The organism is Bacillus sp. N447-1 (assembly GCF_022701035.1).
GTDB classification, from domain to species: Bacteria; Bacillota; Bacilli; order Bacillales; family Bacillaceae_G; genus Bacillus_A; species Bacillus_A cereus.
The window spans coordinates 3,453,167-3,510,837 of the sequence record NZ_CP065509.1; the positions used below are offsets into that span (position 1 = coordinate 3,453,167).

The following is a 57,671-nucleotide window of genomic DNA, read 5'->3' on the forward strand; positions in this document are numbered from 1 at the left end:
ATTAAAGAACCTTCTTTACATCAAATCTTTGTTGAAAAGGCGGGTGCATAAGTAATGAGGAATTTCTGGATTGTTTTAGGGCAAACGTATTGGGATCGTGTGAGGACGAAAATATTTATTGGGATGACATTGTTATTAATAGGGGGAGGGATATTCTTATTCTCCTTTCCAACTTTAGTACAAAAGTTTTCTGGAGAGAAAGAAAAAGCAAAAGTTGTATTTATTTCCGAAGCACCTAATGTTACTTTGGATCAATCTAATCTTAGTAAAGCTCTTCCAGAATGGGATTGGTATTTAGGTGATAAAACAAAATTAAATCAATATAAGCAAGATTTGTTAGATAAGAAAGTCGAAGCGCTCTTTATATTAAAAGAGGGTGCGGGTGCTGAACCAGTATTAGATTACTTTATGAAGGTGGATAATCCTAAGTTGATTCAAAGTGCGCAGGTATTTGTACAAAATCAGTATTTTCAAAGTGCGGTAGTTAAACAACAGTTATCAGAAGAGGCTGTGAAATCACTGACGATGAACGTGCAAGCGAAAAAGCAAAACTTAAATAACGAAGAAACAAGCTCATTCTTACTGGTGTATTTATTAGTGGCGATTATGTACTTAGCAATTACTTCGTATGGAAATGCGATTGCTACAGCGGTAGCGTCAGAGAAGGCGTCGCGTGTTATGGAAGTGATGGTAACGAAGGTGTCGCCTGTTCACATGGTCTTTGGGAAGATATTAGGAGTCGGTCTTGCTAGTTTGACACAGTTATTTATTTTCTTCCTTAGTATGGCGCTATATATTAAATCTGGAATTTTTAAGGTATCGGATTCGTTTTTTGGAGTGAATATTGATGTAAATATGATTACAGGTGAGCATGCTGCATATTTCTTGTTATATTTTGTTCTCGGTTACTTCGTTTATGCGGCACTTTTCGCAGTGTTTGGTTCTATGGTAAGCAGGCCAGAAGAATTATCCGGAACAACGATGCCGATTACTCTTATATTGATGGGAAGCTTAGTGGTGGAGTTATTAGTAGTACTTGATAACCCTGAAGGGCTAGTATCAAGGGTGACATCATATGTTCCGTTTACAGCCCCAATTAGTATGGTAGTTAGGATTATTAATGGATCCGTTGGGAGTTTAGAAATTATTACATCTATGGTTGTATTACTGGCTAGCATTAGCTTAATTGCTATGTTTGCAGCGAAGGTCTATCCGAAAGGTGTATTAAGAAGTGGTAAGAGCCTTAAATTCATTCAATTGTTAAAAAATAATTAATTGCAGGGGGGAATAAATTATGGGATTTTTTTCGAAAAGAAAACAAAAAATGATGGATAGTAATAACGAGAGAAGCGTGAAAAAAATAGTTGAGTTGTCTGTGGAAGAGATGAGAGGAATTCAAGGAGCGTCTAGTGAATCGAACGATTATCTCTATGATTCCTATGTAATTAGGAATCAAAGTTCCTTAGCTTTAAATAAGAGGTTTCTTTCTTAATTAAGTATCGTAAAAGAGTAGTTAGGCATAGTGAAGTGTCACTATACCTAAACTGCTCTTTTTATTTTGGAATTGAACAGAGATAAATTTAATGTTGTTATATATAAAATTAAGGGTTACTATTAGTATGTGGTAACAAATAATTGAGTTTATTATTTTCTTTCAATATTATTCAAATTTAGGTTGTAAGTTGTAAATCTCATTAATACATATAAATTAATAATATTTTGGAATGGGTGTCTGCGTGAGGATTCTCCTTTTACCAAACTTATTGTACAATAGAAACAAGGGGGAGATTAGTTTGAAGGCAAGTCTTTTACAAGAACAAAGCTTACGTTTGGCAATGACACAAGAGTTAAGGCAAGCGATTACAATGCTCCAGTATAATGTACAAGAATTATCGGAGTTTTTGTATGAGCAATCGTTAGAGAATCCCCTTATTGAGTTAGGTGGTTTTGAGAGGGAGAAGAAAAAGAGCTCTAACAACAGTAAAAGTACCAGCAAACAAGTCGAGAATCAGATGGAGATCTACAGTGTGGATTCTACAACGATTCAGCAACATTTATTAAATCAAATACAGTATTATAAAATAGATGAAGAAGAGCGAAAAGTAGCTTCTTTCATTATTATGAACATGGATGGAAATGGATATTTACAAGAAACGAATGAAGAGTTAGCAGAGCTCCTTTCTGCGCCCATTCATGTAGTCGACCGCTCTGTAGAGCTTGTCCAATCACTGGAACCAGCAGGGGTAGGGGCGCGTAATATTCAGGAATGTTTAACTTTGCAATTGAAGCGCTTACAAAGACGTAATGGATTAGCAGAAGAGGTTGTAGAAGATCATTTCGCTTATTTCGTGAAGAAAGATTGGCGAAAGCTCGTTCAAGTGTTGAAGTGTAGTAATGAGGAATTGCAGAGTGCGGTAAATTGTATAACTTCATTACAACCAAAACCTGGTCTTGCGTTTTCTTCAGATAAACCACTTTACATTGTACCTGATATGGCGGTGAAAAAAGATGGCGATCGCCTCATTTTACAAATGAATGAGAGAAATATGCCGAGAATTGAAATTCACTCTGAATATAGTGCGCTTCTTAATAATAGTGAAAGTGAAGTAGCATCTTACGTATCAGAAAAGTATCAGCATGTGCAGTGGATTATGCGTAGTTTGAAGCAGAGAAAACAGACATTGCTGCAAGTAATGACTATTATTATGGAAAAACAACGTGATTTCTTCTGGAAAGGTCCAGAGTATTTAAGACCTCTCGCTTTAAAAGAGGTAGCGGAAGAGTTAAGTGTGCATGAATCGACAATTAGTCGTGCGACGCGAAATAAATATGTGCAAACACCACACGGTTTATTTGAGATGAAATCGTTCTTTAGCAATGCCGTTTCGACGACTGAAGATGAAGCAGTTTCTACAAAACGTGTAAAACAATTTATTCAAACGCTAATTGGGGCAGAGGATAAGAAAAAGCCACTTTCAGATCAAAAGATTTCAAAATTATTAGAAGAAGAGCATGAAATTGTTATTTCTCGAAGAACAGTGGCGAAGTATAGAGAACAAATGCATATCCCAGCTTCGTCATTACGAAAAACGATCGGATAGGTGAAGAAGATGAAAGTTGTACTGTATACTAAAAAAGATTGTGGCCTTTGCGTGAAGGCGAAACAAGTTTTACAGGAAGTACAATGTGAATATTCTTTTCAAATCGAGGAAATAGATATATATGAAGATAATGACCTTTTAGAAAAATATCACTTAATGATTCCGGTTGTAGAAATGGACGGAAAACAAGTAGAATATGGTAACATTCACAAAGGTGTCATAATAAACTATATAAAGAATGCAGTTAAGAGTTGAATAAGTTTCTATCTCCTGTTACAATAATACACGTAGCAGGGATTATTTTTTTAACCTATGTGGGACACAAAATGTCACTACGGGACGTAAAGTGACCACGAAGGAAAAATGAACCGATGTAGTGAGGAGAAAAGATATGCGCTCATGGATTCAGAACACAAAAAAATTATTACCTGATCTGCTACCTGTTATGCAAACGAGAATGCAAATTCTTCAATACATTAGGCTCATGCAGCCGATTGGAAGAAGAAACTTATCAGCAAGTCTCGGTATGACAGAACGAGTATTGCGAAGTGAAGTTCAAGTTTTGAAAGAACAAAACTTAGTTCACGTCGCTTCTTCTGGAATGACTTTGACAGAAGAAGGAACAGCTTTAGTTCTTGCTTTGGAAGACTTTATGAAAGAAATTTCCGGGTTAAAGGTTTTAGAAAAGCAACTTAAGGAAACATTAGACTTGGATGAAGTTTTCGTTGTCCCTGGTGATAGTGATGAATCACCTTGGGTCAAACTGGAGATGGGCCGTGCTTGTGTGACTTGTATAAAAGACCGTCTGACAGCGAATAATATCGTTGCTGTGGCTGGAGGAACTACGCTAGCTGCTGCTGCGGACATGATGCAACTTGATTGCAAAGATTTACATATGCTATTTGTCCCAGCACGTGGTGGAATTGGAGAAGGCGTCGAATTAGAAGCCAATACCATTTGTGCCAAGATGGCGCAAAATACGATGAGTAATTATCGCTTATTGTATGTTCCAGACCATGTTAGTAGCGAAGCATATGCGTCTATTGTGACAGAGCCTTCCGTGAAAGAAGTTCTTGAGTTGATTCGATCTTCCAATATCGTCATTCATGGAATAGGTGATGCGTTAACAATGGCACGTCGCAGAAGTACTTCAGAAGCAGATTGGTTAAAGATTCAGGCAAGCGAAGCAGTTGGCGAAGCTTTCGGTTACTACTTTAATGAAGAAGGAAATGTTGTTCATAAAGTAAGAACAGTTGGTATGCAACTAGAGGATTTACAAAATGTATCTCACGTTGTTGCAGTCGCTGGAGGTTCTTCAAAGGCAAAAGCAATACAGGCTGTAATTAAACAAGGGCACACTTCAATTCTAATTACAGATGAAGGTGCAGCAAAACAGTTAACAAAGGGTTTTACCCTTTAATATAATCCCCCAAGGAGGAAATTCAAATGACTAAAATTGGTATTAATGGATTTGGACGTATCGGACGTAACGTATTCCGCGCAGCTCTTAACAACTCTGAGGTAGAAGTAGTAGCAATCAACGACTTAACAGATGCTAAAACATTAGCTCACCTTTTAAAATATGACACAGTTCACGGAACTTTAAATGCAGAAGTATCTGCTAACGAAAACAGCATCGTTGTTAACGGTAAAGAAATTAAAGTTATCGCTGAGCGTGACCCAGCTCAATTACCATGGAGCGACTACGGAGTAGAAGTAGTAGTAGAATCTACTGGCCGTTTCACTAAAAAATCAGACGCTGAGAAACACTTAGGTGGATCAGTTAAGAAAGTTATCATCTCAGCTCCAGCTTCTGACGAAGATATCACTGTAGTTATGGGTGTTAACCACGAACAATACGATGCAGCTAACCACAACGTAGTATCTAACGCTTCTTGTACTACAAACTGTCTAGCTCCATTCGCTAAAGTATTAAACGAAAAATTCGGCGTAAAACGCGGAATGATGACAACAATTCACTCTTACACTAACGACCAACAAATCTTAGACTTACCACACAAAGATTTACGTCGTGCTCGTGCAGCAGCTGAAAACATGATCCCAACATCTACTGGTGCAGCTAAAGCTGTAGCATTAGTATTACCAGAACTTAAAGGTAAATTAAACGGTGGCGCTGTACGTGTTCCAACTGCTAACGTTTCTCTAGTTGACCTAGTTGTTGAACTTGACAAAGAAGTAACAGTTGAAGAAGTAAATGCAGCATTCAAAGCAGCAGCTGAAGGCGAATTAAAAGGTATCCTTGGATACAGCGAAGAGCCATTAGTATCTATCGACTATAACGGATGTACAGCTTCTTCTACAATCGATGCATTATCTACAATGGTAATGGAAGGTAACATGGTTAAAGTACTTTCTTGGTACGATAACGAAACTGGTTACTCTAACCGCGTAGTAGACCTAGCAGCTTACATGACTTCAAAAGGTCTTTAATTCTTAATTATATAAGTTATCAATGACAAAACGAGGGAGAGGGTTTGTTCCCTCTCTCTCTTCTTTCGTTTTAAAAGCAAATGTGTTAAGCTTTTGAGTGGGTTTTGTCAATCCTAACTAGTAGTCGGAGGGAAATCCAATGAACAAAAAATCAATTCGTGACGTAGATTTAAAAGGTAAGCGTGTATTTTGCCGCGTTGATTTCAACGTACCTATGAAAGAAGGCAAAATTACAGATGAAACTCGTATCCGTGCAGCTCTTCCTACAATTCAATATTTAGTAGAGCAAGGTGCGAAAGTTATTTTAGCAAGTCACTTAGGCCGTCCAAAAGGTCAAGTAGTAGAAGAAATGCGTTTAACTCCAGTAGCAGCACGTTTAGGTGAGCTTCTTGGTAAAGACGTTAAAAAAGCGGACGAAGCATTCGGACCAGTTGCACAAGAAATGGTTGCAGCAATGAACGAAGGCGACGTATTAGTTCTTGAAAACGTACGTTTCTATGCGGGCGAAGAAAAGAACGATGCAGAACTTGCGAAAGAATTTGCAGCACTTGCTGACATCTTCGTAAACGATGCATTCGGTGCAGCTCACCGTGCTCACGCTTCTACAGCAGGTATCGCAGACTACCTACCAGCAGTATCTGGTCTATTAATGGAAAAAGAGTTAGATGTACTTGGTAAAGCACTTTCTAACCCAGAACGTCCATTTACAGCTATTATCGGTGGTGCGAAAGTAAAAGATAAAATCGGTGTAATTCGTCATCTATTAGACAAAGTAGATAACTTAATCATCGGTGGTGGACTTGCTTACACATTCGTTAAAGCTTTAGGTCATGAAATTGGTCTATCTCTATGTGAAGACGACAAGATCGAACTAGCTAAAGAATTTATGCAACTTGCAAAAGAAAAAGGCGTAAACTTCTACATGCCAGTTGATGTTGTAATCACTGAGGAATTCTCTGAAACTGCAACAACTAAAATCGTTGGTATCGACTCTATCCCTTCTAACTGGGAAGGCGTGGACATCGGTCCTAAAACACGTGAAATTTATGCAGATGTAATTAAAAATTCTAAGCTTGTTGTATGGAATGGACCAATGGGTGTATTCGAAATGACTCCATTCGCAGAAGGTACAAAAGCAGTAGGACAAGCATTAGCAGATGCAGAAGATACATACTCTGTTATCGGCGGTGGTGACTCTGCAGCAGCTGTTGAAAAATTCGGTATGGCTGATAAAATGAGCCACATTTCTACTGGCGGCGGTGCGTCATTAGAATTCATGGAAGGTAAAGAGCTTCCAGGTGTAGTTTGTCTTAACGACAAATAAGTAGCAGCCAAAGAAAAAGGACGGTGCAAAGCATGCGTAAACCAATTATCGCAGGTAACTGGAAAATGAATAAAACTCTATCAGAAGCAGTTAGTTTCGTAGAGGAAGTTAAAGGTCAAATCCCAGCAGCTTCAGCTGTTGATGCAGTAGTTTGCTCTCCAGCTCTATTCTTAGAGCGCCTTGTAGCAGCAACTGAAGGAACTGACTTACAAGTAGGTGCACAAAACATGCACTTCGAAAAAAATGGTGCATTCACTGGCGAAATTAGCCCAGTAGCACTTAGCGACTTAAAAGTTGGCTATGTAGTACTTGGCCACTCTGAGCGTCGTGAAATGTTTGCTGAAACAGATGAGTCAGTAAACAAAAAGACTATCGCAGCATTTGAACATGGTTTAACACCAATCGTATGTTGTGGTGAGACTTTAGAAGAGCGCGAAAGCGGAAAAACATTTGATCTAGTAGCAGGTCAAGTGACAAAAGCACTTGCAGGTTTAACAGAAGAGCAAGTTAAAGCAACTGTTATCGCTTATGAGCCAATCTGGGCTATCGGTACAGGTAAATCTTCTTCTTCTGCAGATGCAAACGAAGTATGTGCGCACATCCGTAAAGTTGTTGCAGAAGCTGTTTCTCCAGAAGCTGCAGAAGCTGTTCGTATCCAATACGGCGGTAGCGTAAAACCAGAAAACATTAAAGAGTATATGGCACAATCTGACATCGACGGCGCTTTAGTTGGCGGTGCTAGCTTAGAGCCAGCTTCGTTCTTAGGTCTTCTGGGGGCGGTAAAATGAGAAAGCCAACAGCTTTAATCATTCTTGACGGTTTCGGACTTCGTGAAGAAACTTACGGGAATGCTGTAGCACAAGCTAAGAAACCTAATTTTGATGGTTACTGGAATAAATTCCCTCACACAACGCTTACAGCTTGTGGCGAGGCAGTAGGTCTTCCAGAAGGTCAAATGGGTAACTCTGAGGTTGGTCACTTAAATATCGGTGCTGGCCGCATTGTATATCAAAGCTTAACACGCGTTAACGTTGCAATTCGTGAAGGTGAGTTCGATAAGAACGAAACGTTCCAAAGTGCAATTAAAAGCGTAAAAGAAAAAGGTACTGCACTTCATTTATTCGGTTTACTTTCTGACGGTGGTGTGCACAGTCACATGAATCACATGTTTGCTCTTCTTCGCTTAGCAGCTAAAGAAGGCGTTGAGAAAGTATACATTCATGCATTCTTAGATGGCCGCGATGTTGGACCAAAAACAGCACAAAGCTATATCGATGCAACAAATGAAGTAATTAAAGAAACAGGAGTAGGACAATTCGCGACTATCTCTGGTCGTTATTACTCCATGGACCGTGACAAGCGTTGGGATCGCGTAGAAAAATGTTACCGTGCTATGGTAAATGGTGAAGGCCCTACTTATAAATCAGCAGAAGAGTGTGTAGAAGACTCTTATGCGAACGGTATCTATGATGAATTCGTATTGCCGTCTGTAATTGTTAACGAAGATAACACGCCAGTTGCAACAATCAATGATGATGATGCAGTTATCTTCTATAACTTCCGTCCAGACCGTGCAATTCAAATTGCTCGTGTATTTACAAACGAAGACTTCCGTGAGTTCGATCGTGGTGAAAAAGTACCTCACATTCCAGAATTCGTATGTATGACACACTTTAGTGAAACTGTAGATGGTTACGTGGCATTCAAGCCAATGAACCTTGATAACACTTTAGGTGAAGTTGTTGCGCAAGCGGGATTAAAGCAACTTCGCATCGCGGAAACTGAAAAGTATCCGCACGTTACATTCTTCTTTAGCGGTGGTCGTGAGGCTGAATTCCCAGGAGAAGAGCGTATCTTAATTAACTCACCAAAGGTTGCAACGTATGACTTGAAACCTGAAATGAGCATTTACGAAGTAACGGACGCTTTAGTAAATGAAATCGAAAATGATAAACATGATGTTATCATTCTTAACTTTGCGAACTGTGATATGGTTGGCCATTCTGGGATGATGGAACCAACAATTAAAGCAGTAGAAGCAACTGACGAATGTTTAGGAAAAGTTGTAGAAGCGATTCTTGCAAAAGATGGTGTAGCACTTATTACTGCTGACCATGGTAATGCGGATGAAGAATTAACTTCTGAAGGAGAGCCAATGACAGCTCATACAACTAACCCGGTTCCTTTCATTGTTACTAAGAACGACGTAGAATTACGTGAAGATGGTATCTTAGGTGATATCGCTCCAACAATGCTTACACTTTTAAATGTGGAACAACCGAAAGAAATGACAGGTAAAACAATTATTAAATAATTTGCTTATATAAAAAGGAGAGAATTTATTATGCCAACAATTATTGATGTTTATGCTCGCGAAGTCCTTGACTCTCGTGGTAACCCAACTGTAGAAGTAGAAGTTTATACAGAAAGCGGCGCTTTCGGACGCGCTATCGTACCAAGTGGTGCATCTACTGGTGAACACGAAGCAGTAGAATTACGTGACGGTGACAAATCTCGTTACCTTGGTAAAGGTGTTATTAACGCAGTAAACAACGTTAACGAAATTATCGCTCCAGAAATCGAAGGTTTCGATGTAACTGACCAAGCTGGTATCGACCGTGCTATGATCGAATTAGATGGCACTCCAAACAAAGGTAAACTAGGCGCTAACGCTATCCTTGGTGTATCTATGGCAGTAGCTCACGCAGCAGCTGACTTCGTAGGTCTTCCATTATACCGTTACCTTGGTGGATTCAATGCAAAACAATTACCAACTCCAATGATGAACATCATCAACGGTGGTTCTCACGCTGATAACAACGTTGACTTCCAAGAGTTCATGATCTTACCAGTTGGTGCTCCAACATTCAAAGAATCAATCCGTATGGGTGCTGAAGTATTCCATGCACTTAAAGCTGTATTACATGACAAAGGTCTTAACACTGCAGTAGGTGACGAAGGTGGATTCGCTCCAAACCTTGGTTCTAACCGTGAAGCTCTAGAAGTAATCATCGAAGCTATCGAAAAAGCTGGTTACAAAGCTGGCGAGAACGTATTCTTAGGAATGGACGTTGCTTCTTCTGAGTTCTACAACAAAGAAACTGGTAAATATGACCTTGCAGGCGAAGGCCGTACTGGCTTAACTTCTGCAGAAATGGTTGATTTCTATGAAGAGCTTTGCAAAGACTTCCCAATCATCTCTATCGAAGATGGTTTAGACGAAAACGACTGGGATGGTCACAAATTATTAACTGAGCGTATCGGTGATAAAGTACAATTAGTTGGTGACGATTTATTCGTAACTAACACTCAAAAACTTGCTGAAGGTATCGAAAAAGGTATCTCTAACTCAATCTTAATTAAAGTTAACCAAATCGGTACTTTAACTGAGACTTTCGAAGCTATCGAAATGGCTAAACGTGCTGGTTACACAGCAGTTGTATCTCACCGTTCTGGTGAAACTGAAGATGCTACAATCGCTGACATCGCAGTTGCAACTAACGCTGGCCAAATCAAAACTGGTTCTATGAGCCGTACTGACCGTATTGCTAAGTACAACCAATTATTACGCATCGAAGACGAGCTAGGCGAAGTAGCTGTTTACGATGGTATCAAATCTTTCTATAACATCAAACGATAATTGTAGAAAATAAACGACAGACCGTGAGAAATCACGGTCTGTTTTTTTATGCTAAAATTGTTCACCCGTCATAAGTGACATGAAATGTTTGAAGAAGCGGTTATAATCAAAATCAATTGCTATTTGATGACTCGGCCAATCAATAAATGGTTTAGATTCTCCTAAAGAGCGAAATTCTCCAATGCTTGCCCCCTGTGCATAAGATTCTGTCATGACAACGATAGGTGATTTGTGATAGGTAAACATAGAGTTATCAAGTAAAGCGAGTATTGGTATTGTGTCATGGAAGGGGCTCCCCTTTAAATGTGGTAGGGTGTCTTTATAATATCCGTAGTAATAATGATCAAATAACGGTTTGACAAGTGGAGCTTTTCCTTTTGCCTCAATGTATTCTGCCATTTCTGGTGTAATGATGGAGTATTGAGTGACGTTTAATGGGTATATGTACATGTTAGCTGTGGATTGAAGGACTATATTAGCGGCAGTAGGATCGCCATAAAAGTTTGCTTCGGAAATAGGGGTAACATTACCAGGATGTAAAAAGGCACCGCCCATTACGTAGTAAGATTTAATTTGTTTCATCAACTGTTTGCACATGATAAACAAAATTGCTAGGGAGGTAAGTCTTCCTAAACTCACAATAATTAATTCATCCTTATACTGTTCAATAAGAGGAATAACTTCAAAAAAATTCTCCATTTCTCCGTTAGTCACATTCACCTTTGGAATAATTGGACCGAGCCCCTGTTTTCCATGTACATCCGTAAAAAACGCAGGTGGGGCACCAGTAAGGGGACGTTCTGAACCACCGAATATCTTGATATTTCTATTCTTTGTTTCGTTATTAAAAAAATGAGCATTTTCTACGGCCATTTTTTTTGGAACATTGCCGTAATCAGCAACGATACCGACGATTTCTATTTCATCGATAAAGAATGCTAAGAGGAGAGCCATCGTATCATCAATCCCAGGATCACAAAAAATGAGAACTTTTTTGGGCATATGTTCACCACCTATCTTGTTTATCCCGTACAAACCAGCTTGGTGAGGGCTAATAATCAATAAGGATGAGGGGAATCTCATTGATTAAAGTTTCACTTTATATATATGTAAGTTTAAGAATAAAAAGATTATTTTATTGAAATAATAGTCTTTTAAATTCAGAAAATAAAAACTTTTTATATTAGGTCAAGGTTTTTGACGTAATTTTCGTTTAGAAATGCAGTCGTATCAAGGTTGTAAGCGTATAACATAGGCTGTTTTTGCTGTCAAGTTGATAAATTGCAGCTTTTTACAATTTATACTATGATAAAGATATTAACAGAAGATCGTATAAACATGAGGGATGATGAACATGAAATTTACAAAGATTCTTGTCCAAATTGCTGCTCTTTACGTGTTTTATATGGTTGGAACTTGGGTGCAAGAAATGTTAAATATTCCGATTCCAGGAAGTTTGATTGGAATGTTCCTCTTACTTGTTTTACTTAGCCTAAAAGTTCTTCCAGTGAAATGGTTCGATTTAGGAGCAGAAACACTCGTTGCTATTATGCCGTTTTTATTAATTCCGCCAACGCTTGGCCTAATGAATTACGGTGCTTTTTTTATGAGTAAAGGAATTTCTCTTTTCATTACAGTTGTAGCGAGTACATTTTTAATTATTATTGTCGCAGGACATACAGGACAATATCTTGCGAATAGGAAGGAAAGAGAGTCGCGATGAGCCAAATATTAATCGGAGTCGGTTGGGTTCTTTTTACGGTGCTATTATATCAATTATCTAAAAAAATCTATAAATTATTTCCAACACCATTCACCATTCCAATGCTTGTAGCAACTGGATTAATGGCTTTCCTATTTATCGTGCTTGATATACCATATCAACATTATATGGAAAGTGGTGGTGGCTGGATTGCAAAGCTACTTGGACCCGGTGTTGTAGCATTTGCAATTCCTCTTTATAAACAACGTCATGTTCTGCAAAAATATGTTGTACCGATTGCTGGTGGCGTATTGGTAGGTACAACAGTTGCAATCGCTAGTGATTTTGCGATTGCTTCACTTATGGGAACGGATAAAAGCTTAATCTTATCGTCTTTACCAAAATCGGTGACAATGCCAGTTGCGATGAGTGTTTCAGAGCAAGTCGGTGGTGTACCTTCCTTAACAGCAGCTTTCGTTGTTATTGCAGGTATTACTGGAACGATTACAGGACCCCTTTTATTAAAATGGAGTCGTGTTACAAACTCAGTTGGTAAAGGTATCGGATTTGGATGTGCTTCTCATATTATGGGTGTTATGAGAGCGATGAAAAATAACGAACATGAAGGTGTTATTGGATCGGTAACAATGACATTAACAGCAATTTTGACATGTTTACTTGGACCGTTATTTGCGATGATGTTTATGTAATAGAAGAAAAGCGAGAGCGCCTCTATAGCTCTCGCTTTTCTATAGAATTTATGCTACAGTTACAATAACTGAATCTTTGTAGGAGGTACGCCAAGTGCATACGTTATTATCAGTTTTACTTATTATTGTATCGATTTTAATGATTGTTATGGTACTTATGCAGTCTAGTAATAGCTCAGGCCTTTCAGGTGCAATTTCAGGCGGTGCAGAGCAATTATTTGGTAAGCAAAAAGCACGTGGGATTGAAGCGGTATTAAACCGCATTACAATTGTTTTAGCTGTATTGTTCTTCGCATTAACAATTGGTGTTACGTACTTGAACTTATAGAATTGAAAGAAGAAGCGTTAGTAAAATGTACTAATGGTTCTTCTTTTTTTGTTTTGCCATTTGAAAGATGTTTCTAATTAGATTATAGAAATATAAATATGGTACACTAAGATATAGAAAGAATACGACTAGATTACAGAAGAGAAAGAGGAGAAGTACATGATGAAATTAGCATCTCCGAAACCATTTACATTTGAGGGTGGAGACCGCGCTGTTTTATTACTACATGGATTCACAGGGAACTCAGCTGATGTACGTATGTTAGGGCGTTTCTTAGAAAAGAAAGGCTACACTTGTCATGCGCCAATTTATAAAGGGCACGGTGTACCACCAGAAGAGCTTGTTCATACAGGTCCTACAGATTGGTGGCAAGATGTAACGGAGGCATATCAGTTTTTAAAAGATAAAGGTTTTGAGAAAATTGCTGTTGTTGGATTGTCACTTGGCGGCGTATTTTCTTTAAAATTGGGTTATACAGTACCGGTTTTAGGTGTAGTACCAATGTGTGCACCTATGTATATTAAGAGCGAAGAAACGATGTACCAAGGTATATTGGCATATGCCCGCGAATATAAAAAACGTGAGCAAAAATCACCAGAACAAATTGAACAAGAAATGTTGGAATTCCAAAAGACACCGATGAATACATTAAAAGCATTACAACAATTAATTGCTGACGTACGTAACAATGTGGATATGATTTATGCGCCAACATTTGTTGTACAAGCACGTCATGACGAAATGATTAATACAGATAGTGCTAACATTATTTATAACGGTGTAGAATCTACGTTAAAAGACATTAAATGGTACGAAGACTCTACGCATGTCATTACACTTGATAAACAACGTGAAGAGCTACATGAGGATGTATATAACTTCTTGGAGCAACTAGATTGGTAAGATCTAGTTGCCTCTTTTTTTCATAAGGAATTTTTTGTGAAAACTGTAAAAATCATAAGGGGAGTATTGAAGTTTCACTTTATACATCCCCTATCTTTCGGATACACTAAATAATATAAGGTTTTAAAGGAGGTATTTTTGCTTGGAAGAAATCATACAAGAACATATTGATAAGTTGTTATTATTTATGAGAGAAGAAGCGTATAAACCGCTAACGATACAAGAGTTAGAAGAGGCATTTGGGATTGAAGGTTCTGAGGGCTTTAAAGATTTCGTAAAGGCACTTGTAACGATGGAAGAGAAGGGACTTGTTATTCGTACTCGTAGCAACCGTTACGGTCTTCCTGAAAAGATGAATTTAATACGCGGTAAGTTAATTGGACATGCACGTGGTTTTGCATTCGTTGTACCAGATGAGAAGAAAACGGGAGACGATGACCTTTTCATACCGCCTACAGAATTAAACGGTGCGCTTCATGGCGATACAGTATTAGCACGCCTTAGTTCCCAATCGAGTGGTTCGCGTCAAGAAGGTTCAATTGTACGCATTTTAGAACGCGGAACGAAAGAGTTAGTTGGTACATATACAGAATCGAAAAACTTTGGGTTCGTTATACCTGACAATAAGCGCTGGACAAGTGACATTTTCGTATTGAAAAGTGCATCTATGGGCGCTGTAGAAGGTCATAAAGTAGTTGTGAAAATTACGAGCTATCCAGAGAATCGTTTAAGTGCAGAAGGTGAAGTTATTCAAATTCTAGGTCATAAAAATGATCCAGGAGTAGATATTTTATCTGTCATTCATAAACATCACTTGCCTTTAGCGTTCCCTGAAGAAGTGATGGAACATGCAAACAGTGTACCAGAAACGATTTCAGAAGAAGATTTAAAAGATCGCCGTGATCTACGTGACCAAATGATCGTAACGATTGACGGTGCAGACGCAAAAGATTTAGATGATGCTGTTACAGTAACGAAGCTTGAGAACGGTAACTACAAGCTAGGCGTTCACATTGCGGATGTAAGTCATTACGTTCAAGAAGGTTCTCCGATTGATGTAGAAGCAGCGGAAAGAGCGACGAGTGTGTATCTTGTTGACCGTGTAATTCCGATGATTCCACACCGTCTATCTAACGGTATTTGTTCATTAAATCCGAAAGTAGACCGTCTGACATTATCTTGTGAAATGGAAATCAACAACTTAGGTGATGTTGTTAAACACGAGATTTTCCAAAGTGTGATTAAAACAACAGAGCGTATGACTTATGCTGACGTAAGAAGCATTTTAGAAGATGAGGACGAAGAGTTAATTAAGCGTTATGAGCCGCTCGTACCGATGTTTAAAGAGATGGGTCAATTGGCACAAATTTTACGTGAAAAACGTATGCGCCGTGGTGCAATTGACTTTGACTTTAAAGAAGCGAAAGTATTAGTGGATGAAGAAGGAAAACCGACAGACGTTGTCATGCGCGATCGTTCTGTATCAGAGAAGTTAATTGAAGAATTTATGCTTGTTGCGAATGAAACAGTAGCAGAGCACTTCCACTGGATGAACGTACCATTCATGTACCGTGTCCATGAAGATCCGAAAGAAGATAAGCTTGAGCGTTTCTTCGAGTTTGTAACGAACTTCGGATATGCAGTAAAAGGACGTGCGAATGAAGTGCATCCTCGCGCGCTACAACAAATTCTTGAAATGGTTCAAGGACAGCCAGAAGAAGTAGTTATTTCAACAGTTATGCTTCGTTCTATGAAGCAAGCTCGTTACGATGCGGATAGTTTAGGACATTTCGGTTTATCAACTGAGTTCTACACACACTTCACATCACCAATTCGTCGTTACCCAGATACAATCGTTCATAGATTAATTCGTGAATACATTATTAACGGTAAAGTCGACAACGAAACGCAAGCAAAATGGCGTGAAAAATTACCTGAGATTGCAGAGCATTCTTCTAATATGGAACGTCGTGCTGTTGAAGCAGAGCGTGAAACAGATGAGATGAAAAAAGCAGAGTATATGGTTGATAAGATCGGTGAAGAGTATGACGGTATGATTAGCTCTGTAACAAACTTCGGTTTATTCGTAGAGCTTCCAAATACAATTGAAGGTCTTGTACACGTTAGTTATTTAACGGATGATTACTACCGTTATGACGAGCAACATTTCGCTATGATCGGAGAACGTACAGGAAACGTATTCCGCATCGGTGACGAAATTACAATTCGCGTTATTAACGTAAACAAAGACGAGCGTGCAATCGACTTTGAAATCGTTGGCATGAAAGGCACACCTCGCCGTAAGTTTAAAGATCGTCCAGTCGTTATCGATCAGCCAAGAACAGGCAGAAAGAAACGCGGTGGACGTAGCGAGCGCAGTAATGAGCGCGGCGGTGAACGTGGCACAGGTAGAAAATTTGACCGTGGTGGTAAAGGAAAAGGAAGAGGATCTGCATCTGCATCCGCTTCTGCTAGCCAGCCGGGAAAAAAAGATGGTAACGGTAAGAAGAAAAAAGCATTCTTCGAAAACGTACCAGGATTCAAGAAGAAAAAGAAAAAGCGTAAGTAAGAAAAGAGTGGCTTCGCTTTGATGAAAAGCGGGGCCGTTTTCTTTTTTCTTCGTGGCTTGAGAGCGAGCCACTTTCGCTTTTTGATGGAATCTAGCTACAGTGGCTAGAATCTGTTGGCCATTTCACTCCCTCGGACGAAGCAAAAAGCGCTTCTCTGTCGGGAGTTCCAATGTCCAAAGATTCTGAGCGAGCCACTTTCGCTTTTTATTAACATTTGTTACAATAGTAAAAATAGAGGAGGGACGTTATATGCCAAAGGGTACAGGTAAGGTTATTGCACAGAATAAAAAAGCATTTCATGATTATTTCATCGAAGAAACATACGAAGCAGGGCTTGTCCTTCAAGGAACGGAAATTAAGTCGATTCGCGCTGGACGCGTAAACTTGAAAGATGCGTTTGCACGTGTACATAATGGTGAAGTATGGGTTCATAATATGCACATTAATACGTACGAACAAGGGAATCGTTTCAACCATGATCCACTTCGTACGAGAAAATTACTTCTGCATAAAAAAGAAATTGATAAACTAGCGGGCGCTGCGAAAGAAACAGGTTACGCATTAGTTCCACTTAGAATTTATTTGAAAAATGGATTTGCAAAGATGGCACTTGGTTTAGCAAAAGGTAAGAAGCAATACGATAAACGTCACGATTTAAAAGAGAAAGAAGCTAAACGTGAAATTGCACGCGCGTTCCGTGATCGCCAAAAGATGTAATACAGATATTTACATTTGTAAAATGGAGCGCGTATGTTATAATAAATTATGTAAGGTTGTTGCACATTGAAAAACAGCTCTTAGTAGCTATCACGATATTTTCTTCGTATGCTCCATTTTTATCATGGGGACGTTACGGATTCGACAGGGATAGTTCGAGCTTAGGTTGCGAGTCGAGGGGATCGGCCTCGTTAAAACGTCAAAGCCTATAATTGGCAAACAAAACAATCTTTCTTTAGCTGCTTAATTGCACTAAAGGTTCCTCCCTCCATCGTCCATGTGGTAGGGTAAGGGACTCAAACTAAGTGGACTACGCCGGAGTTCGCCGTCTGAGGACAAAGGAAGAGAACAACCAGACTAGCAACTTGGAAGCCTGTCGATAGGCCGAAGAGTTCGCGAAATGCTAATATATCGACTACACTCGTAGAAGCTTAAGTGCCGATATTTTTGGACGTGGGTTCGACTCCCACCGTCTCCACCAATACATATTTGGTGGTTTTTTTATTTTGTATGATATGAACCATAACTTTGCCAGGTTGGCAAGGTTATGGTTCTTTTTGTTTGTGGTTTTATAGAATGCTGAAGTTGATGGGACGATATCCCTGAAATAGAAAATGAAGAAATGGTTATTGACGATAAGCAGGTAGATAATATAGCTGCTAGTAAACGCCCAATTGTTGAGTTTTTATTATTTTTTCACTTTATTCGAATCTTCATATGTTTTGTGTTTTTATCCATACCTATTGTAAGATTATATAGAGTTCTCCTAATAAACTGTTTTAATGGATTATTTAGGGGTTTTAAATTTATAAATCTTAAATTATTTTTTCGGGATAATTTTTTTATCTAAATAATTTATATTGAAGTAGAGGTGAACCATCGGTGAAGCAGGTGTTGGTGATTAAAAATGAACGGTCTTCAGCAAAGAAAATCGTAAACGGTTTAACGCAAGAAGGTTACTTCATTTTAAAACTTCACAATGAAAACGAAGGTTTAAATATAATATATGAACAAGATTGGGATATTATCATATTGGATTGGGATTCATTAAGTATATCTGGACCAGAAATTTGTAGACAAATACGACTTGTTAAAACGACACCGATTATTATTGTGACCGACAATATTTCTAGTAAGGATTGCGTAGCAGGGTTACAAGCAGGAGCAGATGATTATATAAGAAAACCATTTGCGAAAGAAGAATTAGTAGCAAGGGTTCAAGCGATTTTAAGGAGAAGTGATTGTAACCAGCAAAAGGAGATAAACTTTTTTCAGTTTAAAGATCTCTTTGTTGATGCATCTAGCAATATTGTGAAAAAAGGTGGCAAAAACCTCTCGCTTACTAAGCGGGAGTACGATTTACTTGTATTTTTAATCAAGAATAAAAACACAATATTGAGCCGTGAAATGCTTTTGAATCAAGTATGGGGATATAATATAGTAGTAAATCCAAATGTAGTAGACTTATATATTGGGTATGTAAGAAAAAAGTTAAAGTGCGAGAAGAAAGAGAGATATATTCAAACGATACACGGCAGAGGCTATTCAATGATTGAATGATAAAATAAGGTAATAGAAAAAGAGTAAAACTATTTCATTCAGTTTTACTCGTTTTTTTGTTAAATGTGATAATCAAATAGTTTCTGAGAAATATTAATAGATGAAAACTGTAAAAAGAATATTTCTATCAGGCAATGGATTATGAAAACATTAGCTATTAATGAGCATCTTTTAGGTAGTGTGGAGGGGACGAGTTGAGACCAGATCTACTGAAAGTTTCTACTCGAAAAAAATCGACACGCTCTGAAGAATAAAGGTTAATCAACACGCCCGACTTCACATATTACTTTCTATGCCTGATTTTATGAATTCACACCATTCACAAGATTTTCACAGAATTAATGACTATACTAATTAACAGGATGTTCAAATGAAAATGATTATCAATAGCGATTCAATTGAATAAAAGTTACCTTCTAATTCAATCTATGGATGTCATCATTTTCGAAATAAATCACACTATAAGGAGTATACATATGAAAAAATCTATGCTTTTAAAATTAGTGAGTATTCTAGCAGTTTTCACTTTAATGTTAGTAGCTTGCTCAGATTCAAGTAAAGAAACTTCGAAGGCTAATAATAAAGATAATGGTAGTGATAAGCCAAAAACGGTTGAAATCACTGATGCTCATGGAACTGTTAAAGTCCCTGTAAACCCAAAGAATGTAGTTGCTTTGGATAACAGAACGTTTGAAACTTTATCTGATTGGGGAATTAAATTAGCGGCTGCTCCAAAGGATATCATGCCTGCTGATTCAGCATATAAAAAGGATGAAAAAGTTCAAAATATTGGGAATCACCGTGAACCAAATCTAGAAATTATTGCAGCGGCAAATCCTGAACTTGTAATTGTTGGTCAAAGATTTGCTGACCATTACGAAGAAATCAAAAAATTAGTACCAAATGCAGCAGTTATTGATCTTAATTTTGATGTTTCTGAGAAAGCTACTAAGCCTGGCGAAAACTTAGTAAAAGGACTTAAAGATTCTACAGTTACTTTAGGAAAAATCTTTAATAAAGATAAAGAAGCTAAACAATTAGTAGCTGATTTTGATAAATCTATTGAAAAAGCAAAATCTGCTTATAACGGAAAAGATAAAGTTATGAGTGTTATCGTTACTGGTGGTAATATTGGTTTTGCTGCGCCACATTCTGGTCGTGTTTGGGGACCAATGTATGAAATTTTCGGTTGGACTCCAGCGTTAGAAGTTTCAAATTCTACTGCAGGTCATAAAGGTGATGACGTTTCTGTTGAAGCTATTGCACAAACAAATCCTGATTGGATTTTCGTATTAGATCGTGATGCTGCAACATCTGATGCAGCTAAGTCAACACCTGCTAAGGATGTTATTTCTAAATCACCTGCTCTTCAAAACACAACTGCTGTTTCTAAAAAACAAGTTATTTATGCACCAGAAGATACTTACACGAATGAATCAATTCAAACTTATATAGAGTTATTTGGAAATATGGCAAAAACTTTAGCTAAGTAGTGTAAAGGGGTACGAAACAGTGTCAAAAAATATGATTTCTAGGGTTGAGAATATTTCTCAACCCCAGTTTTATAATCAAAATAAAATATGGACAAAACCTTTTATAATAGCAGTTATAGTTGTTATAATTTTAGGGATTATATCACTGTTTACTGGAGTTTATGATATACGTGGACAAGAGGACGGGACAGAGATGTTTTTCATAACTCGTGTTCCGAGAACAGCTGCATTAATGCTTACTGGAGCTGCGATGGCGATGGCAGGGCTCGTCATGCAACTCATTACACAGAATCGCTTTGTTGAACCTACTACAACGGGGACTATTGAATGGTCAGGCTTAGGCCTGCTTTTTGTGTATTTATTATTTCCTGCCCCGACTTTAGTTCAAAGAATGACTGGTGCAATCATTTTTTCTTTTATAGGAACTATGATTTTCTTTCTATTTTTAAGAAGAGTTAAGCTTCGTTCGTCTTTAATTGTTCCGATTATTGGATTGATGCTTGGAGCAGTAATTTCTGCAGTGTCTACTTTTTTAGGACTCCTTTTTCAAAAGACGCAAAGTATTGAAACTTGGTTTGTAGGTTCATTTGCTAACATTCAGGTGGGAAGATATGAATATTTATGGCTGATTGTTATCATTACTTTTCTTATTTTTATGTATGCTAATAGATTGACTTTAGCTGGACTAGGAGAAGATGTCGCAACAAGTCTTGGAGTTAATTACAATAGAATTGTTCTTTTTGGGACTGCTCTTATCTCTGTTGCAGTTGGAATTGTTGCAGCTGTTATTGGACACTTACCTTTCTTAGGATTAATTGTGCCAAATATCGTTTCAATGTTTAGAGGTGATGATCTTAGGAGTAATTTACCTTGGGTTTGTGTGATCGGAATGGGATCAATAACTGCCTGTGACATCATTTCTCGAACAATTATACAGCCTTTTGAATTACCTGTTTCTTTAATACTTGCAACAGTGGGAGCAGTCGTGTTTATTACTATTTTATTGAGACAAAGAAAACCAAGGAGGCTACGATGATCACATTAGAATATAGAAAAAAAGAAAATGTCGAAATCGATTCTAGCCTTCATAATGAAAGTAGATCAGCTAGTGCTTTTCGGTCTAAGAAGGAAGCAAGACGTTATTGGATTTTACTGATAACATTGATTGCTTTAGGTCTTCTTTCTTCATATGGCCTTTTAGTTTATAACAATCCAGTTCCGATAGATTCACCTTCTTTTATCCCAGTTGTTAAGAGAAGGATAGTAGCTATTGTTGCAATGATTATTGCTGCGGTTTGCCATAGCTTGTCGACAGTTGCCTTCCAATCTATTACGAATAATAAAATTATTACTCCATCGCTTTTAGGTTTCGAATCACTTTATTCAGCAATTCAAACGAGTACAGTATTCTTCTTTGGTGCTAGTGCGTTAATAAATTTTAATGGAATTGGATCATTTTTATTCCAAGTTGTTGTTATGGTCTTCATGAGTTTGATACTTTATGGATGGTTACTTTCCGGTAAATACGGGAATTTACAACTTATGCTTTTAGTTGGAATTATTATTGGTACCGGGCTAAATTCTGTGTCAACTTTCATGAGAAAACTACTTGCGCCTTCAGAATTTGATATTTTACAAGCAAGACTATTTGGTTCTGTTAATCATGCAGATCCTGCATATTTTCCTATTGTAATTCCTATGATCATAATTGTAGCGGTATTAATTTTTGCTCATTCTAAGAATTTGAATGTTTTATCACTAGGAAAAGATGTTGCTACTTCTTTTGGAGTTAAATACCAACCTAGTGTAATTTATACGCTTGTATTAGTAGCTATTTTAATGTCCATTTCAACAGCTCTAATTGGGCCACTTACTTTCTACGGCTTTTTAGTGGCAACTTTGAGTTATCAGGCAGCGTCAACTTATGATCATAGATATATTTTTCCGATGGCTTTTGCTATAGGATTTTTAATAATGACGAGCGCATACTTTTTAATGTATCATGTATTCCATGCTCAAGGTGTAGTTTCAGTTATTATTGAATTATTCGGTGGAATCATATTCTTAACTATAGTTTTAAGGAAGAGGGCTTTATGATAAAAATTGATAATGTTAAAAAGTTCTATACTGATAAGGTAAAAATAGGACCTTTGGATATTGAAATACCAAAAGCAGGCTTTACTTCTTTAATTGGACCAAATGGTGCTGGAAAGTCAACGACACTTTTGATGATTGGCAGACTTTTAGATATGGATGAAGGCCAAATTCAGGTAGCAAATATGGATGTTTCTGAATCCAAATCAAAAGACTTAGCAAAAGTTTTGACTATATTGCGACAAGAAAATCATTTTGTAACTAGGCTTACAGTTAGACAATTAGTTGGATTTGGGCGCTTTCCTTATTCAAAGGGAAGGTTGACTAAAGAAGATGAGGTTATCATTTCTAAATATATCGATTTCTTAGATTTAACTAGTTTAGAGAATAGATATTTAGATGAGCTTTCTGGTGGTCAAAGACAAAGGGCATATGTAGCGATGGTACTGTGCCAAGAGACGGAATATGTACTTTTGGACGAACCTTTGAACAACCTTGATGTTGCTCGTTCTGTTCAAATGATGGAGCATTTAAGACGTGCAGCTAATGAATTTGGAAGAACAATTTTGACGGTTATGCATGACATAAATTTTGCAGCTAAATACTCGGATAAAATTTGTGCTATGAAAGATGGACAAATTGCTGCTTTTGGAACAGTAGAAGAGGTTATGGACTCAACACTTTTGACAGATATTTTTGAAACAAAAATAGAAATTATTAATGGTCCTTATGGGCCAATAGCAGTTTATTAGTTATAAAATGTCTTGCGTAGATTATGCAAGACACTCTAGTTGAAGTTGCTGTCTGTATTTTATAGGCAGCAGCTTTTTTTATGTGATTACTCATAAAATGCAAAAGAATGCTTCACCTTTTCAAGTATGTACCAAGTGGAAAAAATATCTCTGTATAATTTTTCAAAAGAATTCAGCTTGTTTTTTTATATGTAATATTGCATATCAGAGTGTATTGATAAAAGTGTAAGGGGTCACTATAATGAGGGCATAAAGATAAATCATATTTTCGTAGCAATAAAAAGGAGGAAATAATATGGAAATCGCAATGGCAGTTTTAAAATTTGTAGGTGGCGTAATCCCGTTAATTCAAGAACTTTTAAAAGCATTTATGTAAATTTATTAGTTAGCAATCATTTATCAATCATTATCATATTTTACTAAAAAAAGAACGGGGTGATTTTTCTGAATATTAAGAAAAACACTAAAAGAAGAAAGTTCCTTGCATGTTTATTAGTTAGTCTATGCACTATTAATTATTCATCTATTTCCTTCGCAGAAACACAAGCAAGTAATGCAACTGATGTAACCAAAAATGCTAGTGGCATTGATACTGGTATAGCAAATCTTAAATATAATAATCAAGAGGTTTTAGCTGTAAATGGTGATAAAGTAGAGAGTTTTGTTCCGAAAGAAAGTATCAATTCAAATGGTAAATTTATAGTAGTAGAACGCGAAAAAAAATCACTTACAACGTCACCAGTCGATATTTCAATTATTGATTCTGTAGTGAATCGCACGTATCCAGGAGCTGTACAACTTGCAAATAAAGCTTTTGCAGACAATCAACCGAGTTTATTAGTGGCTAAGAGAAAGCCTTTGAATATTAGTATAGACTTACCGGGCATGAGAAAAGAAAATACAATCACTGTCCAAAATCCGACATATGGTAATGTAGCTGGAGCAGTAGACGATTTAGTATCTACTTGGAATGAAAAGTATTCTACAACACATACGTTACCTGCAAGAATGCAGTATACGGAATCCATGGTTTATAGTAAATCGCAAATCGCAAGCGCTCTTAATGTTAACGCTAAATATCTTGATAACAGTCTAAACATTGATTTTAATGCGGTTGCAAATGGAGAGAAAAAAGTGATGGTAGCGGCGTATAAACAAATATTTTATACGGTAAGTGCTGAACTACCTAACAATCCATCCGACCTTTTTGATAATAGCGTTACTTTTGATGAGTTAACTCGAAAAGGCGTAAGTAATTCGGCTCCACCTGTTATGGTTTCAAATGTAGCTTATGGTAGAACGATTTATGTAAAATTAGAAACAACATCTAAGAGCAAAGATGTACAAGCTGCTTTTAAAGCCTTACTTAAGGATAACAGTGTTGAAACAAGTGGACAGTATAAAGATATTTTTGAAGAAAGTACCTTTACTGCTGTAGTATTAGGCGGAGATGCGAAAGAGCATAACAAGGTTGTTACTAAAGATTTCAATGAAATCCGAAATATTATTAAAGATAATGCTGAATTAAGTCTTAAAAATCCAGCATACCCAATTTCATATACAAGTACTTTCTTAAAAGATAATGCAACCGCTGCTGTTCATAACAATACAGATTATATTGAGACGACAACTACAGAATATTCAAGTGCTAAAATGACACTTGATCATTACGGTGCTTACGTTGCTCAATTTGATGTATCTTGGGATGAATTCACATTTGACCAAAAGGGTAACGAAGTACTAACACATAAAACATGGGATGGTAGCGGAAAAGACAAAACGGCTCATTACTCTACAGTTATCCCTCTTCCACCGAACTCAAAAAATATAAAAATTGTAGCAAGAGAATGTACAGGTCTTGCATGGGAATGGTGGAGAACAATTATTAATGAACAAAACGTTCCATTAACAAATGAAATAAAAGTTTCAATTGGAGGAACAACATTATATCCAACAGCTAGTATTAGTCATTAAGTATAAAAAAAGCGCCCTATAAGTAGGGCGCTTTTTTACTTAGTCATAAATTTTATTCCTCTATTTGCCGGGCAGCCCGATTGATGAGGGCTGATTAATAATGTAATTCCTAATATAGTTAATCGGCGTTGATTTACTTCTTCACGTAAAATGGATTGAAATGAAATTCCTATTACTTGGACAAGTGTTGCTAAAAGTGTGGCAATTGGAGGAATAAAACTTTATGTTCCTTTGTTTTGGGCCAACTTAAGAAACTTTTGTAAAATGATAGGATTACAAAAATGTAATGTGGGTGTAAGGAAACTGGATTGTACCATCTTTATGGTTAAAGCATACTTAAGGTAAGGAAGATTTATATTTTAACGGGTATAAATCTTACAAGTAGAATAGAAAGGTTAGGTATTACCATATGAAATGGATCATGAGAATTTTTGTGTTATTAGCTATAGTAGGAGGTGCTTTCTACTATATGAAGTCAGGGAATGGATACTATTTGACTAAACAATATTATGTAAAAGTAACGACTGATTCTAAAGTAGAAAACGAAAAATTGAGTAATGGAGAAGTTCTTACGTATCATGTTTACGATGAGAAGGTGTACGATAAAAAAGGGGAAGAAAGAGAATTGAAAATTTCCTTGCAAAATGAATTGGAAAAAAATCAATATTATTTGATTGATTGGGAAGATCGCCGTGGGATTGTTTCTAAAATAGCTAAAGTGAATCAAGCAAAAATAGATAAAGGTATTTTAGATAAGTTGAACGCAAATTCATAATATTTCAGGATAAGTTAATCAAAAGCTGTGTTGGCGTAAGATTTATAAGAAAAAGGTATTGTAGCAAAAATAAAAGAGATTATTATAAAACAAAAAAGACCGAACCGTCTGGTTCTGTCTTTTTTTAGGAATGAAGAATGAATTTTACAAATGATGTGCACAAAGCTGGATTGCTACAATTGGGATGACATGTATGAATAGTGGACTGTAACACTTATGTAGATGGTTTGCAGAGATATAAAATCAATATAGAAGAGGAGTATTATTCTAGATGACTTATGTAACTACAATTTTATCAATAGCGGGTATCGTTATCATGTCTTTAGCGAGGATTAATTTTAAAATAAGGGCGTTTGCTAATAAACCAGCTTGGGGTGGCTTCACTCTTCCCTTAATTCTAATTGGATTTATTTTATTTTGTATCGGTATGTTTTTAGGTTTTGTAAATCATCAACTATAAGGTGGAAATATTGTGAAGACGAAAAGCTACATGTTTTTCGTCTTTTCGTTCTCTTGCTTAATAAGAAAGATCCTGCAACTCAGTACAGGATCTTTAATCAAACGTATTTAAAAACTAAATTGTGGCTTCATATCACCTTTATAAGGTTCATGTTCAACGAATATAGTTATATCCTTACCAGCTTGGTCTTTACCAGTTCTTTTATACGTAAATTTATTCTTATTTAGTTCAGTAAGTTCAAGAGCAGCACCGTATTTGTTATTTCCAATTGAAACATGGGCTCTTATTTTATTTTCGTGTACAACATCGAAGTAGCCATAATCACCGCGGCTTTGACCTGTTTCGCTATTGAAGAACTCATATTTATTAGACTTGTCATCGAATTTTGCTAGACTTATAAAATTCGAATTAAACTGTGTTACATCATTACCAGCTTCATCTACTACTTTTGTTCCGTGCCAAAGGGTACCGCCTAAAATTTTATCTCCATCAACGTTTTTAACAATATCTCCTGTAGTCGTGTTCAGCTGCTTGTCCGGATCAGTGAAAGAAAGTTCTTTTTCTTTATATGGGACATGTTCAACGAAAACTTCTACATCTTTACCGTTAGCGTCTTTACCCATTCGTTTATAAGTAAATACATTTTTATTTAGTTTTGTCATGTCAACGACAGCTTGATACTTCATTGATTCTGAAATTAATATTCTCTTCTTCCCATCATTTGTGACAAAGAAAGTGCCTTTATCGCCACGACTTGCACCTGTTTTAGCATCAAAAAATTCATATCTGCCTGACTTCGCATCATATTTTGCAAGACCAATGAAGTTTGCATTCTCTTTTGTTAAGTCATTCTTATCTTTGTCATACACTCGTGTACCTTGCCAATTTGTCTCGCTAAGAATATTAGCCATTTTTTGCCCTTTAGTTAATTTATTTTCCTTTTTTGTTTCTTTAGCAACTTGTTCTTGTTTTTGTTTCCCATGATTTTCTTCAGCTTTAGTACCAGCACACCCTGTTAATGCTAATGTGAATCCGAGCAGTACGGATGATAGTGCTTTTGCTTTTTTGTTCATGTTTTATCGTCTCCTTATTTTATGATTTCAAGTAGTACGGTTAGCGATTATAGTAGCAGTGCGTCATATATGAACTTAGTTGCTACGTTTCTTATGTTAATCCCCGACTATAAACTGCCTCTAAATAAAACATTAAAAAAAGATAAACTAATTCCTAAAAAATGTTCATATTTATAAAAAGGTCTTTTACATGGGGTGAATGTAAATTTCTCATTTTGAAAACGACGTAATTAAATGGGCGGATTCATATTATGCTTACAGTGCGATTTTAGATGTGATGCTATACTGTGTATAGGATTTTATGGGTGTATGTTGTGTCGGTTTTTGTCGGTAAGTCGATATTCTATGTCGAATCGTTGATATATTGAAAAAATCGTTGATATATTGTGAGTTATGATAGATATATTTGAAAAATCGTTGATATATTTTGAGGAGGGCTAAAAATGATTGTGAAAGAACGACAAATGCCGATGTATTTACGACAATTAGAAGCGTTATCTAGAAGATTACCTGCTCACCATCCGAAACGGGATATGGTTGCAGAAAGTTTAGCGAAGCATAAAGCGGGTTACAAAGGTGAACAAGCTATCAATTATCCATTAAGTTTTTTGCCAGAAGAAACATATAGTATTTTGCACGATATAAGGTTGTCTGATCAAAATCACCATTTTCAAATTGATACGATTATCATTTCAGCATATTTTCTTCTTTTCCTCGAAATAAAAAATATAGCAGGTACGTTACTATTTGATTCAAAGTTTAACCAGCTTATTAGAATATCAGAGGGGAATCCAGAAGGGTTTCCAGATCCAATTTTACAAGTGAAAAGACAAGAGGAACAGTTTAGAAAATGGTTAAGGTTAAATGGGTTTTCTCGTTTTCCGATTGAATCACTCGTTGTTATTAGTAATCCACGAACTATTATTAAATCTTCAGACGATAATCTCCCCAATAAAATTATACACAGTGCAAATTTACCTCATAAAATAAAATGGTTTGAGAGCAAATATAAGAAAAAAACTATAAAAAATGTAGACGATCTTATTTGTCAAATAGTAAGGAATCATACTCCATTACAGCAAAATATCCTCGAACAATTTAAAATTAAAAAAGGAGAATTGTTAAACGGCGTACGATGTGAGGTCTGTTCTATAATGCCGATGTTGAAAATAAAAAAAGGGTGGTATTGTTCAAATTGTAAAGCTATCTCTAAGGTAGCACATGAGGATGCGATACATGATTATGTACTTCTTATTAGTAGGACTTGTACAAATATGCAGTTAAAGGAATTTCTCCACGTTCAATCGAGTGCAACAGTTCATAGACTCCTTAAAACAATGAACATCCCACACACCGGCACTAATAAAGGACGAAAATATGATTTAACGCACCTTCAATTATAATTTTGCTATAATAAATATGTACTTATACGAAGGGGAGTTTAATGAGAAAATGAAATCATTCAATATTGATCATTTTATCGCGAGTGTTTTACAGTGGATATTAAATATAGCGCTAATTATATTATCCATTGTCTTATCTATCTTTTTAATTAATGAGACGATTACTTTTATTCAATACATATTTTCAGCGAAGAAGTATACGTCATATAAATTGGTTGAAAGTATCATCGTCTATTTCTTATACTTCGAGTTCATTGCATTAATTATTAAGTATTTTAAATCGAACTATCATTTCCCGTTACGTTATTTTATTTATATCGGAATTACGGCCTTAATTCGATTAATTATTGTGTCTCATGAGGAACCGATGGAGACGTTATTATACGCAGGAGCAATTCTTGTTTTAGTTATTGCTTTATACATATCGAATATGAGAGATTTGAGAAAAGAGTAGTAGTGCAGACATAAGTTTGCACTACTTTTTTATTTGCAATTATCCATCCTATAATTGGGGGGCTGTAATCAAATGAATAGTGTCAGGACATTCTAATTTATAAGTTACTTTGTTGTCTTCAATATCTTTTGTGATTTTTTGGCATGTATTGTTCGAATATTGAATCTCTTGATTTTCACTATGTTTCTCATTTGTTTTTGTATAGTCAACATCATAATAGACGGAGGTAGACTCCTTTTCTTTTTTTACAGTTAAATCAATAATAACTGGCTCGTCCTTGGTATTAAATTTAGTAATTCTAACGGAATCGTCTTTATTTGAATTATAGTTTTTTACGAAAGTATCTAATTTTTCTATGTTATAAACTTCATTGTTTTTCTCAATAATATCACCACGTTTTTGGAAACCTCAAAGCATATGTCTCGTTTTTATCGTTTTTTGCTCATTATTAGTACAACCAATAAGAGTAAATAAGACTAACGAGATTAAAGGTAATGCATACTTTCTATATTGTATTCTCATAGGTTCATCTCCTTTCTTAATTTTTAACGATGATATATTTATAATTTTATCTTACTGAGATTTTTGGAAAGCCAAAAGACTGTTCTTTTTTCGTTAAGTTATTGTAAATGTCTACATTCTTTATTAATTGGTTATAAATTTCGGCATAATATTGTTACATCTTGACCTTCAAGTTGCTTGAAAGTTTACAATGAAATTAGGGCGTTTGAAATCGAAAAAAATTGAGAAATTAAGTGAAGAGGTTTCTTTTACTTGGAGGTTATAGAAATGAATCAGGAATTGAAGTTACGTCCATTAGAACGAGAAGATTTAAAGTTTGTACACGAACTGAATAATAATGCGCATATTATGTCGTATTGGTTTGAAGAGCCGTATGAGGCATTTGTGGAGCTGCAAGACTTATATGATAAACATATACATGATCAAAGCGAACGCCGATTTATCGTTGAGAAAGACAATGAAATGGTTGGATTAGTTGAGTTAGTAGAAATCGATTATATTCACCGTAGAACAGAATTCCAAATTATTATTGATCCGAATTATCAAGGATATGGTTATGCAGTGGATGCGACGCGTTTAGCGATGGATTACGCTTTTTCCGTACTAAATATGCATAAGATTTATTTAGTTGTGGATAAGGAAAATGAAAAGGCAGTACATGTTTATAAAAAAGTTGGGTTTATGGTAGAAGGTGAGCTTATCGATGAGTTTTTCGTTGATGGTAACTATCATAATGCGATAAGAATGTGTATGTTTCAGAAGCAATATTTTGAAAACAAGTAGTTGAAAGATTCGGAAGTAATGTTGACGCTTCGTAAAACCGTATGCTAAAATCCTTTTTAAGTATTAAGGAAGGTGCATAATATGCTTTATATAAAATTTGTAAAACTCATTAGAAAACTTTGCTCCGCACAAATGTATACGGTGAAGCGTTGTACGGAGCTTAATCAAGGGGCATAAATCCCCTATATTCATCGGCTGAATAACTTTTCTAAAAAAGTATAGTTTATCTATGCTTATTTCGTTATGGTTTTTCAGCTGGTGTATAAAATAGATTAAGGGGCCATAGACAATGCTTTGTCTATGGCCCTTTGTGTATATTATTCCGATGAGTCTTTACTATAAATTGGAGTAGTATAGGAAAAACCACGAAGCAGAGGGCTAGTGTCGAATGACGCTATCTCTCTGCTTTTTTTAATTTCAGGAAAAGAGGAATAAAAATGAGTTTACTTAAAGTGGAAAGTTTATCACATAGTTTTATAGATAAAGTATTATACGAAAATGCTTCTTTTGATTTGCATAAAGGGGAGCATATGGGAATTGTTGGACAGAATGGTGCAGGAAAAAGCACATTAATGAAAATATTGGTGGGGGAAATTATTCCTGATAAGGGAGACATAAAGTGGCAACCTAATATTCAAATTGGACATCTTGATCAATACGCAGAAATTGATGAGGGTTACACCATTTCAAAATATTTAAAGAGAGCCTTTTATGATTTGTATGAAATGGAAAAGAGAATGAACAAGTTATATGAAGAAAGTGCGATGACTGGAGATGAAAATCAACTATTGAAAGCGGCAGAAATTCAAGGACTGCTCGAGGCTCATGATTTTTATTCAGTAGATAGTATTACGAATAAGGTGGCAGCCGGTTTAGGTATTGATGTGATTGGGATGAATCGTGTGATTGGTGAATTAAGCGGAGGGCAGCGTGCAAAGGTAATTTTAGCGAAGCTCTTATTAGAAGAGCCTAATATTTTATTGCTAGATGAACCGACGAATTTTCTCGATAAGGAGCATGTGGAGTGGCTTGCTAATTATTTAATGAATTTTGAAGGAGCATTTATTGTCGTATCACATGATTTTGATTTTCTGGAAAAGGTAACTTCTTGCATATGTGATGTAGAGTTCGGGACGGTTAAGAAGTATTACGGCAAATACTCAGATTTTGTAAGGCAGAAGGAGCATTTGCGAAAAGATTATATTCGCCAATATTATGCACAGCAAAAGAAAATTGAAAAAACGGAAGAGTATATTCGTAGAAATATTGCTGGGGTGAATTCAAAAATAGCGCAAGGTCGTAGAAAACAATTACAGCGTATGGAAAGAATTGCGCCACCAAGTTTTACTCATAAACCGTCTATTGATTTTCAGGAACTTCCCATTTCAGTTCAGACAGTTCTTGAAGTAAATAACCTTGAAGTTGGTTACGACTTCGCTCTCTTACCAAAGTTGAATTTTTCAGTAATGGGTAGGCAAAAACTTGTTATTACAGGTTTCAATGGAGTAGGAAAATCTACTTTATTAAAAACAATCGTTGGAAATATTGATAGTATTTCTGGAGAGTTTCAATTTTCAGAGCAAATAAAGATTGGATATTATGAGCAAGATTTAAATTGGAGCAATGATTCTTTAACGCCGCTTCAAATTATTTCAGAACAGTTTCCTAAACTGAATATGAAGGAAATACGCCATCATTTAGCTGCGTGTGGAGTGAAGGATACACACGTTTCGCAAGAAATTCGTACGTTAAGTGGTGGTGAACAATCGAAGGTGAAACTGTGCGGATTATTATTATCACCTTGTAACTTATTAATTTTAGATGAGCCGACAAATCATTTAGATGCAGAAGCGAAGGAAGCTTTGCAAAAGGCGTTAATTAAGTTTAAGGGCAGCATTATACTCGTATCTCACGAAGCGAGTTTTTATCTTGATTGGGCAGATAGTATCTTTCATATAGAGACGGGATTAGTTAAGGGGGTGTGAAACATATGAGTGAAAACAATTGGAAAACGAAAATTATATTATTTTTGACCGCTCAAACTATTTCGTTGTTCGGTTCCTCTCTCGTGCAATACGCGATTATATGGTATATCACCCTTACAACATCATCAGGAGTGATGTTGACTATTTCAACTGTTTGCGGTTTTCTACCACAAATTGCGATATCTTTGTTTGCAGGTGTTTGGATTGATCGTTATGACCGTAAAAAGATGATTATGTTATCGGATGGAATTATAGCGATTGCGACGTTAGTTTTAGCAATTTTATTTTTAACAGGATATAAAAGTATTTGGTTACTTTTTATTGTGTTACTCATTCGTTCAGCTGGAACAGGAGTACAAACGCCAGCTGTGAATGCATTAATTCCGCAAATCGTTCCGAAAGAGTATCTTATGAAAGTAAATGGAATAAATAGCAGTATTACATCTTTAATTATGTTTCTTTCTCCAGCAGCAAGTGCGATGATTCTTTCTATTGCCAGCATTGAAACAACATTTTTTATTGATGTTATTACGGCTATGATTGGAATTAGTATTATGTTTATCATTCAGGTGGAAGGACATGTGAATGTAGAGAGTAAGCAAAAATCTAATCTACAAGGAATTAAAGAAGGATTCTCTTATTTAAAAGAAAATGTATTTATTAAAAGGCTAATCGTTTTATTAATTATCGTCATGATTTTAATAAGTCCAGCTGCTTTTTTAACACCTTTAATGGTAACTCGTTCTTTCGGGGCCGAAATGTGGAGACTTACTGCTAGTGAGATGACCTTTAGTGCGGGTGCGGCAGCTGGTGGCGTATTAATTGCGGCGTGGGGTGGTTTTCGTAATCGTATGTATACAACAGCGCTAGCTTGTGCATTATATGGACTGCTTATGATTGGACTCGGAATAGCACCGATATTTATTATATATTTAGTCTTTAATTTTTTAATTGGTATAACGATGCCGTGCTTCAATACACCAGTTACTGTGTTATTGCAGGAGAAAGTAGAACCATCAATGCACGGACGGATGTTCAGTCTTGTACAAATTGCGAATTCATGCGCGCTTCCTCTAGGAATGATAATATTTGGGCCATTGTCGGATATGTTTAGTGTAGAGATTTTGTTAATTTATGCTGGGATATTCGTGCTATTTTGCGCAATGTATATTGTATTAAGCAAGAGGTTTGAAGTGTAAATATTTATAATACAGAGGGTTTGCGAAGTGATTTAATATGCTTCGTAAACCTTTTTGTTATTATTCTATTCAATAATTATTTATTGTTAAACGATAAATAATTATTGACTGTTAATGATTTTTGGATAATATGATGTTAAGAATCTAAGGAGAATTACATGAGTAGAGGAGAATGTGAAATGAAAAATAAATACGTAGTAGCTATTTCTTTCATGATTTTAGCGATTATTTCTTTAACTATACATGCTTCAAACAGTAAAGTAGGAGCGGATGGATTCCTTGAAGAACCTTTCTTTTTCCTAGTACCGATAAGTTATGTATTGTTCCTTAGTAGTATTGGCGTATTATTATTTGGATTTATTACTTCAAAGCTGAAAAAGGGCAATAAATAGGGGTTACCAATAGGGACAAAATACTCACTATGAAATAGAAACATACCATATGGAAGAAAAAGAATAAGTGAGATGAATCATGATGAACCATCATTTTTATAATGGAAGACAAGTAGGAGCAGCTATTACGCTGGCTGGGGCACAGGGAACAATTCATGCTATGAATCAAGCTATTCAAATGCAACAACAAGCATATTTTGCACAAATGATGCAAAGTCAGTATATGCCGTATTCACAGCTTCCGATGCAAATTGTACATTACGATGTACATCCAGCTGGTTTATTTTCTATTCCATATGGCGGGACATATTTCTTATGAAAGAAAGCGACTCAATAGAGTCGCTTTTTTTCATATTCCGCCTAGCTTCATTCCAAGGAATGCGAAGAGGATACCAATTATGTACGTAGCGCTTAAGTATAAAAGGAAAGTGCTAATATTTTTTCGATTGAGAAGTTGAACGGCTTCTAGTTTAAACGTAGAAAATGTAGTGAATGCACCCATAAATCCAGTACCTAATAATAGTTGCCAGCCTGTAGTAACTCCGTTGCCGATTATATATCCAAGTAAAAACGCCCCTGTTATATTAATAAGGAATGTAGCAAGTGGAAATTGTGTTTTATTTCTTTTCTTAAACCAATTGCTAATTGCAAATCGTGTAATCGCACCGAAAAATCCTCCTGTTGCGACTAATAAGGCTTCTATCATGAGTAATCACCTTCCGTAAGAGATTTCTTAATTAAGAAATCTCCAAGTGTATAGCCAAGGCCAGACATAATGAGGCCACCAAGTATGCTACATGATACATATAAGAAGGCTATGCTCCACTCAGAATGATTGATCAATTGCACAGTTTCTACACTAAATGTTGAAAAAGTCGTAAAGGAACCGATGAATCCAGTTCCGATGCCTGTGATGACCTCTGAAGGTAAGATGTTTAGCCGGGCGATATAAGTAGTTAGCCACGCTAAGAAGAAGCAACCGATTAAGTTAATGAGTAATGTTGCTAATGGAAATGAATGATGCCAAAATGTGGTGATATTAAGACCTAAATAATAACGAGAAAGAGCTCCTAATATACCGGCAATGCCGACGATAATATAAATCAATTTTCTCACCTCTTTAAATAGATTGCTCAAAAAAATAGACTCCTACCAGTATGTATACTGGTAGGAGTCATTAGCTAAGCAGCGTTTATGGCGAACTCCATCGCCTAGGATCATTACATATAGTGTACTAAATATACCGTTTAAATTCCAGTGAGGAGGTGGGTGTAACGTTTCTTTTTTTGATGTCTGAAGGTTTTTCAAGTAATTAAAATGGGATCGATTACTTATCAACTAAATATAGTGATATACGGTTTTAATTATGATAAAATGTTTCTTATGTGTGTCGTTTTGTTTTATTTGACTGAAAATAAAGAAAAATAAATTCGCGTGAAAAGGAGTCATTTATTTGAAGAAATTTTTAAAAATCGTATTTACATGTGTTTTAGTAGTAGCGGGCATTGTAGGAGGATTTCTAGCGTATATGACACTTACTAAAGAACAGCCTGCTGATGTTATAAGCTTGAAGGTGGAGAATAATAAGGAGCGCGTATTAGCGACTGGAAATGAGTTTAAAGTTACAACATTTAATATTGGATATGCTGGGTTAGATAAGGATCAAGATTTCTTTATGGATGGTGGAAAGGGATCTGGTTCAAGTAGTAAAGAGCAAACGGAAACTAATTTAAAGAATATGCTTTCGTTTTTACAAAATGAGAATAGTGATTTTGCACTATTACAAGAAGTTGATATAAAGTCACTTCGTTCATTTGATGTAAATGAACATGAATTTTTGAAAAAAGGATTACCTGATTATGTTTCGTCATTTGGCAAGAACTACGATACGAAATGGGTTCCAGTGCCAATAATAAATCCAATGGGATATGCGGAGGCTGGATTAAGTACGTTTTCTAAATACACTGTTCAAGAAGCGAAGAGGTTCCAGCTTCCTGGAATGGAACCTTGGCCAAAGCGTTTGTTTGATTTAGATCGAGCAATTGTGGAATATAAAATTCCTGTTAATAATGGGAAACATGTTAGACTCGTAAATTTACATTTGTCTGCTTATGATGAAGGCGGGAAAATTAGAAAACAGCAAGTAGAGTACTTAAAAGAATATATGAACAAGCATTATGAAAATGGTGATTACGTAATAATGGGCGGAGATTGGAATCAATTAGTTTCAAACGCTCAATTAAGTGATCCGAAGTTCGTGAAAGAGCGCCCTGAGTGGTTAGTAGAGTTACCGAAGGACTTTACGGACGGTGGCTTTAAGTGGGCTGTAGATCCGTCTGTTATGACTGTGAGAGATGATGTAAAGAAATATGTAGAAGGTGAAAATTTCGTCACTATTATTGATGGCTTTATCGTTTCACCGAATGTAGAGATTGTAAATGTACAAGGGAAAGATTTAAAGTTTGAAAATAGCGATCATAACCCAGTAAGTGCGGTATTTAAACTGAAGTAATTGATATGTATAAGTAGAAGGTGGGGCTTCATATGGAGTGGTTAAAGAGGACTTGTTTTTCTAACCTTGAGAAAGAATCACAGAAAAATCATTTATTACTGTTTATAACGATTTGTAGTTTCTTTCTTGGGATAATCGCAATTGGGTATTATGGATATATTTTTACAGAGAGAGCAATAGCGTTTTGGATTTGTGGTATTTCTGTCGTTGCATTTGGAACGCTTTTTATTTTTATAAAAAGTATGGAATCAGCGTATAAATATATCATGACATTTATGTTGCTTACAATGTCTTACATTATGGTACAAGCCTTTAATGAAAGCCCGGCTGTATTTCAAATGGTCTATTTTACATTAGCTGTTTCACTTATTTACTTAAGGGAGCGCCTCATTTTAATTCTTGGCGGGGTAGCTGTTGTGATCACATTTATCCTTTGTAGCTATTGGCCGGAGCAATTTTTTGCTTATACAGCCTCGTCTGAAGCTGCTAATTTCGCAAGTTTGTTAGCGATTGTAACAATCGCTATGTGGGGCGTCACGAAAATCGGTTCTAATCTGCTCCTTCGTTTAAGTGATGAGAAGCAAGAAGTAATGAGAAAAGCTCAGGAGTTAGAAGAGACGCAAAGACTTATTGAAGAAACAGTTGTGAAACTAGATAGTAATTTCAATCATTTAAGACAAAATATGAACACGTCGATGGAATCGATGAGTGAAATTAATTTTGCCTTTGAAGAGGTGGCAGTTGGTACGCAATCACAATCAGAGATGATGTATCGTTCGGTAGAAGTATTGAATGATATGGAAGGAAATATTGAACAAATCATCTCTCAAGTAAGAACTGCATCGGCTCGTGTGGATGAAAGCTTAGAAATTTCAAAAGGTAGTGTACATACTCTAAGAAATTTTGAAACTAACATGAGAAGTTTAAATGATGTTGTTTCACAGTCTGGAATTATATTTAGAGATTTAATGATGCAATCGAAACAAATTAATGAAATTGTAGATGTAATAACGAATATTTCAAGTCAGACGAGTTTGCTAGCTTTAAATGCAAATATTGAAGCTGCGAGGGCAGGCGAGCATGGAAAAGGTTTTGCTATTGTAGCGAGTGAAGTGTTAAAGCTTGCTGAAGAATCAAATCGTTCTGCGGGAAGAATTCAAGGGATTTTGAAGGAGTTTAGTAATCAAGCAAGTAAGGTAGAAGTGCAAGTAGAAAAGTCAGAAAGAGTACAAGAAGAATGTAACGAGATGTTAGCAAGCGTTTTAACAAATGTAACTGATTTAGGGAAGTTTATTGATGCGATTAATGAAGTAATGCGAGAGGTTGTTGTTCATCAAGAAAGTTTCCAAGTTAAAACGACGAATATCGTAAAGGATGTTACGCATGCTTCTAACGTAATTCAGCAAACTTCTACAGCTACAGAAGAAGTGCTAGCGAGTGTGGAAGAAGAAAAACATCGAAATGATACGTCAGTGAAGACGTTACAAACTGTTAGCGAGCAAGTGAAGTTGTTAGAAGATATTTTAGAAAAGTAATATTGCTTGGAAAGAGCACGAATGATGTGCTCTTTTTTCATTGAAACGAATACTTGATAGGAATTTAATTGCTTTTCTGCGCGTTTTCTGCCAAGCTTAAGGAGATAAAATTCAGCTAATAGCGGAATTAAAATACTTCAAAGAAAGAATTAAATAGGTGACGCATATGATCGAAGTTAAGACTTCTGAACTTAGTGATGGAGAATTTAATAGAGGTGTATTTGCAACTCGTGATATTAAAAAAGGTGAGTTGATACACGCAGCACCAGTTATCTCTTATCCGAATGAACAGCATGAACATATTGAGAAAACATTACTTGCTGACTACGCATTTGAGTATGGAATCAATCATACGGCAATCCTTTTAGGATACGGTATGTTATTTAATCATTCATATACACCGAATGCAACGTATGATATTGTCTTCGAGAACCATACGTTTAACTTCTATGCTTATAAGGATATAAAAGCAGGAGAAGAAATTTTAATCAATTATAATGGTGAAGTTGATAACGATGAGCTGTTATGGTTTGATAAAGAAAAAGAAGAGAACGAAAAGTAATATAAAGAGTATAGAAAGAGCACATTCTGTCGGATGTGCTCTTTTTTTATTGATGTAAATAAAGTAAAAAGTACAAAAAAATACCACTTTCTTTTTGTGTGGTATAGTAAGATACTGAGGGATAGTGTTTTGAAAAAGTCACATATTTTACAAATTGTTGTCTTTCTGATGACATGTCAAGTTTAGTAGTCCATTTGGGTTGCTTTATTATGCAATATATATTTTAATATGAGTGGCACCTCTTATAAATTAAGAGGTTTATAGGTGTCTCGAATTGATTTTGGGTACACTGTATCCACCACTTTAGGTTCTTTCATGTACGTGGGGATATTATGGGCCCGTATAACGGGATAAAATGAATATAGAAATAGAGGAATCGTAAAATGAATATGCAAGAGGTTTATAAATATTTAAGTACGGTATTGCCTGAAGGACATGTTAAACAAGATGAAATGTTAAAGAATCATACGCATATTAAAGTTGGCGGAAAAGCAGATGTTTTTGTTGCGCCTACAAATTATGATGAAATTCAAGAAGTTATTAAATATGCGAACGAATATAATATTCCAGTTACGTTTTTAGGAAATGGATCGAATGTCATTATTAAAGATGGTGGAATTCGCGGGATTACAGTAAGTTTAATTCATATTACAGGTGTTACTGTAACAGGAACGACGATTGTAGCACAGTGTGGTGCAGCAATTATTGACGTATCACGTATTGCCTTAGACCATAACTTAACGGGTCTTGAGTTTGCTTGTGGTATTCCAGGTTCAGTTGGCGGAGCATTATATATGAATGCTGGTGCATACGGCGGTGAAATTTCGTTTGTATTAACAGAAGCTGTCGTAATGACAGGTGATGGAGAGCTACGTACTTTGACGAAAGAAGCATTTGAATTTGGATATCGTAAGAGTGTATTTGCGAACAACCATTACATTATTCTTGAAGCGAGATTTGAACTTGAAGAAGGTGTACATGAAGAAATTAAAGCAAAAATGGATGATTTAACGTTTAAACGTGAGTCAAAACAGCCTCTAGAATATCCTTCATGTGGTAGCGTATTTAAGCGCCCACCAAATAACTTTGCTGGTAAGTTAATTCAAGACTCAGGACTACAAGGTAAGCGAATTGGTGGAGTAGAAGTTTCTTTAAAACACGCTGGGTTTATGGTGAATGTTGATAACGGAACAGCACAAGATTACATCGATTTAATTCACTTCGTACAAAAGACAGTTGAAGAGAAATTTGGCGTGAAGTTGGAGCGAGAAGTAAGGATTATTGGAGAAGATAAGGAATAAAGAAATACGTATGAAGATATGAATTATTTTAAAATAATATTTGGGTATTGTTGACAATTTGTTTTCAATTCAATATAATGGCTAATAATTTAACAAATAACATACGTTGAAAGAGCCCAGTAGCAGTTTGTCACTGTTAACGAGAGAGCTAGGGGTTGCTGGAACCTAGCACAAACAAACTTGTGAATTACACTCTGGAGTATCTTAGGTAATGCTAAGCGGACTGGCAATCGATATTATTGCTAAGAGTGGTATGAGTAGCTATGCTATTTATACAAACTGGGTGGTAACACGGTGAATAATCGTCCCTATGTCATAGACATAGGGATTTTTTGTTTTAAAAAAATAAAGGGGATGACAAAAGATGAATATCATTGATGAGTTAGAATGGCGCGGCGCCGTTAATCAACAGACTGACGAAGAAGGCTTACGTAAGCTAGTAGAAGAGAAAAAGATTTCACTATACTGCGGAGTTGATCCAACCGGTGATAGTATGCATATCGGACATTTGATTCCGTTTATGATGATGAAGAGATTCCAATTAGCCGGCCATCATCCTGTTATTTTAATTGGCGGGGCAACAGGAACAATTGGTGATCCGAGTGGACGACAATCAGAGCGTCAACTTCAAACGTTAGAAGTGGTTCAGCATAATGTAGATGCGTTAACAGCACAAATGAAAAAGCTATTTGATTTTGGTGGAAATAGCGAAGTGAAGATGGTAAATAACTATGATTGGACACATGAAATAAATATTATTGAGTTTTTACGTGATTACGGGAAAAACTTTAGCATCAATAGCATGTTAGCGAAGGATATTGTAGCAAGCCGTTTGGATACAGGTATTTCTTTCACGGAATTCACGTACCAAATTTTGCAAGCGATGGACTTCCATCATTTATACACGAAAGAGGATGTTCAACTGCAAATTGGTGGTAGTGACCAATGGGGAAATATTACGAGTGGTTTAGATTTAATTCGTAAGTTAGAAGGTCATGAGGCGAAAGTATTCGGATTAACGATTCCGTTATTATTAAAATCGGACGGTACGAAGTTTGGTAAATCAGCGGGTGGTGCGGTTTGGCTTGATCCTGAAAAAACGACACCGTTTGAATTTTACCAGTTCTGGGTAAATACAGATGACCGTGACGTCGTTAAATACTTGAAATACTTTACGTTCTTAACGAAAGAGCGTATTGATGAATTAGCGGTTAAGGTGGAAACAGAGCCTCATAAACGTGAAGCACAAAAAGTACTAGCAGAAGAAATGACGAAATTCGTTCATGGAGAAGAAGCATTCCTGCAAGCTGTGAAAATTACAGCAGCGTTATTTAGCGGAGATATTAAATCGTTAACAGCTGATGAAATTGAACAAGGTTTTAAAGAGATGCCAACATTCCAGTCTTCAAAAGAGACGAAAAACATCGTAGAGTGGCTAGTTGATTTAGGAATTGAACCATCTAGACGACAAGCGCGTGAAGATATTAATAACGGAGCGATTTCTATGAATGGTGAGAAAGTAACAGATGTGGGTACGGATGTTACTGTAGAAAATTCATTTGATGGACGATTTATTATTATCCGTAAAGGGAAGAAGAATTACAGCCTTGTGAAGTTAGGCGAATAGTTTGTGTGAAAGGATGGGAGTAGGAAGAATACTTCCATCTTTTCGTATACACAATTTGGACATAAAATAATCAGTAAATTTAGATAATTAAAAGGGTTATACGATTCTTCTGCCGAATAAATAAGTTAGAGAAAATTACGGATAAAGTGAAACTTTAATCAGTGGGGGGTGTTCCTCCCCACTGATTATTAGTTGAACCAATCGGGCTTTTACGGGCAGTTAATCTTCCAACTTCATCCCTGCATTCACTGTATTTTAAGGTGGAGGTTTTACTGCCCGTTAATGCGGGATAAAAATAGCCCGAACCATGCAGGGCATGATTCGGGCTTATATTCAGATTAGTAAGCTAAGCTGAATAGACCTTTAATGTGTGATAAGTAACGAACGTTACTTGCTTCTTTCATTAATGATGCTGGTAAGCCTTTAAGTGGAGTATTGCTTGCTCCAATTGTAGCAACCGCATCTTTACGTCCTAGACTAGCAAGTGTTCCAGAGTTTACAGGTGCGAACTCTTCGAATGCTTTGCCTTCTAGTGCTGCGTATAAGTTGTATCCAATTAACTCACCCATTTGCCAAGCGATTTGTGCAGTTGGTGGGTATGGACGTCCGTCTGGAGCGAAGACAACAGCGCTGTCTCCAGCAACGAATACGTCTTTGTGAGAAGTAGATTGTAGGTATGCATCAACTGTTGCACGTCCACGGTTAACTTCAAGACCTGATTCACCGATTAATGGGTTACCTTGTACGCCGCCCGTCCAAACGAATGTGTTAGCAACAAGTTTTTGACCGTCTTTTAAGTCGATTTCGTTGCCAGCAACGTTTGTTACAGGAAGACCAGTTAAGAATGTAACGCCGCGCGCTTCTAGGCTAGTAGTTGCACGTTCGATTAAGTGGTCTGGTAATACTGGAAGGATTTTTGGACCTGCTTCAACAAGAAGAAGTTTCACTTCTTTTGGATTTACGCCGTGGCTTTTTGCAAGTTTAGGCATAATGTCAGCAAGCTCACCAACTAGCTCAACGCCAGTTAATCCGCCACCACCGATTACGATTGTAGCATCAGCTTCGTTTTTCGTTTTCGCGTATTCACGAATACGGTCTTCAACGTGTTTGTAGATTTTGTTTGCATCAGCAGCAGATTTTAATACCATGCTGTTTTCTTCTAGTCCTGGAATACCGAAGTAAGCAGTTTTACTTCCTAAAGCAACTACAAGTGCATCGTAAGATAAAGTAGTGCCGCCAGCTAGTTTGATTTCTTTGCTATCAACTGAGAATGACTCAACTGTTGCGATTTTAAGATCGATATCTTTACCTTTGAAAAGCTTTGTAAGTGGCATTGCAACTGCTTGCTCAGACACGTTACCAGCTGCAAGGCGGTGTAGTTCAGTGATGATTTGGTGCGTTGGGTATTGGTTAATCACTGTAACTTGTGCTTCTGATTTACTGTAATATTTACGTACGTTTAAAGCGGCAAGAAGACCGCCATAACCAGCGCCTAAGATGACAATTTGTTTTGACATAGTATGATATCCCCCGTCTTTACTAATTGTTGTTATAAGTTAACTTATTTATTGTTACGTTCTGCACTAATTTGAAGATATGCGTTCACAAAGCGGAACATTTTTTGTGCTTGTGGATCTTTTAATAATTTTAATAGACCGAACAGGCCGATAACTTCGTTGCTTTCGTCAGCACGATCTTTCGCTTCGATTGCAGTAGCAGCCATGCTTTTCACTGTATCTTTTACAGGTTCTACAAGCTCTGTGATTGCACCAACAGTGTCGCTTTTTAATACTTCATCAGTAGCAACAGTTTGAGCGAAGTCATAAGACTTAGTTAAAATGTTAACAAGCTCAGTTAATTTTGGAAGCTGTTCTACTAGTGTTGTTAATGATTCTTGTACCTCAGGTTTTAACAACTGATCAAGTACATCAAGTTGTCCTTGGCTAGCAGAAATTTGTACAGTTTCTTGTTCTGGCTTTGTTTGAGTCATAGTTTCTGGCATCTCCAATTCTCCTTTACGATAGCAATACTCTTATTTTTTATAAGTAAGATAGTAAACGGTTACGAAACTTTATACAAAGTTTCACAAAACACAATAAAATGCCTTTAAATTTATGACAGCAAGTAAGCTGACATAAATCTAAAACCATAACGTCTTACTTATTATTTATGAACTGTCCGATACATGGCTTGTCCGCATAATGGAAAAGCTCCGTTACCGGAAAGTGTATATAATATATATCCTATATTATATACTATATACACCTATGTTAACATAAAAATGATTCCTAATTATTTGATATTGAGTGTATAACGTAGTGCTGACAAGGTATGAAAGCGTATAAAATATTTTGTTCCAGTTAGAAATGTACATATATATATAGAAAAAAAGGAAAAAATGAACAAATTCATGTTCGTTTTTTCCTTTTTCCTATTATTCACCTTCTGCAATTAGCATCGATGTGTTACCTTCTTTTTCAAGATGGCATTCGCCCCAAGAACAAAGAGAATCAAGAATGGATTCTAAAGACCAACCGTAGTCGGTAAGAGAATATTCTACTTTCGGTGGGACTTGGTTGTATACTTTTCTTTGAATGACGCCGTCGTCTTCTAATTCACGTAATTGCTGTGTTAACATTTTTTGTGTAATACCAGGCATGGAACGTTTTAGTTCACTCGTTCTCTTTGTACCTTTCGTTAAGTGACAAAGGATAACAACCTTCCATTTTCCGCCGATAACTTCTAAAGTCGCCTCTACAGGAATATTGTATTTCTTCATATGAAATCCTCCCTTTGTAAGTAAAATAAGTTAAATCATACAAATGTTACTTTTTAGTACCTATAGCACTTTAAAGTACGTACTTTTTATTATGTTAAATATGTTTCATAATAGCACATGTAAGAGGCAAATGAGTAGTACGGTACCAAAAAGTGACTATGTTACTTTTTAGTGCCTATCGTACTTTAAAGTGCGTTCTTCAAAAAAGGAATGAAACCATTCATAATAGCATTTGTAAGTATGAAATATATTTTTTAGAAGATAAAAGGGCCTTTTTATCATACTATTATGATTGGATTTCTTGTAATAAGGAGGAATTCAATTGAGTTCATATACAGTACCATCTTCGGAAGCTCAGACGAGCCGAAGAAGTATGTTTGCTTTATTAGCGCTAGCAATTAGTGCGTTTGGGATTGGTACGACCGAGTTTATTAGTGTCGGTTTACTACCATCTATTTCAAAAGATTTAAATGTTTCGGTTACAACAGCCGGTTTAACGGTTTCCTTATATGCGTTAGGAGCAGCGGTAGGAGCTCCTGTTTTAACAGCGTTAACGGCTAGTATGTCGCGAAAGACATTATTAATGTGGATTATGGTTATTTTCATTATTGGTAATGGCATTGCGGCGGTAGCAACAAGCTTCACTGTATTAATTATTGCAAGAATTGTATCTGCGTTTGCACATGGTGTGTTTATGTCAATTGGATCTACAATTGCAGCTGCAATCGTACCAGAGAATAAACGTGCTAGCGCAATTGCGATTATGTTTACTGGATTAACAGTTGCGACTATTACTGGTGTGCCAATTGGAACATTTATCGGTCAACAATTTGGGTGGAGAGCGTCATTTATGGCGATTGTTGTAATTGGAATTATTGCTTTCATCGCAAACAGTATACTCGTCCCATCTAATTTAAAAAATGGTGTACCTGTATCGTTTCGTGATCAATTTAAATTAATTAAAAATGGAAGACTATTACTTGTTTTCATTATTACTGCACTTGGATACGGCGGTACATTCGTAACATTTACGTATTTATCTCCGTTATTACAAGAAGTAACAGGATTTGAAGCAAGTACTGTTACTATCATTTTATTAGTGTATGGAATCGCAATTGCGATAGGGAATATGGTCGGCGGAAAATTATCGAATCATAATCCGATTCGAGCGCTATTTTACATGTTCTTGATTCAAGCGATTATATTATTTGTTTTAACATTTACAGCGCCATTTAAAGTAGCTGGATTAATCACAATTATTTTCATGGGACTATTCGCATTTATGAATGTTCCGGGGCTACAAGTATATGTAGTTATATTGGCAGAGCGCTTTGTTCCAAGTGCGGTTGATGTTGCTTCAGCAATTAATATTGCCGCATTTAACGGAGGGATCGCTTTAGGTTCTTATATAGGTGGCCTTGTAACGAATTCATTAGGATTAATCCATACTGCTTGGGTAGGTGGCCTTATGGTAGTAGCCGCTGTTATTTTAACAGCGTGGAGCATGACATTAGAAAAAAGAGATCAAGTAAAATAAAAGGAGAGAAAATAAAATGAAAAACTTACAAAGTAAAGCAGTATTAAATAACGGTGTAGAAATGCCTTGGTTCGGTTTAGGTGTATTTAAAGTAGAAGAAGGACCAGAACTTGTAGAAGCTGTAAAATCAGCAATTAAAGCAGGATACCGCAGCATCGATACAGCTGCAATTTACGGAAATGAAAAAGCTGTAGGTGAAGGAATTCGTGCAGGTATTGAAGCGACTGGTATTGCAAGAGAAGAATTATTTATTACTTCAAAAGTATGGAACGCAGATCAAGGGTATGAAACAACAATCGCTGCATACGAAGAGAGTCTAAAAAAATTAGGACTAGATTATTTAGATTTATATCTTGTTCACTGGCCTTCAGAAGGAAAATATAAAGATACATGGAGAGCGCTAGAAACACTTTATAAAGAAAAGCGCGTACGTGCAATTGGTGTAAGTAACTTCCAAATCCATCACTTACAAGATGTAATGAAAGATGCAGAAATTAAACCAATGATTAACCAAGTAGAATACCACCCTCGTTTAACACAAAAAGAACTACAAGCTTTCTGTAAAGAACAAGGTATTCAAATGGAAGCATGGTCACCACTAATGCAAGGTCAATTATTAGATAACGAAACATTACAAGAGATTGCTGAGAAACACGGTAAAACAACAGCGCAAGTTATTTTACGTTGGGATCTTCAAAATGGAGTAATCACAATTCCAAAATCAACGAAAGAACACCGCATTATTGCAAACGCAGATGTATTTAACTTTGAATTAACGAAAGAAGATATGGAAAAAATCGATGCGTTAAATCAAAATCATCGCGTTGGTCCAGATCCTGATAACTTCGATTTCTAAGATTAAGGTAAGAAAAAAGAGTGCTTAAAAGCACTCTTTTTTTTTGCATAAAAATAGTTTCTAAATAAATACTACTTAGTATTAAGTTTGTTATTAAGGGGCTGTAAACATGAATATAAAGCAATCGTTCAAACTTTTAGCTATGTTTTTAAGTGTCTTATTTGTATTATTCCCACTTCAAAAAGCATTCGCAGAAGTTATGGATCATACAAAGTATCAAATGGATTGGAGTTATAGTAAGTCAAAGAAGAAACCAATTCGAACAGAACTTATTAAAACGGCAGATGGAAAAATTGCATTTTGCTTAAATGTAGATTTAAAATCTCCGAGCGGTCAAGATTTACCAGAAATGGGTAAAGTGGATATTAATGTGTACCGTGTACTGTTGAATGGATATCCACAAAAGAGCCCACAAGAATTAGGAGTATCTGATTGGAGAGAGGCGCATTACGCAACGCAGCTTGCAGTATGGAATGCGTTAAAACAAATTGATGTTAATGATTTAGATTTCCGAAATAAAAATGTAGAGAAAGTAACAAAAGATATCGTTGCAAAAGCAAACGCTAGCGAAGAACTACAAGAAATTACGATGAGTGTAACTCCTACAGAAGAACAAGAAGCAGTCTTAAAAAATGATTTCTTTGAAACAGGCTTATATACAGTAGAAACAAATGCAAAAAGTGGAACGTATAAAGTGCAAGCAACAGGTGCACCAGCGGGCGTGAAATTTGCAAATGAAAAAGGCGAAACAAAAACAGAATTTAATGTAGGAGAAAAGTTCCGCATTTTAATTCCGAAACAAACACCAGCTGGTGGATTTAGCTTTAAAGTATCAGGAAATTTAACGAAATTACAAGGGATTGCGCATAAAGGTACACCGACTATTCAAAATGCAGTAGTATTACTTGAGCGTAGTGAAGAAAAAACAAGTCCAGAGTTAGCGGTAAGTTGGAAAAAGGCTGAGGCTCCAAATAAGCCATATACTCCAAATGAACCGCATAAACCGAATCAAAAGAGATAATGAAAAAGCATTGGTATATGCCAATGCTTTTTCATATGAATTTTTTAAAGGTATATCAAGATAATAATTAATCGAGTGAAACACTATTTTAACGTTTGAAGAAGTATTTAAAAATAATAAAATATGGAGAAATCTAAACGTTACAATAAATGGATTTTATTCACGAAATTGTAACATTATTCTAATTAGAGAGGCTATCAAACAAAGTGTAAAGCGTGTACAATTCAGTTGGAAAAACTACCTATAGATGGTCATATATGAAGAAAATGTAAAACTCTATTGTTGTTCACATTTTTAGATGTATAGATGACAATACTGAAAAATATCTTTTACTATTCTCTTTTTTATGTAGCAAGAGAACTCATCACAAATAGAGAGAAGTGAGGAGGGGATATTACATAAAAATTGTACAATGTAAGAAAGCGAATACATGGAGGGAAATGCGGTAGTAATAGATACAGGTGCGCGAGGTGTTAGTCTATTCGTTAAATGTTTTTATAAAGATAATAGGATTTTTCATTAAACGAATATATAGGATGGTTTGTCTAAAAAAAGGACAGGGGACACAGATTATGTCAAAGAAGAAAAAGAGTAGGGTATTAGTAGCAGGTATATGTATATCTACATTATTATCACCAGTAGCTTTCGAAGCATCAAAAGGATATGCGGCGCCTTTGGAAGAGAATAAGGGCGGGCAGTTGGAAGAGAGTAAAGAGAATCGTTTGGAGCAGAGAACGTTTCATTTGCCTGGGAAAGGTAGCGTAGAAGAAAATAGGGACCGTTTAAAGATGCAATTTGCCTTTTCACCAAATGAACCAACTGGAATTTATGCAAAACCAGATGAAGAAATTAAAGTTGAAATAAAAGGAAATCAATCTATTAAAGCGTTTATAGGAACGCGAGCTTATGACAAGGAAAAGCCAAAAGAGTTCGATTTAAATCCTGGTAAAAATATTATTTCTTCGCCTAATGGAGGGATTTTATATTTTTATAATATGAATAATACCGGGGAAGTTACAGCGACTGTTATAAGTGGAGGTACTCATTTTCCTTTATTTATACTAGGGAAACATACGAAAAAAGATTGGGATGAAATGTTAGAAAAATATAAAAACCCTTACGCGATAGAATTAAAGGGTGATAGAAGTTTAATAACTACAAGTTATGAAAAAGTAGAAAAAAACATGCAAAAGACTGACCCGACAGATTTAATGAAGAAGCATGATGAAGCAATTCGGATTGAAAATGCATTATCTGGATTATCGGAAGATGGCATTGGAGTTGCGAATCCAGGGAAACATTATATTCAATTTATTGAAGCGAGATACCCAACTAGCCCATATATGTATGCAAATAATTATCTGACAGGGTATGCAAAAGAATCGATAGAGTATGTATTAGATATCGAGAAGTTTACAACTGATGGTTGGGGACCATGGCATGAAGTGGGACACCTACACCAACAGATTCCTTGGTTGTCAGAAGGCATGGGTGAGACAACAGTTAACATTTATAGCCTAGCTGTTCAGCTAGCATTTGGAAATAAATCGCGAATGGAAGTAGATGGTCGTTATGAAGATGCATTTGCATATTTGAAACAACCAGATGATCAAAAGAATTTTGATAAAGCAGATCCAATTATTATGTTCTGGCAGTTGCATTTAATTTATGGAGATCAATTCTATCCGAAGTTACATCAAATGTATCGAGTGTTATCTGATACAGAATATTCTATGTTAGATACTAATGAGGTTATTTCGAGTAGAGAGAAAAAGCAAATGTTTATCTATATGGCTTCAAAAGCATCGGGACAAAATTTAATTTCTTACTTTGCGAAATGGGGATTACATGCAGAGGCGGATACGATAGAAAAAGTAAATAAACTACAATTACCTGAACCGAAAAATGAAATATGGTTATCGAGAGATAGTAATCCGATTCGTGAAAAACAAGTAGAAGCATACAAAGTTCCTTATGGTGAAGCAGTTAATACAGTACCAGATATTTTAATAGGTACAGAATTTGATGAGAAAAAGGCAAGTGAACTTGTAAAAAATCTAGGACAAAATGTAAAAGCGACAGGGAAAATAGCATGGCCTAAACAAGAAAATGGAAAACAAACAGTGAATGTAGAAATTGTAGATGCACAAGGAAATGTAAATGCAATTCCTGTACCAGTTAACGTTGTGTATGGAGATAGTATGGCATTTAAATCATATTGGAATACAAATTCTGTGTTAACTTTAAATCATAACGATAAGAAATTTAATACGACATTAGTAAGAAACATATTGGATCATAGTTATCGAAATCAAAAATATGTAGGTGTTACGATCTATGATGCAAATGGGAATGAAAAGAAGAATGTTTCCGCGGAAGGTCATGAAGGATTAAAGAATTTCGTGAAAGAGTTAGATGGAATGTCATTTGAGTATGGAGACATCATTAAGGTATACCATATACAGCCAGAGTATTTAGAATGGTATGATGACAATAAACGTGTAGACAAAGGGCAAGCTAAAAATAAAAAGGAAAAATTATTTAAAATTACCCCGCAAGGATATGAATTAATCCATGGTTTACAAGAAGTCACAGCAGTACCACAAAAAGTAGTAATCGGAACAGATGCCGGAAAATTAGAAGCGAAAAACTTTGTTCAAGTGAAAGATGGAGAAGTAGTTGGATTTGTAGAAAAGCCAAATACAACGAAAATTGGTGAACAAAAAGTAAAAGTAGAAACGAAAGATCGCTTTGGTAATAAAAAAGTAACAGAAGTACCGCTAGAAATAATATACGGAGATAGCATTATGTTCTTTGGTACATGGCATAGCGGAACCAATATTAAATCGATTGTTACATTAAATCATGAAGAAAAGAAATTTAGCACAACAGATTCAGAAGGTGCAATGCATACTTCATTTGCAGATGAGAAGTATATGGGAATGACTGTATATGATAAAGATGGAAAAGAGAAGAAAGCTTTATCAGTAAAAGCATCTGAAAATACAAAAGGATTTGCGGAACAATTTAATGGAATGGTCTTTGAATACGGCGATATAGTAAAGGTTTATCAGAGAGAATTCGATCGTTTTAAAGTATATAAAAAGAATGAGTTTATAGATACAAAGTATGGTGTAAATGAAGTATTCTTTAAAATTACAGAGCAAGGTTTCGAGAGAATCGAAGCTCAGCAACAAGTAACGGCAGTGCCACAAAAAGTAGTAATTGGAACAGACGCTGAAAAATTAGAAGCAAAAAACTTTGTTCAAGTGAAAGACGGAGAAGTAGTAGGTTTTGTAGAAAAGCCAAATACAACAAAAATTGGTGAACAAACAGTAAAAGTAGAAACGAAGGATCGTTTAGGTAATAAAAAAGTGACAGAAGTTCCTGTAGAAGTAATTTACGGTGATAGTATTATGTTCTTTGGTACATGGCACGGCGGAACGAATATTAAATCGATTGTTACATTAAATCATGAAGAAAAGAAATTCAGTACAACAGATTCAGAAGGTCCAATGCATACTTCGTTTGCGGATGAGAAATATATGGCGATGACTGTATATGATAAAGGTGGAAAAGAGAAGAAAGCTTTATCGGTAAAAGCATCTGAAAATACAAAAGGATTTGCGGAACAATTTAATGGAATGGCTTTTGAATACGGGGATATAGTAAAGGTTTATCAGAGAGAATTCGATCGTTTTAAAGTATATAAAAAGAATGAGTTCGTAGATACAAAGTATGGTGTAAATGAAGTATTCTTTAAAATTACAGAGCAAGGCTTTGAGAGAGTGGAAGCTCAACAAGAAGTAACAGCAATGCCACGAAAAGTAGTAATCGGAACAGATGTTGAAAAATTAGAAGCGAAAGATTTTGTTCAAGTGAAAGATGGAGAAGTAGTAGGTTTTGTAGAAAAGCCAAATACAACAAAAATTGGTGAACAAAAAGTAAAAGTAGAAACGAAAGATCGCTTTGGGAATAAGAAAGTGACAGAAGTACGAGTAGAAGTAACATATGGAGATAGCATTGTATATCAAGGGCTTAGTAATGTTGTTTGTTCTATTGTAACGTTAAATCATGATGATAAGAAACTACATGTAACGTCTACAAATGAACAAATTCATAGTTACTTTAATAATGAATTATATATGGGAATTACGTTATATGATCAAAACGGAACTGAGAAAAAGCATGTAACAGCAGAAGGGCAAGAGACTTCAAAGAATTTTGCAGAACAAGTAAATGGTATGATGTTCGAGTATGGTGATGTAGTAAAAGTGTATCATGCTGAATCAGATCGTTTAAGCTGGTACAAAAATAGTGAGTTCGTTGGAAAAGGAGATAAGAAAAAGTTTAAAGAAATTTCCTTTAAGATTACTCCAAATGGTTTAGAACAAGTGTAACAATAAAAAAAGCTCGTAAAACATTATGTTTTACGAGCTTTTTTTATTATTCAGCTTCAGAAACTACTGTGAAGCGTTCGTTTACATGTTTTGGATTTTCGATTTCATCAAGTGCTGCAACTGCGAAGTCTTCATAACTTACGTAGCTATCACCTTTTGTGTTCACAAGCAGGTTGTCTTTACCAGCTTTATAAGAACCAGTGCGTTTTCCTAATGCGAATAGTGCAGAAGGGCTGATGAATGTCCAAGTGATATCATTTGTTTGTTGTAAGATTTCTAAGTTTTTACCTTGGTTTTGAGCTGTTGCAAGGTATTCTTCCGGGAAACCTGGTGTCTCAAATACACGTGTTGTTTTCTCTTCGTCTACAAATAAGCTTCCAGCGCCACCAACTACAAGTAATTTTATGTTAGGTGCACCTTTCATCGCTTCAATTAGTACGTTTCCTGCATCTACGTGAAGGTGTTCTTGTCCTGCTGGAGCACCGAATGCATTTACAACTACATCGAATGCTTGCAAGTCGTTAGATGTAAGAGAAAATACGTCTTTTTCTAAAACTTTTACGTTTTCTTCTGTAATTTTTGCAGCGTTTCTTACGATTGCAGTTACTTCATGTCCGCGATCCAATGCTTCTTTTAAAATACGACTTCCTGCTTTACCAGTTGCTCCGATAATTCCGATTTTCATAATAAATCCCTCCAAAGTGTTTTGTTAAAGTGTATATCTGAAAGTAAATGAATTTGTTGTAATTAGGTTTGTTACAACCAGTTGTAATCATTATAGTTACAGATTGGTATTTTTGTCAATAGTGTTGTTTGTGAATTTATTTTTTGTTTTAGTATGCACAGTTAGAGGGAGGGTAGTCAGTCATAAAGACATTGTTACTGTGAACCTGGCTAATATTTGGAAATTGCAAATTGTCGAAAAATGTTGATTTTTGAATGTTTTTTAAATATAATTCGTTTTATGGAGAAAAGGAGGGGTTAATTGTATGAATATTTTAGAGCAATTTATTTCATCAACAAATACAATTCTTTGGTCATATATTCTTATTGCGATGTTAATTGGTTTAGGTCTTTATTTTTCTATTAAATTGAAATTCGTACAAATTACTCATTTAGGGGAAATGGTTCGACTAATGAGTGATGGATTAACTGGAAAGACGCGTAAAAAAGGTAGTGTATCTTCTTTCCAAGCGTTTTGTATGAGTTCAGCAGCTCGTATTGGTATCGGTAACTTAGCTGGTGTAGCATTAGCTATATCTATGGGAGGACCTGGAGCTGTATTTTGGATGTGGGTTATTGCGATTATCGGGGCTTCTTCAAGTTTCGTAGAAAGTACGCTTGCCCAAATTTATAAAGTAAAAGATGGCAGTGGCTTCCGTGGTGGTCCTGCTTATTATATGGAAAAAGGTTTAAATAAACGTTGGATGGGAATTTGGTTTTCTATCCTTATTACAGTTAGTTATGGTTTAATTTTTAACTCAGTACAAGCGAATACAGTAACATTAGCGTTTGAAAATGCATTTGGTTTAGAGCGTTATATTGTTGGTATTGTATTAGCTGCATTAGTTGCGGTTATTATTTTTGGTGGTGTAAAAAGTATTGCACGTATGTCGGAAATGATTGTTCCGCCAATGGCGCTTGTTTATATTGCGGTAGCTATTTTTGTTGTCATTAAAAACTTCTATTTAATACCAGATGTGTTTACGGAAATCTTTAAAGGTGCATTCGGTTTAGATTCAGCTGTAGGTGGCGGTATCGGTGCTGCGATGAAATATGGTATTCAGCGCGGATTATTTGCGAACGAAGCAGGTATGGGTAGTGCGCCGAACGCGGCAGCAACAGCTGATGTAACGCATCCAGCAAAACAAGGTTTTATTCAAACGATCGGCGTTTTAGTAGATACATTCTTAGTATGTACATCAACAGCATTTATCGTACTATGTTCTGGTGCATATAAAGCAACGAATTTAGAAGGTATTGAATTAACGCAAAATGCATTAAGCTCACAAATCGGCCCATGGGCAAGTAGCTTCTTAGCGATTATTATTTTCTTATTTGCATTTAGTTCTCTTTTAGGAAACTACTATTATGGTGAAACAAATATTGAATTTATTAAGCAAAGCAAAACGTGGTTAACAATTTACCGTATTGCGGTAGTTGGAATGGTATTATTCGGTTCTGTTGCGACGCTTCAAGTTGTATGGAATATGGCAGACTTATTTATGGGTCTAATGGTAATCACGAACTTAATTGCGATTACACTTCTTGGCCGATTTGCGTACGCGGCATTAACAGACTATGTAAGACAAAAGAAACAAGGGAAAGATCCAGTCTTCAGTGCAGATTCTATTCCTGGTTTAACGAATACAGAGTGCTGGGATAAGCCAGTGGTAACAGATAAAGAAAAAGCAGTGTAATTGAAAAGGCGAGCATCGAGGTAAATTCGATGCTCGCCTTTTTTGTTGTAGTAAATGATGAAAAGGGTGAGAGGTAATTATTAATATAACTTTTTTGTTTGTTTCTCTCTCTCGTTATTTGTGGGGAACGTACTGTTTTAAAAGTATGGCTGGTCGAATAGGATAAGTTATTAAGTATTGGATAAATGCATGTAATGGCTATATTTTCATGTGAAAAAACACGTATGTTAAAATAATTAACGTACTCATGTTATAAAACCTAACATAAAGTTCTTGATTACTAAAAGTTTTTAGAATATAATTTTCTTATTGTTAGGAAGAGGGGGCAATGCAATTATGGATTTTTTAGCTAAGGTAATTGGGGATATAAATAATATCCTTTGGTCATATATCATTATTGCGATGTTAATTGGGTTAGGACTCTATTTTTCATTTCGTGTGAAATTTGTCCAAGTTCGTTACTTCGGTGAAATGATTCGTTTGCTTGGGGACGGGGCAAGCTCGAAAACGAGGAAAGCGCAAAAAGAGAAGAGCGGCGTATCATCATTCCAAGCGTTTTGTATGAGTACAGCTTCTCGTGTAGGTACTGGTAACTTAGCTGGTGTAGCTATTGCGATCTCAGCAGGTGGTCCAGGAGCAGTATTTTGGATGTGGTTAATCGCGGTAATTGGGGGTGCTTCTGCATTTGTAGAGAGCACATTAGCGCAAATTTATAAAGTAAAAGATGGGAATGCATTCCGTGGGGGCCCAGCGTATTATATGGAAAAGGGTTTAAAGAAACGCTGGTTAGGTGTTGTGTTCTCTGTTCTAATAACAGTAAGTTTCGGATTGATTTTTAACGCTGTACAGTCTAATACTGTAGCGGCTGCCTTTGATGGGGCGTTCAAAACAGATAGTAGATTAGTAGGTCTTGTTATGGCTGGTTTACTTGCAGTTATTATTTTCGGCGGAGTAAAACGAATTGCTCGCGCGGTTGAAATGATTGTTCCAGTAATGGCAATTATTTATGTAGCAGTGGCATTATTCGTTGTTGTAACAAACATTACGGCAATTCCATATGTATTTAAAGAAATTTTCTTACATGCTTTCGGAATTAAAGAAGTAGTAGGCGGAGGATTAGGAGCTGCGATTTTATTAGGGGTAAAACGTGGGTTATTCTCAAATGAAGCAGGTATGGGTAGTGCGCCGAACGCAGCAGCGACTGCAAACGTAACGCACCCAGTTAAACAAGGTTTCATTCAAACTTTAGGGGTATTTACTGATACATTATTAATTTGTAGTTGTACAGCATTTATTATTCTTTTATCAGATGTGCATAATGCAGCTGATTTAAATGGAATTCAATTAACGCAGCAGGCGTTAAGTCAACATATCGGTCCATGGGCTTCTATATTTGTAGCAGTGGCAATCTTCTTGTTTGCGTTCAGTTCATTAGTAGGTAACTACTACTATGGTGAAACAAATATTGAATTCTTAAATGGAAGTAAAGTGCTATTAAATGCATACCGCATTGCTGTACTTGGTATGGTTATGCTAGGATCTGTAGCGACAATTCAAATCGTTTGGGATTTAGCAGATTTATTTATGGGAATTATGGCTGTTATTAACTTAGTAGCAATTGTATTCCTTTCTAAGTATGCTTTCGCAGCGTTATCAGATTATATTAAGCAAAAGAAACAAGGGAAAGATCCAGTCTTTTATGCGGAGTCTATTCCAGGTTTGAACAATACAGAGTGTTGGGGTGAGTCAGCGGTAGCTGATAAAGAAAAAGCGGTATAATGAAAAGGGCATCAAGTGAAACTTGATGCTCTTTTTTTGTTTTATTCAACTATTTGCAGATAGTAAAAGACGAACATTCATAGACGTTTTATAATAAAATGTAATTTTTTAAAGAAAAGTGCGGATATGATTTGTGATTTGTGTTAGAATGGAAAATGCCTTTGAAATAAGAGGTTTTATGATCTTTCCTATCCGATTGAAGATTTTGGAGGAGAAATGGAAAGTTCGGATTATTTCTTGTTTTGAATGGTCAGACGTTCAACGTTAATGAAGAGTTAAATGGAGGATTTTATTAATGAAGTTTGTTATGTTCCTTGTAGGATTACTCGTTGTATTTGTACTCGGTTTTCTTATAAGTGCCGATCGAAAGAAGATTAAGTATAAACCAATCGCAATTATGCTTATTATTCAGCTAGCATTATCTTATTTCTTATTAAATACGCAAGTTGGTTATATTTTAGTAAAAGGAATTTCAGATGGATTTGGCGCACTTCTTGGATATGCGGAAGCTGGAATCGTTTTCGTATTTGGTGGTCTTGTTAATAAAGGAGAGGTTTCATTCTTCTTAACAGCGTTATTACCAATCGTATTCTTTGCGGTTTTAATCGGAATTCTGCAACACTTTAAAATTTTACCGATATTTATTCGTGCTATTGGTACGTTGTTAAGTAAAGTAAATGGTCTAGGAAAACTAGAATCATATAACGCAGTAGCAGCTGCCATTGTTGGACAAGCAGAAGTATTTATTACAGTAAAAGATCAATTAAGTAAAATCCCAAAACATCGTTTATATACATTATGTGCATCTTCTATGTCGACAGTGTCGATGTCAATCGTTGGTTCTTATATGAAAATGATCGAACCGAAATATGTAGTAACAGCACTTGTATTAAATTTATTTAGTGGTTTCATTATCATTCATATTATTAACCCGTACGATATTACAGAAGAAGAAGATACACTGAAATTAGAAAATA

52 protein-coding genes, 1 other RNA gene, 1 pseudogene, 1 riboswitch and 1 other annotated feature (2 of these 56 running past the window's edge) are annotated in these 57,671 nt (G+C 35.9%); of the genes and pseudogenes, 45 read left to right on the forward strand and 9 right to left on the reverse strand.

The features are described from left to right. From IQ781_RS17395 to eno, 11 genes are all read left to right on the forward strand, one after another. Positions 1–51, forward strand: the 3' portion of a protein-coding gene (locus tag IQ781_RS17395) for an ABC transporter ATP-binding protein (protein WP_000863489.1). 834 nt of this gene lie to the left of the window's left edge; the window shows 51 of its 885 coding nt (coding positions 835–885); its start codon lies beyond the left edge, outside the window; the stop codon is at positions 49–51. Between the two features lie 3 nt (positions 52–54). Further along, entirely contained in the window at positions 55–1,275 is a 1,221-nt protein-coding gene (locus IQ781_RS17400) for an ABC transporter permease (RefSeq protein ID WP_139847055.1), read from the forward strand. 19 nt (positions 1,276–1,294) lie between these two features. Further along, positions 1,295–1,492: a hypothetical protein gene (locus IQ781_RS17405; protein WP_000505575.1), complete on the forward strand. Its 198-nt coding sequence runs from the start codon at positions 1,295–1,297 to the stop codon at positions 1,490–1,492. A 301-nt stretch (positions 1,493–1,793) separates the two neighbouring features. Next, positions 1,794–3,101, forward strand: a complete 1,308-nt coding sequence (rpoN, locus tag IQ781_RS17410) for an RNA polymerase factor sigma-54 (protein WP_000647957.1) — start codon at positions 1,794–1,796, stop codon at positions 3,099–3,101. A 9-nt stretch (positions 3,102–3,110) separates the two neighbouring features. After that, entirely contained in the window at positions 3,111–3,356 is a 246-nt protein-coding gene (locus tag IQ781_RS17415; RefSeq protein WP_000869730.1) for a glutaredoxin family protein, read from the forward strand. Between the two features lie 136 nt (positions 3,357–3,492). After that, a complete protein-coding gene (gene cggR / locus IQ781_RS17420) occupies positions 3,493–4,521 on the forward strand; it encodes a gapA transcriptional regulator CggR (RefSeq protein ID WP_001258185.1) in 1,029 nt (342 codons plus the stop codon). A 26-nt stretch (positions 4,522–4,547) separates the two neighbouring features. Further along, positions 4,548–5,552, forward strand: coding sequence for a type I glyceraldehyde-3-phosphate dehydrogenase (gene gap / locus IQ781_RS17425; RefSeq protein WP_000161236.1), 1,005 nt, complete (start codon positions 4,548–4,550; stop codon positions 5,550–5,552). Positions 5,553–5,691: 139 nt separating this feature from the next. Beyond that, entirely contained in the window at positions 5,692–6,876 is a 1,185-nt protein-coding gene (locus IQ781_RS17430) for a phosphoglycerate kinase (protein WP_001036350.1), read from the forward strand. A 32-nt stretch (positions 6,877–6,908) separates the two neighbouring features. After that, positions 6,909–7,664 carry a triose-phosphate isomerase gene (gene tpiA, locus IQ781_RS17435; protein ID WP_001231038.1) on the forward strand — a complete coding sequence of 252 codons (756 nt, stop codon included), beginning with the start codon at positions 6,909–6,911 and terminating at the stop codon, positions 7,662–7,664. Continuing rightward, entirely contained in the window at positions 7,661–9,190 is a 1,530-nt protein-coding gene (gene gpmI, locus IQ781_RS17440; protein ID WP_063219974.1) for a 2,3-bisphosphoglycerate-independent phosphoglycerate mutase, read from the forward strand. The genes tpiA and gpmI overlap by 4 nt, the downstream gene beginning before the upstream one ends. A gap of 30 nt (positions 9,191–9,220) precedes the next feature. Next, complete coding sequence (gene eno, locus IQ781_RS17445) at positions 9,221–10,516, forward strand: phosphopyruvate hydratase (protein ID WP_017657033.1); 1,296 nt, start codon at positions 9,221–9,223, stop codon at positions 10,514–10,516. A 51-nt stretch (positions 10,517–10,567) separates the two neighbouring features. Here eno and IQ781_RS17450 read toward each other — a convergent pair whose 3' ends face one another. Continuing rightward, a complete protein-coding gene (locus IQ781_RS17450; RefSeq protein WP_047792188.1) occupies positions 10,568–11,518 on the reverse strand; it encodes a nucleoside hydrolase in 951 nt (316 codons plus the stop codon). Between the two features lie 352 nt (positions 11,519–11,870). Between IQ781_RS17450 and IQ781_RS17455 the strand changes: the two genes are divergently transcribed. The 15 genes from IQ781_RS17455 to IQ781_RS17525 all read left to right on the forward strand — a co-directional run bounded on the left by IQ781_RS17455 (position 11,871) and on the right by IQ781_RS17525 (position 26,554). Further along, positions 11,871–12,239: a CidA/LrgA family holin-like protein gene (locus IQ781_RS17455; RefSeq protein ID WP_000673222.1), complete on the forward strand. Its 369-nt coding sequence runs from the start codon at positions 11,871–11,873 to the stop codon at positions 12,237–12,239. Continuing rightward, positions 12,236–12,928: an LrgB family protein gene (locus tag IQ781_RS17460; RefSeq protein ID WP_000078309.1), complete on the forward strand. Its 693-nt coding sequence runs from the start codon at positions 12,236–12,238 to the stop codon at positions 12,926–12,928. The genes IQ781_RS17455 and IQ781_RS17460 overlap by 4 nt, the downstream gene beginning before the upstream one ends. 94 nt (positions 12,929–13,022) lie before the next feature. Continuing rightward, on the forward strand, positions 13,023–13,256 hold the full coding sequence (secG, locus tag IQ781_RS17465; RefSeq protein ID WP_000557262.1) for a preprotein translocase subunit SecG: 234 nt from the start codon (positions 13,023–13,025) through the stop codon (positions 13,254–13,256). A gap of 162 nt (positions 13,257–13,418) precedes the next feature. Beyond that, positions 13,419–14,159 carry a carboxylesterase gene (estA, locus tag IQ781_RS17470; RefSeq protein WP_180358746.1) on the forward strand — a complete coding sequence of 247 codons (741 nt, stop codon included), beginning with the start codon at positions 13,419–13,421 and terminating at the stop codon, positions 14,157–14,159. 187 nt (positions 14,160–14,346) lie between these two features. Further along, the gene (rnr, locus tag IQ781_RS17475; RefSeq protein ID WP_437439399.1) at positions 14,347–16,728 is read left to right on the forward strand and encodes a ribonuclease R; all 2,382 of its coding nucleotides are present in this window, start codon (positions 14,347–14,349) and stop codon (positions 16,726–16,728) included. A 250-nt stretch (positions 16,729–16,978) separates the two neighbouring features. Next, positions 16,979–17,446, forward strand: a complete 468-nt coding sequence (gene smpB / locus IQ781_RS17480; RefSeq protein WP_001123919.1) for an SsrA-binding protein — start codon at positions 16,979–16,981, stop codon at positions 17,444–17,446. 126 nt (positions 17,447–17,572) lie between these two features. Continuing rightward, positions 17,573–17,927, forward strand: a transfer-messenger RNA (tmRNA) gene (ssrA, locus tag IQ781_RS17485). A 401-nt stretch (positions 17,928–18,328) separates the two neighbouring features. Beyond that, a complete protein-coding gene (locus IQ781_RS17490; protein ID WP_139847052.1) occupies positions 18,329–19,006 on the forward strand; it encodes a response regulator transcription factor in 678 nt (225 codons plus the stop codon). A 476-nt stretch (positions 19,007–19,482) separates the two neighbouring features. Beyond that, entirely contained in the window at positions 19,483–20,499 is a 1,017-nt protein-coding gene (locus tag IQ781_RS17495; protein ID WP_000749449.1) for a siderophore ABC transporter substrate-binding protein, read from the forward strand. 19 nt (positions 20,500–20,518) lie between these two features. After that, positions 20,519–21,535 carry an ABC transporter permease gene (locus IQ781_RS17500; protein WP_000042077.1) on the forward strand — a complete coding sequence of 339 codons (1,017 nt, stop codon included), beginning with the start codon at positions 20,519–20,521 and terminating at the stop codon, positions 21,533–21,535. After that, positions 21,532–22,596 (forward strand): iron chelate uptake ABC transporter family permease subunit, encoded by a 1,065-nt coding sequence (locus IQ781_RS17505; RefSeq protein WP_000631245.1) that lies wholly within the window; start codon positions 21,532–21,534, stop codon positions 22,594–22,596. The genes IQ781_RS17500 and IQ781_RS17505 overlap by 4 nt, the downstream gene beginning before the upstream one ends. Next, on the forward strand, positions 22,593–23,345 hold the full coding sequence (locus IQ781_RS17510; RefSeq protein WP_000590071.1) for an iron ABC transporter ATP-binding protein: 753 nt from the start codon (positions 22,593–22,595) through the stop codon (positions 23,343–23,345). The genes IQ781_RS17505 and IQ781_RS17510 overlap by 4 nt, the downstream gene beginning before the upstream one ends. Positions 23,346–23,780: 435 nt before the next feature. Beyond that, entirely contained in the window at positions 23,781–25,319 is a 1,539-nt protein-coding gene (gene alo / locus IQ781_RS17515) for an anthrolysin O/cereolysin O family cholesterol-dependent cytolysin Alo (RefSeq protein ID WP_139847051.1), read from the forward strand. A gap of 409 nt (positions 25,320–25,728) precedes the next feature. After that, positions 25,729–26,094 (forward strand): YxeA family protein, encoded by a 366-nt coding sequence (locus IQ781_RS17520; RefSeq protein WP_002164645.1) that lies wholly within the window; start codon positions 25,729–25,731, stop codon positions 26,092–26,094. Between the two features lie 271 nt (positions 26,095–26,365). Further along, positions 26,366–26,554, forward strand: a complete 189-nt coding sequence (locus IQ781_RS17525; protein WP_000222858.1) for a hypothetical protein — start codon at positions 26,366–26,368, stop codon at positions 26,552–26,554. A 107-nt stretch (positions 26,555–26,661) separates the two neighbouring features. On the opposite strand, the gene IQ781_RS17530 is transcribed toward IQ781_RS17525, so the two are convergent. Continuing rightward, positions 26,662–27,627 carry a DUF4822 domain-containing protein gene (locus tag IQ781_RS17530; protein WP_061457860.1) on the reverse strand — a complete coding sequence of 322 codons (966 nt, stop codon included), beginning with the start codon at positions 27,625–27,627 and terminating at the stop codon, positions 26,662–26,664. A gap of 443 nt (positions 27,628–28,070) precedes the next feature. Here IQ781_RS17530 and IQ781_RS17535 point away from each other — a divergent pair, with 443 nt between their 5' ends. Further along, entirely contained in the window at positions 28,071–29,030 is a 960-nt protein-coding gene (locus tag IQ781_RS17535; protein WP_000635763.1) for a nuclease-related domain-containing protein, read from the forward strand. A gap of 49 nt (positions 29,031–29,079) precedes the next feature. Beyond that, the gene (gene psiE, locus IQ781_RS17540; protein WP_000834704.1) at positions 29,080–29,484 is read left to right on the forward strand and encodes a phosphate-starvation-inducible protein PsiE; all 405 of its coding nucleotides are present in this window, start codon (positions 29,080–29,082) and stop codon (positions 29,482–29,484) included. A 48-nt stretch (positions 29,485–29,532) separates the two neighbouring features. Here the strand turns inward: psiE and IQ781_RS17545 are convergent. Next, a pseudogene (locus tag IQ781_RS17545) lies at positions 29,533–30,006 on the reverse strand (DUF4362 domain-containing protein). 267 nt (positions 30,007–30,273) lie between these two features. Between IQ781_RS17545 and speG the strand changes: the two are divergent. From speG to IQ781_RS17570, 5 genes are all read left to right on the forward strand, one after another. Continuing rightward, a complete protein-coding gene (gene speG / locus IQ781_RS17550; protein ID WP_001071092.1) occupies positions 30,274–30,789 on the forward strand; it encodes a spermidine N1-acetyltransferase in 516 nt (171 codons plus the stop codon). A 437-nt stretch (positions 30,790–31,226) separates the two neighbouring features. After that, entirely contained in the window at positions 31,227–32,774 is a 1,548-nt protein-coding gene (locus IQ781_RS17555; protein WP_139847050.1) for an ABC-F family ATP-binding cassette domain-containing protein, read from the forward strand. Positions 32,775–32,779: 5 nt separating this feature from the next. Further along, positions 32,780–33,973, forward strand: a complete 1,194-nt coding sequence (locus tag IQ781_RS17560; protein ID WP_001293755.1) for an MFS transporter — start codon at positions 32,780–32,782, stop codon at positions 33,971–33,973. Between the two features lie 179 nt (positions 33,974–34,152). Continuing rightward, complete coding sequence (locus tag IQ781_RS17565) at positions 34,153–34,365, forward strand: DUF3955 domain-containing protein (RefSeq protein ID WP_060634841.1); 213 nt, start codon at positions 34,153–34,155, stop codon at positions 34,363–34,365. Between the two features lie 79 nt (positions 34,366–34,444). Next, positions 34,445–34,684 carry a DUF3947 family protein gene (locus IQ781_RS17570; protein ID WP_000980930.1) on the forward strand — a complete coding sequence of 80 codons (240 nt, stop codon included), beginning with the start codon at positions 34,445–34,447 and terminating at the stop codon, positions 34,682–34,684. Between the two features lie 30 nt (positions 34,685–34,714). On the opposite strand, the gene crcB (IQ781_RS17575) is transcribed toward IQ781_RS17570, so the two are convergent. Continuing rightward, positions 34,715–35,071, reverse strand: coding sequence for a fluoride efflux transporter CrcB (gene crcB / locus IQ781_RS17575; RefSeq protein WP_000568587.1), 357 nt, complete (start codon positions 35,069–35,071; stop codon positions 34,715–34,717). Next, positions 35,068–35,472, reverse strand: coding sequence for a fluoride efflux transporter CrcB (gene crcB, locus IQ781_RS17580; RefSeq protein WP_000639315.1), 405 nt, complete (start codon positions 35,470–35,472; stop codon positions 35,068–35,070). The genes crcB (IQ781_RS17575) and crcB (IQ781_RS17580) overlap by 4 nt, the downstream gene beginning before the upstream one ends. A gap of 54 nt (positions 35,473–35,526) precedes the next feature. Beyond that, positions 35,527–35,586: riboswitch (Fluoride riboswitch) on the reverse strand. Between the two features lie 232 nt (positions 35,587–35,818). Here crcB (IQ781_RS17580) and IQ781_RS17585 point away from each other — a divergent pair. The 5 genes from IQ781_RS17585 (at position 35,819) to tyrS (ending at position 41,902) form a co-directional block, all read left to right on the forward strand. Beyond that, positions 35,819–36,877, forward strand: a complete 1,059-nt coding sequence (locus IQ781_RS17585; protein ID WP_000714050.1) for an endonuclease/exonuclease/phosphatase family protein — start codon at positions 35,819–35,821, stop codon at positions 36,875–36,877. Positions 36,878–36,909: 32 nt separating this feature from the next. Continuing rightward, positions 36,910–38,412 (forward strand): DUF4077 domain-containing protein, encoded by a 1,503-nt coding sequence (locus IQ781_RS17590; RefSeq protein ID WP_242808142.1) that lies wholly within the window; start codon positions 36,910–36,912, stop codon positions 38,410–38,412. A gap of 166 nt (positions 38,413–38,578) precedes the next feature. Beyond that, complete coding sequence (locus IQ781_RS17595; RefSeq protein ID WP_000573649.1) at positions 38,579–38,974, forward strand: SET domain-containing protein; 396 nt, start codon at positions 38,579–38,581, stop codon at positions 38,972–38,974. Between the two features lie 383 nt (positions 38,975–39,357). Continuing rightward, positions 39,358–40,275, forward strand: coding sequence for a UDP-N-acetylmuramate dehydrogenase (murB, locus tag IQ781_RS17600; RefSeq protein ID WP_001057102.1), 918 nt, complete (start codon positions 39,358–39,360; stop codon positions 40,273–40,275). 97 nt (positions 40,276–40,372) lie between these two features. Next, positions 40,373–40,588, forward strand: a binding site (T-box leader). 51 nt (positions 40,589–40,639) lie between these two features. After that, positions 40,640–41,902, forward strand: a complete 1,263-nt coding sequence (gene tyrS, locus IQ781_RS17605) for a tyrosine--tRNA ligase (protein WP_001021108.1) — start codon at positions 40,640–40,642, stop codon at positions 41,900–41,902. A gap of 338 nt (positions 41,903–42,240) precedes the next feature. Here tyrS and IQ781_RS17610 read toward each other — a convergent pair whose 3' ends face one another. The 3 genes from IQ781_RS17610 to IQ781_RS17620 all read right to left on the reverse strand — a co-directional run bounded on the left by IQ781_RS17610 (position 42,241) and on the right by IQ781_RS17620 (position 44,681). Continuing rightward, positions 42,241–43,419: an NAD(P)/FAD-dependent oxidoreductase gene (locus IQ781_RS17610; protein WP_000043202.1), complete on the reverse strand. Its 1,179-nt coding sequence runs from the start codon at positions 43,417–43,419 to the stop codon at positions 42,241–42,243. A gap of 44 nt (positions 43,420–43,463) precedes the next feature. Then, positions 43,464–43,904, reverse strand: coding sequence for a DUF1641 domain-containing protein (locus IQ781_RS17615; protein WP_001115309.1), 441 nt, complete (start codon positions 43,902–43,904; stop codon positions 43,464–43,466). Between the two features lie 432 nt (positions 43,905–44,336). Beyond that, positions 44,337–44,681, reverse strand: a complete 345-nt coding sequence (locus IQ781_RS17620; RefSeq protein ID WP_000760481.1) for a winged helix-turn-helix transcriptional regulator — start codon at positions 44,679–44,681, stop codon at positions 44,337–44,339. Between the two features lie 373 nt (positions 44,682–45,054). Here IQ781_RS17620 and IQ781_RS17625 point away from each other — a divergent pair, with 373 nt between their 5' ends. The 4 genes from IQ781_RS17625 (at position 45,055) to IQ781_RS17640 (ending at position 52,495) form a co-directional block, all read left to right on the forward strand. Further along, on the forward strand, positions 45,055–46,218 hold the full coding sequence (locus tag IQ781_RS17625) for an MFS transporter (protein ID WP_002026553.1): 1,164 nt from the start codon (positions 45,055–45,057) through the stop codon (positions 46,216–46,218). A gap of 16 nt (positions 46,219–46,234) precedes the next feature. Next, positions 46,235–47,074, forward strand: coding sequence for an aldo/keto reductase (locus tag IQ781_RS17630; RefSeq protein ID WP_000793532.1), 840 nt, complete (start codon positions 46,235–46,237; stop codon positions 47,072–47,074). A gap of 109 nt (positions 47,075–47,183) precedes the next feature. Further along, the gene (locus IQ781_RS17635; RefSeq protein WP_065381880.1) at positions 47,184–48,095 is read left to right on the forward strand and encodes a thioester domain-containing protein; all 912 of its coding nucleotides are present in this window, start codon (positions 47,184–47,186) and stop codon (positions 48,093–48,095) included. A gap of 572 nt (positions 48,096–48,667) precedes the next feature. Further along, positions 48,668–52,495 (forward strand): putative mucin/carbohydrate-binding domain-containing protein, encoded by a 3,828-nt coding sequence (locus IQ781_RS17640; RefSeq protein ID WP_065381881.1) that lies wholly within the window; start codon positions 48,668–48,670, stop codon positions 52,493–52,495. A 46-nt stretch (positions 52,496–52,541) separates the two neighbouring features. On the opposite strand, the gene IQ781_RS17645 is transcribed toward IQ781_RS17640, so the two are convergent. Further along, positions 52,542–53,180, reverse strand: a complete 639-nt coding sequence (locus IQ781_RS17645; RefSeq protein WP_139847048.1) for an NAD(P)-dependent oxidoreductase — start codon at positions 53,178–53,180, stop codon at positions 52,542–52,544. A gap of 304 nt (positions 53,181–53,484) precedes the next feature. On the opposite strand from IQ781_RS17645, the gene IQ781_RS17650 reads away from it, so the two are divergent. The 3 genes from IQ781_RS17650 to IQ781_RS17660 all read left to right on the forward strand — a co-directional run. Beyond that, positions 53,485–54,915, forward strand: a complete 1,431-nt coding sequence (locus IQ781_RS17650; RefSeq protein WP_001022930.1) for an alanine/glycine:cation symporter family protein — start codon at positions 53,485–53,487, stop codon at positions 54,913–54,915. Positions 54,916–55,251: 336 nt separating this feature from the next. Continuing rightward, complete coding sequence (locus IQ781_RS17655; protein WP_000346373.1) at positions 55,252–56,694, forward strand: alanine/glycine:cation symporter family protein; 1,443 nt, start codon at positions 55,252–55,254, stop codon at positions 56,692–56,694. 295 nt (positions 56,695–56,989) lie between these two features. Then, positions 56,990–57,671: the 5' portion of a NupC/NupG family nucleoside CNT transporter gene (locus tag IQ781_RS17660; RefSeq protein ID WP_000673841.1), read on the forward strand. Its footprint extends 500 nt past the window's final position; 682 of the gene's 1,182 nt are visible here — the first part of the coding sequence; its start codon is at positions 56,990–56,992; its stop codon lies beyond the right edge, outside the window.

What these genes read in the sequence shown, in the direction of transcription:
- IQ781_RS17400 (WP_139847055.1), top strand. Translation starts at nt 55, where the DNA reads ATGAGGAATTTCTGGATTGTTTTAGGGCAAACGTATTGGGATCGTGTG.
- IQ781_RS17405 (WP_000505575.1), top strand. Translation starts at nt 1,295, where the DNA reads ATGGGATTTTTTTCGAAAAGAAAACAAAAAATGATGGATAGTAATAAC.
- IQ781_RS17415 (WP_000869730.1), top strand. Translation starts at nt 3,111, where the DNA reads ATGAAAGTTGTACTGTATACTAAAAAAGATTGTGGCCTTTGCGTGAAG.
- cggR (WP_001258185.1), top strand. Translation starts at nt 3,493, where the DNA reads ATGCGCTCATGGATTCAGAACACAAAAAAATTATTACCTGATCTGCTA.
- gap (WP_000161236.1), top strand. Translation starts at nt 4,548, where the DNA reads ATGACTAAAATTGGTATTAATGGATTTGGACGTATCGGACGTAACGTA.
- IQ781_RS17430 (WP_001036350.1), top strand. Translation starts at nt 5,692, where the DNA reads ATGAACAAAAAATCAATTCGTGACGTAGATTTAAAAGGTAAGCGTGTA.
- tpiA (WP_001231038.1), top strand. Translation starts at nt 6,909, where the DNA reads ATGCGTAAACCAATTATCGCAGGTAACTGGAAAATGAATAAAACTCTA.
- gpmI (WP_063219974.1), top strand. Translation starts at nt 7,661, where the DNA reads ATGAGAAAGCCAACAGCTTTAATCATTCTTGACGGTTTCGGACTTCGT.
- eno (WP_017657033.1), top strand. Translation starts at nt 9,221, where the DNA reads ATGCCAACAATTATTGATGTTTATGCTCGCGAAGTCCTTGACTCTCGT.
- IQ781_RS17450 (WP_047792188.1), bottom strand. Translation starts at nt 11,518, where the DNA reads ATGCCCAAAAAAGTTCTCATTTTTTGTGATCCTGGGATTGATGATACG.
- IQ781_RS17455 (WP_000673222.1), top strand. Translation starts at nt 11,871, where the DNA reads ATGAAATTTACAAAGATTCTTGTCCAAATTGCTGCTCTTTACGTGTTT.
- IQ781_RS17460 (WP_000078309.1), top strand. Translation starts at nt 12,236, where the DNA reads ATGAGCCAAATATTAATCGGAGTCGGTTGGGTTCTTTTTACGGTGCTA.
- estA (WP_180358746.1), top strand. Translation starts at nt 13,419, where the DNA reads ATGAAATTAGCATCTCCGAAACCATTTACATTTGAGGGTGGAGACCGC.
- rnr (WP_437439399.1), top strand. Translation starts at nt 14,347, where the DNA reads ATGAGAGAAGAAGCGTATAAACCGCTAACGATACAAGAGTTAGAAGAG.
- smpB (WP_001123919.1), top strand. Translation starts at nt 16,979, where the DNA reads ATGCCAAAGGGTACAGGTAAGGTTATTGCACAGAATAAAAAAGCATTT.
- IQ781_RS17495 (WP_000749449.1), top strand. Translation starts at nt 19,483, where the DNA reads ATGAAAAAATCTATGCTTTTAAAATTAGTGAGTATTCTAGCAGTTTTC.
- IQ781_RS17505 (WP_000631245.1), top strand. Translation starts at nt 21,532, where the DNA reads ATGATCACATTAGAATATAGAAAAAAAGAAAATGTCGAAATCGATTCT.
- IQ781_RS17510 (WP_000590071.1), top strand. Translation starts at nt 22,593, where the DNA reads ATGATAAAAATTGATAATGTTAAAAAGTTCTATACTGATAAGGTAAAA.
- IQ781_RS17520 (WP_002164645.1), top strand. Translation starts at nt 25,729, where the DNA reads ATGAAATGGATCATGAGAATTTTTGTGTTATTAGCTATAGTAGGAGGT.
- IQ781_RS17525 (WP_000222858.1), top strand. Translation starts at nt 26,366, where the DNA reads ATGACTTATGTAACTACAATTTTATCAATAGCGGGTATCGTTATCATG.
- IQ781_RS17530 (WP_061457860.1), bottom strand. Translation starts at nt 27,627, where the DNA reads ATGAACAAAAAAGCAAAAGCACTATCATCCGTACTGCTCGGATTCACA.
- IQ781_RS17535 (WP_000635763.1), top strand. Translation starts at nt 28,071, where the DNA reads ATGATTGTGAAAGAACGACAAATGCCGATGTATTTACGACAATTAGAA.
- psiE (WP_000834704.1), top strand. Translation starts at nt 29,080, where the DNA reads ATGAAATCATTCAATATTGATCATTTTATCGCGAGTGTTTTACAGTGG.
- speG (WP_001071092.1), top strand. Translation starts at nt 30,274, where the DNA reads ATGAATCAGGAATTGAAGTTACGTCCATTAGAACGAGAAGATTTAAAG.
- IQ781_RS17555 (WP_139847050.1), top strand. Translation starts at nt 31,227, where the DNA reads ATGAGTTTACTTAAAGTGGAAAGTTTATCACATAGTTTTATAGATAAA.
- IQ781_RS17560 (WP_001293755.1), top strand. Translation starts at nt 32,780, where the DNA reads ATGAGTGAAAACAATTGGAAAACGAAAATTATATTATTTTTGACCGCT.
- IQ781_RS17565 (WP_060634841.1), top strand. Translation starts at nt 34,153, where the DNA reads ATGAAAAATAAATACGTAGTAGCTATTTCTTTCATGATTTTAGCGATT.
- IQ781_RS17570 (WP_000980930.1), top strand. Translation starts at nt 34,445, where the DNA reads ATGATGAACCATCATTTTTATAATGGAAGACAAGTAGGAGCAGCTATT.
- crcB (WP_000568587.1), bottom strand. Translation starts at nt 35,071, where the DNA reads ATGATAGAAGCCTTATTAGTCGCAACAGGAGGATTTTTCGGTGCGATT.
- IQ781_RS17590 (WP_242808142.1), top strand. Translation starts at nt 36,910, where the DNA reads ATGGAGTGGTTAAAGAGGACTTGTTTTTCTAACCTTGAGAAAGAATCA.
- IQ781_RS17595 (WP_000573649.1), top strand. Translation starts at nt 38,579, where the DNA reads ATGATCGAAGTTAAGACTTCTGAACTTAGTGATGGAGAATTTAATAGA.
- murB (WP_001057102.1), top strand. Translation starts at nt 39,358, where the DNA reads ATGAATATGCAAGAGGTTTATAAATATTTAAGTACGGTATTGCCTGAA.
- tyrS (WP_001021108.1), top strand. Translation starts at nt 40,640, where the DNA reads ATGAATATCATTGATGAGTTAGAATGGCGCGGCGCCGTTAATCAACAG.
- IQ781_RS17610 (WP_000043202.1), bottom strand. Translation starts at nt 43,419, where the DNA reads ATGTCAAAACAAATTGTCATCTTAGGCGCTGGTTATGGCGGTCTTCTT.
- IQ781_RS17615 (WP_001115309.1), bottom strand. Translation starts at nt 43,904, where the DNA reads ATGCCAGAAACTATGACTCAAACAAAGCCAGAACAAGAAACTGTACAA.
- IQ781_RS17620 (WP_000760481.1), bottom strand. Translation starts at nt 44,681, where the DNA reads ATGAAGAAATACAATATTCCTGTAGAGGCGACTTTAGAAGTTATCGGC.
- IQ781_RS17625 (WP_002026553.1), top strand. Translation starts at nt 45,055, where the DNA reads ATGTTTGCTTTATTAGCGCTAGCAATTAGTGCGTTTGGGATTGGTACG.
- IQ781_RS17630 (WP_000793532.1), top strand. Translation starts at nt 46,235, where the DNA reads ATGAAAAACTTACAAAGTAAAGCAGTATTAAATAACGGTGTAGAAATG.
- IQ781_RS17635 (WP_065381880.1), top strand. Translation starts at nt 47,184, where the DNA reads ATGAATATAAAGCAATCGTTCAAACTTTTAGCTATGTTTTTAAGTGTC.
- IQ781_RS17640 (WP_065381881.1), top strand. Translation starts at nt 48,668, where the DNA reads ATGTCAAAGAAGAAAAAGAGTAGGGTATTAGTAGCAGGTATATGTATA.
- IQ781_RS17645 (WP_139847048.1), bottom strand. Translation starts at nt 53,180, where the DNA reads ATGAAAATCGGAATTATCGGAGCAACTGGTAAAGCAGGAAGTCGTATT.
- IQ781_RS17650 (WP_001022930.1), top strand. Translation starts at nt 53,485, where the DNA reads ATGAATATTTTAGAGCAATTTATTTCATCAACAAATACAATTCTTTGG.
- IQ781_RS17655 (WP_000346373.1), top strand. Translation starts at nt 55,252, where the DNA reads ATGGATTTTTTAGCTAAGGTAATTGGGGATATAAATAATATCCTTTGG.